Source organism: Arthrobacter sp. 10T44 (genome assembly GCF_056393885.1).
This window is the reverse complement of sequence record NZ_JBFTGT010000004.1, coordinates 1-57,671: the sequence shown is the minus strand read 5'-3', so window position 1 is coordinate 57,671 and position 57,671 is coordinate 1. Positions and strand designations below refer to the sequence as shown.

The following is a 57,671-nucleotide window of genomic DNA, read 5'->3' as shown; positions in this document are numbered from 1 at the left end:
CGGCGCGGCAAACGCCGACGTGCTGCTCCTGCCCGGCTCCGAGGACCGGGACATCTGGCAGTATTTCGCCACCGCGTCGATGCCCTCGGAAGAAAAGGCCTCCGCGGTCCTGACCGCGCTGGCCGAGGCCGGCACCGCGGTGTCCACCGTGGCGCTTGAGGCCCGGGTGGACCTGCGCCGGACGCCGCTGGAGCTTTTGCTGAAGGTGCTGGCCGTGGACGGGGCCGTCGAGCGCGTGGGCGGCGGATGGCGTTCCACCGGCCAGCCGTGGACCTACGATGCCGAGCGGTATCGCCGGATTGCGGAGGCACGCGTTGACGAGCAGGACTCCATGGTGATCTACCAGGACACCGCCGGCTGCCGGATGGAGTACATCACCTCGGTGCTCGACGACGAGACCGCCACCGCCTGCGGCCGCTGCGACAACTGCGCCGGCCGGTGGTTCCCCGCCGACATTGCCGCCGACGCCACCGAAACGGCGGGCGCGACACTGAACCGGGCCGGCATGGTGCTGGAACCGCGGCTGCAGTGGCCCAGCGGTATGGACCGCCTCGGCGTGAACGTAAAGGGCAAGATCAAGCCGGAGGAAAGCCTGGCCAATGGACGGGTGCTGGCGCGGCTGACAGATCTGGGCTGGGGCGGCGCGCTGCGCGAGACCTTCGCCGCGGGTGCCCCCGACCGGGCCGTGGACCCCGGCATGCTGCGGGCCTGCGTGCAGGTCCTCCGCGAATGGGGCAGCGGCGACGCGCGCAACCCCGGCTGGAGCGGCGCTGGCCGTCCGGCCGCGATCGTCAGCGTCCCGTCCCGGGGCAAGCCTGAATTGGTGGAGTCGCTGGCCCGCGGTATCTCCGAAATCGGCCGCATCCCGTACCTGGGCCAGCTGCAGCTTGCCCACGGCGGCCCCACGGGCGGCCGCGGCGGAAACAGCGCCTACCGTCTCGCCGGGGTTTGGGACCGGGTCGTGGTGGGGCCCGAGCTGGCCGCGGCGCTGGACGGCCTCCAGGGCCAGAGCGTCATGCTGGTGGACGATCTGGTGGACAGCCGCTGGACCGTCACCGTGGCCGGACGTGCCCTGCGGCTAGCAGGCGCCGGGGCAGTGCTGCCGCTCGTGCTCGGCCAGGCCGGCTGAGCCGAGGCCATCCCGGGCAGCGCTTTTAGCAGCGCGCGCTTCGTTGCGCGCGCTCAGCTGCTGCGCGGCCGCCCGGACTCCAGCACGGCCATGGCGGCGTTGTGGCCGCCGATGGCGCTGACGGCCCCGCCGCGGCGGGCCCCGGAACCGCAAAGCAGGAGTTGCGGATCGTCCGTAGCGACGCCCCAGCGCTGCGCCGGGGTGTCCAGGGGTGCGTCGTCGTCCACGAAAGGCCAGTCGAGGCCGCCGTGGAAGATGTTGCCGCGCGGCATGCCGACGGCGCGTTCGATATCCAGGGTGGTCTTGGTTTCGATGCACGGGCGGCCGTCCGGACCTGTCAGCAGCAGCTCCTCGACCGGCTCGGCGAGGACACTGTTGAGCGAACGCAGCACCGCGGCCTGCAACTCCGCCCGCCGGGCGTCGTTGTTCTGCGCGGTGACCAGCCGGTCCGGGACATGAAGGCCGAACACTGTGAGGGTATGCGCGCCGGCCGCCTGCAGCTCCGCGGACAGGATGCTTGGATCGGTCAACGAATGGCAGTAGATCTCGCACGGCAGGGGATCCGGAACAGCCCCTCCCGCGGCGGAGACGTACGCCGCATCCAGCTGGGACCACGTCTCGTTGATGTGGAACGTGCCGCCGAAAGCCGCTTCCGGACTGACGGCGTCGTCCAGCAGCCGGGGCAGCCGCTTGAGCAGCAGGTTCACCTTGACCTGGGCGCCCTCGCGGAGATGGTTCGGGTTCTGCGTGGCGTGCTTGGCGGGTGCAGTCCCGCCCTGCGCGGCCGCAATCGGACCGCCCGACGCAGCGTTGCGCAAGCGGTCCAGGACCACGGGGGCCACATTGGACAGGACCCACGGGGCGGAGACGGTGTGGTGGGCGCCGTCGTGCAGGTAGCTGACGACGCCGCCCGGGCGGACGGAGGTGGCCTCCGCAGAGGTGAGGATGGTCGCGCCCGCGACCCTGGCCGCACGTTCCAGCTCCCCGGACACCGCGCCCATCCCGCCCACGGGCACGTCCCAGTCACCGGTCCCGCCGCCGATCAGGTGGTACAGGAAACAGATGTTCTGCTGGAGGTCGGCGTCGTCGGCGCGGGCAAAGGTGCCGATCAGGGCGTCGGTCAGGACCACGCCGCGGACCAGGTCGTGCCGGAGTGCCTCGGCGATGGCGTGCCCGACCGGCTGCTCAACCATGGCCTCCCACGCCTCCGCGGCGCCGGCCAGGCGGGCGAGTGACTTCGCCGCCGACCGGGTGGGCAGCGGGGCCGTCATGGTGGGCCAGAGCGCCCGGGTGAGCCTCCCGCAGCTGGCGTAAAACTCGTTGAAGGCGCGGAACTCGTCGTCGGACGCCCCGATCGCACCGAACGAGGCGGCCGTGGACTCGGCGTCCTCATTGTCGATCAGGAGCGCCCGTCCGGGATTGGCCGGGTCCGGGGTGTACGAGGAGTACCGCCGCCGCGCCAGCGTGATCCTCAGACCAAGGTCGTCGATGATCTGCTGCGGCAGCAGGCTCACGAGGTAGGAATAACGCGAGAGCCGTGCCCCGACGCCGTCGAACGCCTGCGCGGACACCGCGGCGCCGCCGGGCTGGTCGAGCCTTTCGAGCAGCAGGACCTTCCGGCCGGCCTTGGCCAGGTACGCCGCCGCGGCCAGGCCGTTGTGGCCGCCGCCTACGATGATCGCGTCAAACGCGTGGTTGGTCGACATGCGCCCATCCTGCCATCCGGCCGGCCCGTCACGGACGAAGCTCGCCCGGGTGGAGGCGCAGAGCGGGACCAAGGGCCCCGGGAACGCAAAAGGCCCCGGTCCAGGACCGGGGCCAAACGCGGAGACGGGGGGATTTGAACCCCCGGTGGAGTTGTGCCCCACACTTCATTAGCAGTGAAGCCCATTCGGCCGCTCTGGCACGTCTCCAATTGCTATTACTAGCCAACCAAGGATACGCAGAAGGGGCCATGCAGTGCAAAACGGTCGACGCGGGGTCACTTACGGCCGGTCCAAGCGCCCGGGATGGGTCGTAAGTGACCCCGCGTTGCCCGTCCGTGGGAATTGCACCTAGGCCGCCCGGCCCGCCAGGGCGCGCCAGAGGAAATGCTGGCTGCGGCTCTGCAGGGCCGCAGCCTGGCGGTTGTCCGAGGCGCCGGCGTGGCCGCCCTCGAGCGCTTCGTGGAACCAGACATTGGGGATGCCCATGGCCTGCATCCGGGCGGCCATCTTGCGGGCCTGCACGGGACCCACACGGTCATCCGAGGTGGCGGTCCAGATGAAGGTCTCCGGGTACTCCACCCCGTCGCGGAGCAGGTGGTAGGGCGAGAAGGTCCGGATGAACTCCCACTGCTCGGGCACATCGGGGTCGCCGTATTCGGCAATCCAGGAGTACCCCGCGGAGAGCTTGCTGTACCGGCGCATGTCCAGCAGCGGCACCCCGCAGGAGACGGCGCCGAACAGGTCCGGGTACTGGGTGAGCATGTTCCCCACCAGCAGGCCGCCATTGGAGCCGCCCACGCAGCCCAGCCGCTGGCGGGACGTCACGCCGCGCGCGATCAAGTCCTGCGCCACGGCGGCGAAGTCCTCGTAGGCGCGGTGCCGCTTGTCCTGCAGCGCGGCGCGGTGCCACGACGGCCCGTACTCGCCGCCGCCGCGGATGTTCGCCACCACGTAAACGCCGCCCCGGCTGTGCGGCACGTCGCCCTCGGCGCCCGCTGATTCCTCCGTGCGCCGCTCCAGCCAGGCCCGGCCGACGGCGCCGCTGTAGGCAGGGGTGCGGGAAATCTCGAATCCGCCGTAGCCGGAGAGCTGCGTAGGGTTCTGCCCGTCCAGCACCAGGTCCTTCGCGGCGATCTGGAAGTAGGGCACACGCGTGCCGTCCTTGGACACGGCGAAGTGCTGCTGGACCTCGTAGGCGTCCTCGTCGAAGAACGACGGCGCGGTCCGGACCACCTCGTGCGTGCTGACGACGCCGTCCGCGCCGGCGCGCGTGAGCGTGCCGCGGGTCAGCGTGCTCGGCGTCGTAAATCCGGTGGCGACCAGCCAAAAGTCGTTCCCGGCCCCGCCACTCCCGTCGCCGTCGTCGCCGCTGCCGTCTTCATCGTCCACGGCGTAGGCGTTGACGTCATGCAGCGGCGGGCAGGCATCGAGCACGCTGGAGGCCCAGGCGACGTCCGCCCCGGGCCGTTGCGGATCGAGCACCCGGATCTCGGAGGAGACGTCGCGGAGCAGGTTCAACAGCAGGAAGTCCCGGGTCCAGCTCCACGACTGCAGGGAGGTGTGCGCATCCGGGGTGAACAGCACGGACAGTTCCCGGCTGCCGGCCAGGAAGTCATCGAAGCGCGCCGCCAGCAGGGACCCGGCCGGGTAGCTCGTTCCGTCCAGGGTCCACTCGCCCTGCGGACGGAAAAGCAGCCATTCCCGGTGCGAGCTAAGGTTCACGTCCTCGGGCACGTCCAGCTCGACCCAGACGCCGTCGCACAGTACCGAGGTGCGCTTTTCGAAGAAGCTGATCCAGTCCACCGCGAAAGTCCGCTCGAAGCCGGGGGTGGAGTCGTGCGCCAGGAGCGCCATCATGTGGTCTTCCGGAATTTCGAACAGCCGCTCGGCCGAGGCCAGGGACTCGCCGCGGCGCAGGACCACGCCGGTCCGGGCGTAGGAAGAGGTGGTTTTCGGCAGTCCCGCGGCCGTGCTGGCGACCAGCAGGGTGTCCGCGTCCAGCCACGAAACGTTGCCCTTCGCGGTCGGGAGGTCAAAGCCGCCCTCGGCCGGGTCGACAAAGCTGCGGGTCTCGACGTCGAACTCCCGGTAGCGGTTCGCGTCGCCGCCGTCGGGGGAGAGCGCCAGCAGGGCCAGCCGGTGCGGCTGCCCGGCCGCGGGGCGGAGGAAGCTGGCGCCGTGGAAGACCCATTCCTCGCCTTCGGCTGCGGCAAGGGCGTCGACATCGAGCAGGGTTTCCCACGCGGGGGAACCCGCCCGGTAGCTCTCCCAGTCCGTGCGCCGCCACAGGCCCTTGGGATTCTCGCGGTCCTTCCAGAAGTTGTAGTACCACTGGCCGTGCTTGCCCACCATGGCGATCCGATCGGTGGAGTCCAGCACCTCCAGGATCCGGTCTTCGAGTTCGCCGTACTCGGCATCCTCCAGCAGTTCCTCGGTGCGGGCATTTTGTTCCCGGACCCAGGCCAGTTGTTCCTCGCCGTAGATTTCCTCCAGCCAGATGTTCTCATCGACGGGTTCGGGGGCGGTCCCGGAAAGCGCGCCGGAGGGCTCGCCGGGCGCGGTGGGGTACTCAGCTGAAGTGGTGGTCATGGGCCCATCCAAGCAACACCGGTGCCGGGCAGGCAAGTCAAGGCGGCAGCGCGGATGCGGATACGCTGGATGCCGTGGGTAAATCGCAGAGCATCCGGACGGCACTGATTGGCGCCGGTCCCCGGGGTACCAGTGCGCTGGAGCGGTTGCTCGCCAACTGGGCCCTGACCACCCCTGAAGCCTGCCTGCACATCGACGTGATCGACCCTTATCCCGCGGGCGCCGGCCACGTCTGGCAGCCCGGACAGTCCCGTCTCTACCTGATGAACACCCAGTCCTTCTATCCCACGGTGGTCCCGGAGGATCCGGAGCTTGCGGTGCCGCTGGCCGGGCGCACCTTTGACCAGTGGCGGGAGCTGCAGCGGAAGGATCCGGACCCGGCATTGTCGGCCGATGAACGCACCGAGTTGTCCGGCCTGGGTTCCGCCGGCTTCCCCAGCCGTGCGCTGTACGGCCGCTACCTGAGGTCCACGCTCGAGGAGCTGCTGGAGAAGCTGCCCGCCGGGGTCACCGTGGATTTCCATCAGACCACCGCGACGTCGGTCCGGCCGGCCGCGGGCCCCGGGAACGCGGGGTTCGACGTCGCACTCGCCGACGGGACCGAGCTCACCGTCGGGTCCGTGGTGCTGGCGCTCGGCCACCTGGACTCCCGTCTCAACCCGGAGCAGCGTGAGCTCCAGGCGGCGGCGGACGAACTCGGGCTGAAGTACCTGCCGCCGGCCGCCCCGGCCGACGTTGATTGGTCCGGAATTCCCGCCGTCCAGCCGGTGCTGGTGCGGGGCATGGGCCTGAACTTCTTCGACGTGATGGGCCAGCTGACCGAGGGTCGCGGCGGCAAATTCCTGCCCGCACCGGACGGGGCGGGGCTGACGTACCTGCCGTCCGGCCGGGAACCGTCCATCATCGCTGCCTCGCGCCGCGGAACCCCGTACCGGGCGAAGGCGACCCTGGCCGGCTACTACCCGGCAGCGGTGTCGCTGAGGTACTGCACTGAGGATGCGCTCGCCAAGTTTGCCGCCGCCGGTATCCTGCCCGCTTTCGACCACGACCTGTGGCCGCTGCTGCACCGGGATGTCGTGTGGGCCTACTACTCCACCCTGGCGCGCACGCACCCGGACGCCGTGGGCGCGGACCCGGCCGGCTTCCTGGCCGGACTGGAGGAGGCGCTGCAGCCGCACGCCCACTCCACCGTGAAGTGGGAAGAGGCCGCCGGCGCGGTGATCGACGCCCACGTCCGCCCTGCCTACCGGCTGGACCTGCTGGGACTTGCCGCGCCGCTGGCGGGCCGCAGCTTCGCGTCCCGGGCGGAACTGGATGCCGCCGTCGTCGACTATCTGCTCGACGACGCGAGGCGCTCCGCGCTCGGTGAGGACGATCCGGTGAAGATGGCGATCGGCGCCCTGCATCACGGCCGGGCAGTGCTGAAGACGGCCGTGGCCGACGGCGGCATCACCGAACAGTCCTGGGTCGCCGGCCTGCGCGGCTGGTTTGAGTCCTTCGTGGAAGGGCTCGCGAGCGGCCCGCCGGCCCTCCGTGCCGAGCAGCTTGCGGCCCTGGCCCGCGCCGGCGTGGTCAGCTTCGTGGGACCGGACCCCAAGTTCGGCGTCGACCGCAAGGCCAGGGCGTTCACGGCCGCCTCCCCATGGGTGGCCGGGCGGGACGGCGGCGGCGGTGAGGCAGTACAGGCCGCGGTGCTGATTGAGGCGCTGGCCCCTGCCAACCGGGTGGCGATCAACGCGTCGCCGCTGCTGGAGCAGTTGCTCGCGGACGGCCTGGTGCGCCCGCGCCTCATGATGAGCGTGGAAGGCACGCCCGTGCAGAGTTCCGGGCTGGAGGTGCTCCCGCATCCCTACCGGCCCGTCGGTGCGAACGGATCGGTCACGGAGGGGATCTACGTGCTGGGCCTGCAGCTCTCCGCCGCGCAATGGGGCACCGCCATCGCCGCGGAGGCGCGGCAGCAGCAGGGGCCGGTCTACCGCAGCGGACAGCGCACGCTGCGCGACGCTGACGAGATTGCCCGGGACATCCTCGCCCGGTAGCGCCCTGGTTCTCGGCGCCGGGGTGGATGCCGCGGGTTTCGGAGCGTTCGTCCGGGTCCGGATCCAGTCCGAGGGATGGTGCCTCATCCGCCACAGCAGCCCCGCCCGGGTTAGTGGAGTGGCCGACCCCAGGGCCAACGAAAAATGAGCATGTCCCCTCCCCGGGCCGGGCAGTGGACACTTGCACAATATGTCCACCGCTCCGGCCGGGGGAGGGGCATGCTCACTGAGGCTGGGCTACGGAACTAGCCCTTCAGGCATTTCCGGTACGCGGCCATTGCCGTGCCGTAGTTGGCCTGACCCACGAGGTCCGCGGGCCGCTTCGGCTTGACCGGCGCGGTGCACTGCGGCGGGACCGGCACGCTGGCCGCGACCAGCACGTCCGCCTTCACCACAGTGCCGGACTCGACGGCGGTGAGCACCAGGGTGCCCGTGCCCGCAACAGCGCCGGCCGGCACCAGCACGCTTACGGTGGCCGCGCCGGCGGAAACCGGCACCGTCCCGAGCGCGGTCACGGTGCCCGCGGCGTCGGCGAACTCGGCCCGCAGCGAGGTGTTGGCCGGGCTGCCGAGCGAGGTGAGGTCCAGCTTGGAGACCGCCAGGGTGATCGGCTCCCCGCTCTTGACCTCGGCCGCGGTGGTGTTCACCACGGCCACGGAACGGCGCGCGAAGTCCGGCGAGACGGGCGTGTGCGTCTGCAGGTACTTGATCCACGCGTCGCGGTCCACCAGCCCTGAGTCCTTGGTGCCGGTGCCGGACTTGAAGATGCGGAAGTTGTCGCCGCCGGTGGCCAGGAAGCTGAACGTGCCGATCCGGTAGGACTTCGCCGGATCGATCAGCGCACCGTTGACCCGGATCGCGGTGATCCGGTCACCCGCGGCGCGGGCTGCGTCGTAGGTGTAGTTGACGTTCTTGGACAGGCCCAGCTGCTGGTAGGCGCGGCTGGGGACCGTGCCGTCCGGGTTGGTCTGCCACTGCTGCTCCAGTAACGTCTTGAACTGCGCGCCCGTGAGCGTGGTGGTCCAAAGGTTGTTCACGAACGGCAAGACCGCGTTGGCCTCGGCGTAGGTGATGGTGCCTTCCGGGGCGTAGTAGAGCTCGTTGCGCAGGCCGCCCGGGTTGACGACGCCGATTTCTGCGGCGCCGAGTTCCGGCGCCTTGAGCGCGTCCACGAGCGAGTCCGCCACGAGGTTGCCCAGCGTGGATTCGCTCGCGCGGTCGTCACGCACGGCGGGGGTTCCGCCGAACGCCGTCGTGATGTCCGCGGTGACCTTGCCGACCGGCTGGTTGCCGATCACGGCGGCGTCGGCGACGGCCTTGTCCACGATGGCCTTGACCGCAGCCACCCGCGGGTACGCGGCGACCAGGTCGGCCGCCGGGTCCGTGGTGCGCTTGACGTTGGCCGCCTTGTAGCCGGTGACGGACATGGTCTTGGTGTCGATGGTGAGCTGGATCTGTCCGATGAACTCGCCGTAGTTGCCGGTCTGGACGATCGGACGGGTCTTGCCCGTGGGCTGCCCGGCAGAATCCAGCACGGGTGCGTCCCAGGCGTACTGCTTGTGGGTGTGGCCGTTGAAGATCGCGGCGACATCCGGGGTGACTTCCTTGACCATCTTGGCGAAGGGGCCGCCCGCGGCGACCTCCTGCTCCAGGGTGGCGCCCTCGGGAGTGCCGGAACCGGCGCCGTCGTGGTTCTCCACGATGATCACGTCGGCGAGCTTGCCCGCCTTGATCTTGGCGGCGACCCGGTTGATGGCATCGACGGGATCGCCGAACTCAAGGTCCGCGATCCCGGCAGGGGTGACCAGGGACGGCACTTCCTGCGTGACTGTGCCGATCACGGCGACCTTGATCCCGTTCATGTCCAGAACGGTGTATTCGGGCAGCGCCGGCTCGGTGGTGCCCTTCTGGTAGACGTTGGCGCCGAGGTACGGGAACTTTGCGTTGCCGCCGCCGGCGATGACCCGGTCGCGCAGGTCGGCCCAGCCGCCGTCGAACTCGTGGTTGCCCACGGCCGAGGTGCGGAGGTCCAGGGCGTTAAGGACATCGATGGTCGGCTGGTCCTTGGCGACGGCCGAGGCAAACAGCGAGGCGCCGATGTTGTCGCCGGCGGAGAGGAACGCGGTGGCGCCGGGGGCCGCGGCGGCCCGGAGCTTCTCGATCGTTCCGGCGAACAGCACCGTGTTGGAATCGATGCGGCCGTGGAAATCGTTGATGCCCAGGAAGTTCAGGTCAACGCTGGCCGGGGTGGTGGGCAGGTCCAGTCCGACGACGACCGGATCGTGGTCGCTGGCGCGGAACTGGTTCGGAGCGTAGTAGTCGGTGACGTTGTTGTTGTGGCGGCTGTATTCCAGCGCCACGGACTCCACCGAGTTGATGTTCCAGATGTCCGCGCCGGTGACGACGGCGTTGGCCGCCGGCGAGGCGAGGATGTGGTCCAGTGAGCCCACCAGGCCGCCGAAGAGGTAGGAGTGCTTGGCGCTGCCGTCGGCGTTCTTGGCCTTTTCGTCCTGGTTGACGTACCCGGCCGCCGTGAGGACGTTGATCGGGTCCTCCTTGGCGTAGGAGTTGAAGTCGCCGATCAGGAAGACCTTGGTGGTGCCCTTGGACTTCTGCAGCTCGTCGGAGAAGGCCAGCAGGGACTGCGCCTGGGCGGTGCGGGCGAGGTTCGAGGCGCCCTGGCCCTTGTCGGTGTCGTCCGGCGTTGCAGCCGAGCCCTTGGACTTGAAGTGGTTGGCGATCGCGATGAACTTCTTGTCATCGGCCGCGCCGACCGGCTTGAAGACCTGGGCCAGCGGCTTGCGGGCACTGGCGAAGGCAACTGTGTCGTTGTGGATGATGGATTCGCCCAGCGGCTCCGCCGCGGCCTTCTTGTAAATGAAGGCGGTGCGGATCATGTCCTCATCGGCCAGCGGGGGTGCGTTGGCGGGGGTGCGGACGTAGTCCCAGATGCCGGGGGTGGCGACGTTCAGGGCGTCGACCAGCTTGGCCAGGGCGTCGTCCCGGTTCTTGCCGAACTGGGCCGAGTTCTCGACCTCCATCAGCGTGACGACGTCGGCGCCGGACTTGGAGATGGCGGCAACAATCTTGTCCTGCTGGCGCTTGAGGTTTTCGGCGTTCGCGGCGCCGCGGACGTTGCAGCCGCCGCTGACGGTGATGGGGTTGCCCGCCCGGTCCGTGTAGAACTTGCAGCCGGCGACCTGGTCGCCGGTGGTGGGGAAGTAGTTGAGCACGTTGAACGAGGCAAGCTTGAGGTTGCCGCCCACCGCCGTCGGGGCCTCGGCGCGGGTGGCGCCGAAGCCGGCCGGCTGGACCGTGTCCGCGTTGGCGGCGGTCAGCTGGGTCAGCGGCTGGAACTTCCAGGCGCTGTTGGCGTAGCTGAGCACCACGTTGGTCTTGAACGTCACCGGCGCGCCCACCCGGACGTGATCCGCGGTGGTCAGGTACGGCAGCGTCAGTGCCTTGTTGGTGGCGTCCTTGAGGAAGTTGGTGCTGGCGCCGTCGTCGAGCTTGATGCCGCGGGCGGCGTTGGCCGCGACGGTGGCGGTGTATTCGGCGGAGCCGTAGGGGGCGACGGCGGTGGGCTGCTCCAGCGGGGTGGTGCCGCCGGCCAGGCCGATTTCGCCGTACTGGTTCAGCGAGTAGTTGTCCGCAACAGTGACCGGCCCCTGCGGCGTCAGCAGCATGGCCTCGAGGGATTCGCGGAACGCCTCGTCGGCCGGAAGGGCGAAGCCGGTGGCCTTGACCTCGGGGGCGGCCTCCGTCAGCTTAGTGACTCCGGCGGCGCCGGCGACGTTGAGCTGGGTCATGCCGTAGTACTCGGCAACGTCGCCGGTGACCTCGACGTAATCGCCGATCTGCACTCCGGCGACGGCGGACGGCGCGTAGACGAAGATGGCGTCCGACGCCGTGTGGTTGGCCGGGGTCAGATCGCCGCCGGTTCCGGGCGTCTGGATGTAGAAGCCTGCGAAGCCGCCTGTCGGGAAGGTCGCCGTGACCTTTCCGCGGGTGGTGACGGGGGTGCCGGCGAGCGGGCTGGCCGCGCCGGTGCCCTGGATTTCCGCGATGCTCTTGGCCGTCGGGGGAGTGACCGGTCCCGGATCGACCGGGGCGGTCTCACCGTTGGCCGCCTTGGGCGTGATGGCGACGTTAAGCGTGAAGTCAGCGGCGTTGTTGTTGCTGTCCGCACCGCCGCTGCGGTTCATGCTCTTGACATCGGTGTTGCCCGACGGCGCCGTTGCCGCCTGGGTTTCGAAGGTGTTGGAGCTGCCGTAGCCGAGCAGGTCGGCGACGTTCGTGGGTTCGACGACGGAGCCGGTGGCCAGCGTAGCCAGGGCGGTGGCCTGCTTGGCCAGGACGATCGTTCCGCCGGCGCCGGCCGGGTTGAAGCCGGTGGCGGTGACGTCCGCGGCGGGCAGATCAAGTCCGGCGATGCCGTTGCTGCCACCCTTGAGCAGGTAGTACCCCTTGGCGGCGACGGTGCCGGACAGGGGCACCGTGGTGCTCGGGGCGGTGGTGCCCGTGGCGGAGCGGTACTGGATGGACCAACCGTCCAGCGCGACCGGGGCGTCCGAGGTGTTGTACAGCTCCACGAACTTGTTCTTGTAGGCCGCTCCGGCGCTGCCGCCGCTGAGGTAGGCCTCGTTGACGATGACTGGCGAAGTTCCGGCGGCTGCCGGTGAGACCTCCAGTGCGGCGGCGGGCAAAGCGGTCAGCGGCGCTGCGATGAGCCCCGCGGACAGTGCTGTGCCCAGCGCTGTTTTCCAAGGTGTGATTTTCATCCGCTTTAACTCTCATTAGGGTGCCCGGGTAAGGGCTGGGTGCGATGTCCGGGTAGGTGGCCCGCGGACCGGCCGGTCTGCTCCTGGTCAAGCAGATCCCGGCACAGCAAAACAGGGGTGAATGAACACAGGGTGGATTGAGTGTGCATTCGGCGAGACGGCCCCCAGCGGAACGCCTCACAGCCGGCACGGAACCCCAACAAGGTGCCCCAGCGACGGTGTTGGTAGAGCTTTTTTGACTGCCCGGCCGTCCCCCTGGCCCGGGCACTCAAAAGAATACCGGCCAGTAGGCGCTTGGGAAGCGGCTGGCCGGTATTTCTTGTGGCAATTTTTCCAAAGGATTTAGTTGGCCCTGGCTCAGGCGTTAGGGGCGGCTAAAAGGCTCTGCCCGGAGCGCCTGTTCAGGCCTGGTTGAAGCGGACCATGTTGCCGGACGGGTCGCGGAAGGCGCAATCCCGCGGTCCCCACGGTTGCACGATGGGTTCCTGGAGGACTTCCGCGCCGGCGCCGCGGACAGCCTCGAAGGTGGCATCGAGATCGTCCGTGCGGAACACGATCACGGGCAGGACGCCCTTGGTGAGCAGTTGCTGGAGCGCGTCGCCGTCGTCCTTGGAACGGCCGGCGTGCGGGGGAGAGAGCACGATCTCCAGATCAGGCTGGGCGGCGCTGACGAGGGTGACCCAGCGGTGGCCGTCCGAGCCGACGTCGTTGCGTACCTCCAGGCCCAGCACGTCGCGGTAGAAGGCGAGCGACTCGTCGACGTCGTTGACGGTGATTTGTGCGTACTGCAGTGAAATGTTCATGACTCACACGCTACGACGGCGGGAGCGGGGGCGCTTCTTCAATCCTGCTCGGCTTCCGCGACGGCCGCGTGTGCTGCCGGGCGACGCAGGACGGCATGGCCTTCACCGCACGGTGTTCCCGGTCGCGGTACGCGCTGGGCGCCATCCCGACGATCTCTGTGAACCGGGAACTGAAGGAGCCCAGCGAGGTGCAGCCGACTTCCATGCAGGCGTCGGTCACGCTGGCACCGGCTCGCAGCAGCGCCATGGCGCGTTCGATCCGCCGGGTCATGAGGTAGTTATAGGGCGTCTCGCCGTAGGCCGCCTTGAACTGGCGGGAAAAGTGCGCGGGGGACATGAGGGCGCCGGCGGCCATGGTGGGCACGTCGAGCGGCCGGGCGTAGTCGCGGTCAATCAGGTCCCGGGCCCGGCGCAGGTGGCCCAGGTTGGCCAGCTCCTGCGGTGTCATGCCGCCATCTTAGCGCTGGTCAGGACCCGTGCGGGATGCTTCACCCGGCCGGCTATCTACTCGGCCCCGGTCTTTCACCAGGCCAGAGATTTTGCCTGTCGCGACTTGATTGCCGAAATCTGGCCGCAGTTCGAGCACGTGATCCGGTAGGTCTTGGAGGTGGTGAAGATGGGGATGAAAAACAGCGTGAACTTGGTGGCGCGTTGCTGCAGGTGGTGGTGAACGAACTGGCCGCAGTGCTGGCAGGTGGCCAACCGTCCGGGCAGGTCGTTGAGGACAGTCTTAAGGCCGAAAAGGAGGAACATTGCGTGGCACCTTTCGAAAGCGGTTAGGCCGTGGGCGACAGGCGGGCTGCAAGGCCCGTCAGCAGGATGGTGATGCCTTCGTCCAGCTCGGCCATTCCGTCGTAATCGGCGAGGACCGGCGCCAGGGCCCGGAGTCGGGGAAATTCCTTCGGCGGCAGCCGGTGCAGGCCCAGGCGGAGAAGAGCCTCATTTTCCTCGGGATCCACGATGAATTCCTGCAGTTCATTGAGGATGTGGCCGTACAGGTAGCCGTAGTAGGCGCGATAGACGTGCAGGGCGTCGGCCGGCGCGAAGCCGGCGTCGATCAGCAGCGCGAGAATCTGTTCCAGCGGACGCAGGGTCCCCAGCGGCCGGAGTCCCAGGGGCGTGGACAGGGGGCGTGTTACGAGCAACGGCACAACGTTCGGGTGCCGGAGTGCGAGCTCGCGCAGACAGTGCGCGATGCGCCGGAGCTGGGCCTGCCAGTCCGGGTCGTCGGGGACGATTTCGAGTTCGTTGAGGACGAGTTCGGAGACGCCGTCAAGCAGGGCGGCGCGGTTTTCGGCGTAGCGGTACAGGCTCATGGGGTCCCGGCCGAGTTCCTGCCCGAGCCGACGCATGGTGAGCGCGTCCAGTCCCTCGGAGTCAACCAGCGCCAGGGCCGCGGACAGCACAAGCTCCCGGCTGAGGCGGCTCTTGGGCGCCGGGGCGGGCGCCGGCTTTTCTACGGGGGACATGGAATCCGATCCTGTCGGGAGGGGCCGGTCCCACAACGGGGCCGTCCCTGGGAAATTGATCAACAAGCTTGCTTACAGTGAAGTCTACGCCTATTGTCTACATTGTAGATACATCCTGGATCTTGCCGCACTGCGGCATCCGGACCCGCTTGGCGCCCCGTGCATGGCGTTCAAGTACCAGCTGCTGTAGCCCTCGGCGGCGCCCTGTGCACCCGGCGGAAACGAGCCACCATGGCAGATTCGCAATATGACCAGTTCCTTCAAGAAGCCACCACCTCCGACGCCGCATCCGGTTCCGTCCTCGGACGGGATTGCCTTTACGGGGTCTACACCAGCTGGTGTTTCCTGTCCCGGAGTGCGCCCCGGCCCGAAGATGCCTTCTGGGCGGCCATGAAGGAGAAAAAGATCCGTCCCGGGCATACGCCGCTGCGCATGAAGGGCCCGGCCGCCGCGGATTACATTCTCTCCAGCTTTCCCGGCCTGGTGTGAGTCGGATGGCCGCCAGTTCGGGCACCTACCGGCCGGTCAGCGCCCACCAGCCCCGTGGCCGCCGTCCCTGGTGCGCTGACTGCCGCAGCGACCGGCACCTCCTCGCCGGTTCCGCTGCCGTTCTGGATGCCGGGGACGAAACCCTCGCCCTGGCTGTCACCTGCACGCGCTGCGGTCTTTCCAGGGTGCTGGCGACCACTGCAACATTTGCCGCCGCCATTGCCCGTCGGCGGAACAGGTAAGGCCGGTGGTGGCAATCTTTCGATCGCCGCCACCGGCCTCTGAACCGCGCAAAATCTGCGCTCCCGCGGAAGGTAAGAGATTCGAACTCTTGGTACGGGGTTACCGCACACTGGTTTTCAAGACCAGCTCCATCGGCCGCTCGGACAACCTTCCCTGAAGAGTAGTGTTTCATAGCCGGTAGGCAGCCACAAAAGTGGCGGCGCTCGCAGACGACGCCGGTTTGGCCACCTACTCTGGAAACGGGAGTTGCCCGCGCCGCGTGCGCGGACGCCCCGCCCGCACGAAATCAGTAAGGAATCGGGAGTTCTCCATGAAGGCTGTCTACATCTCAGAGCCCGGCGGTCCGGAGGTCCTGGAGGTCCGCGAGGTCCCGGCACCCGTTCCCGGCCAGGGCGAGGTGCTGATCGATGTGGTTGCTGCCGGGCTCAACCGGGCGGACGTCCAGCAGCGCATGGGGTTCTATCCGCCGCCCCCGGGCGCCTCGGAAATTCCCGGACTCGAAGTCTCCGGGCGAATCGCGGGCTTCGGCCCCGGTGTCACCAAGCCCTTCTCCGTCGGGGACAAAGTCGTCGCGCTGCTGGCCGGCGGGGGCTACGCCGAGCAGGTGGCCGTTCCGGCCGGGCAGGTCCTGAGGATTCCCGACGGCGTGGACCTGGTCACCGCCGCGTCGCTGCCGGAAGTCGCGGCCACGGTCTATTCCAACCTTGTCATGACGGCCCAGCTGCAGGCCGGGGAAACGGTGCTCATCCACGGGGCCACCGGCGGCATCGGCACCATGGCCATCCAGCTGGCGAAGGCCCTCGGCGCTCGGGTGGCGACCACCGCGGGCACCGCGGAGAAAGTCGGCACCGCGAAAGCCTTCCTCGGTGCCGACATTGCCATCAATTACGCCGAGGAGCACTTCCCCGAGAGCCTCCGTGCCCAGAACGGCGGGAAGGGCGCCGACGTCATTCTCGACGTCGTGGGCGCCAAGTACCTCGGACAGAACGTGGACGCCCTGGCGGAATATGGCCGGCTCGTCGTCATCGGGCTGCAGGGCGGCACGAAGGGCGAACTGGACCTCGGACAGCTGCTGCGGAAACGGGCGGCCATCATCGCCACCTCGCTCCGTCCCCGCCCGGTGGAGGAAAAGACGGTCATCATGAACGCGGTCCGCGACGTCGTGTGGCCGCTGCTCGCCGACGGCCGGATCCGGCCGCTCGTGGCGAAGACCTTTCCCCTCGACCAGGTCCAGGCAGCCCACCGGTACTTCGACTCCGGTGAGCACGTGGGCAAGGTCCTGCTCGTCACCTAGCCCCCTGTGACGGACAGCATACGCGGATTGGCATATGCGAAGTGGCTGTCCCGGGTAAACGACGATAATGTAATTCCATACGCGGTATACACGCGTCTTGGGGCGCGTGTATGCTGTCGTCCTGCTACCGTCGGGAGCACCATGTCTATCCGCCACAGCCTTCTCGCGCTGCTGCAGGACCGGCCGCGCTACGGGTATCAGCTCAGGACCGAGTTCGAGGATCGCACCGGCTCCTCCTGGCCCCTCAACATCGGGCAGGTTTACACCACCCTCGACCGCCTCGAACGTGATGGACTCGTCCAAAAAGACGGCGCAGACGGTGAAGGCCACATCATCTACAGCATTACCCCGGCAGGCCTCGCGGAGGTCCGGGACTGGTTCCACGCTCCCGTGGGCCGCACCAGTCCGCCGCGCAATGAACTCGCCATCAAGCTCGCCCTCGCGCTGACGCTGCCCGCCGTCGACGTCGGCGGACTCATCCAGGCACAGCGCGCCGTCTCCATCCGGGCGCTGCAGGAGTACACCAAGTCCCGGCGCGAGGCCGTGGCGCATCCTCGCCCCGCGGACACGGCCAGGCTGCTGGTCCTCGACTCGCTGATCTTCCAGACCGAGGCGGAGGTCCGCTGGCTGGACCTCTGCGAAGCCCGCCTCATGCAGCTGGCCGGGCCGGCCTGACAAGCACCCCCGTTGTGACGCCGTTCACCGCGGACTCTGCACCGCTTGGCGAGCCGCCGGGCGTCCCGGCCCCGGGTCCATGTCCATTCGGATGCCGCGTTGATAGGGTGCCATGGGGCAGATCTGACTGCTGATCTGTCAGATGGGGTTTCTCAAGGAGGAGACATGGGCACAATGCCAGATGGCGGGCCAAACACCGCACGAGTCGACGACGGCATCACGCCGGTTCCGGGCCTTCCGGCCACGGCCGTCGACGAATCCGTCCGCGAAGCGGAAGAGCGCAAATGGACACCGGCGAAAATCGCGCTCTGGGCGGCGATCGCACTGCTGGGCGGCGTCGCCTGGTTCATGCTTGCGATCGTCCGCGGTGAGACGGTCAACGCGATCTGGTTCGTGTTCGCCTCGGTCTGCACATACCTGATCGGCTACCGCTTCTATTCCAAGGTCATCGAGCGGTACATCACCAAGCCGAACGACCGCCGCGCTACCCCTGCCGAATACAAGGCGGACGGCAAGGACTACGTCCGGACCGACCGCAACGTGCTGTTCGGCCACCACTTCGCCGCCATCGCAGGCGCCGGCCCGCTCGTCGGCCCGGTCATCGCGGCCCAGATGGGCTACCTGCCCGGCACCATCTGGATCATCATCGGCGTCGTCCTCGCCGGCGCCGTCCAGGACTACCTGGTGCTCTTCTTCTCCATGCGCCGCGGCGGACGGTCGCTCGGCCAGATGGCGCGCGAGGAACTCGGCGTAATCGGCGGCACCGCCGCCCTCGTCGCCACCCTGCTGATCATGGTGATCATCGTGGCCATCCTGGCCCTCGTCGTCGTCAACGCCCTCGGCGAAAGCCCCTGGGGTGTGTTCTCCGTCGGCATGACGATCCCGATCGCCCTCTTCATGGGCGTCTACCTGCGCTACCTCCGCCCCGGCAAGGTCATGGAAGTCTCGCTCATCGGCTTCGTGCTGCTGATGGCCGCCATCATCGGCGGCGGCGCCGTGGCCGGCACCGAGTGGGGTGCCGCGTTCTTCCACCTGGACAAGGTCACCATCGCCTGGGGCCTGATCATCTACGGCTTCATCGCCGCGATCCTGCCCGTGTGGCTGCTGCTGGCACCGCGCGACTACCTCTCCACATTCATGAAGATCGGCGTGATCGTGATGCTGGCCCTGGCCATCATCGTGGTGCGGCCCGAAATCACGGTCCCGGCGTTCAGTGAGTTCGCCTCGCGCGACAACGGCCCGGTCTTCTCCGGGGCCGTGTTCCCGTTCCTGTTCGTGACCATCGCCTGCGGCGCCCTCTCCGGCTTCCACGCCCTGATTTCCTCCGGCACGACGCCGAAGCTCATCGAAAAGGAACGCCAGACCCGCCTGATCGGCTACGGCGGCATGCTGATGGAATCCTTCGTCGCCATCATGGCGCTCGTGGCGGCGATCTCGATCGACCGCGGTATCTACTTCGCCATGAACGCCCCGGTCGCCCTGACCGGCGGCACCGTCGAATCGGCCGCGCAGTGGGTCAACAGCCTGGGCCTGGCCGGAGTCAACATGACCCCGGATGTACTCGCCCAGACCGCCAAGGACGTCGGCGAGCAAAGCATCATCTCCCGCTCCGGCGGCGCTCCCACGCTCGCCGTGGGCCTGGCGCACATCATGCAGCAGTTCATCGGCGGCACCGCGATGATGGCCTTCTGGTACCACTTCGCCATCATGTTCGAGGCGCTCTTCATCCTCACGGCGGTCGACGCCGGCACCCGCGTCGCGCGGTTCATGCTGCAGGACTCGATCGGCAACTTCGTGCCGAAGTTCAAGGACCACTCCTGGCGGCCGGGGGCCTGGCTCGCCACTGCGGTGATGGTCGCCGCGTGGGGCCTGGTGCTGCTGATGGGCGTCACCGACCCGCTGGGCGGCATCAACACGCTGTTCCCGCTGTTCGGCATCGCCAACCAGCTGCTGGCGGCCATTGCCCTGTCGGTGGTGCTCGCCATCGTTGCCAAGCGCGGCACCTTCAAGTACCTCTGGATCGTGGCGCTGCCGCTGGCCTTCGCGTCCGTCGTCACCATCACCGCGAGCTTCTACAAGATTTTCTCGCCGGTCCCCGCCGTCGGGTACTTCGCCAACAACGCGGCGTTCGCCAAGGCACTGGCCGACGGAAAGACCTCCTTCGGCACGGCCAAGACGCAGGCCGCCATGGAAGCCGTCGTCCGCAACACGATGATCCAGGGCTGGCTTTCGATCATCTTCGTGGTGCTGAGCATCATCGTCATCATCACGGCCCTGATCGCGACGGCAAAGGCCTTCCGCAATGCCTCCGCCGGCATCGCCAACGTCGAATACGAGGACCCGGCCCAGCCGTCCCGCGTGTTCGCGCCGGCCGGGCTGTTCCCGACCGCGGCCGAGCGGGAGCTGGACGCGGAGTGGAAGAAGCTGCCCGCAGACCAGCGGCTCGAACACGCCGCACGGCACTGACGGTTGCTGCCATGAATGCACTCGTAGCGGGATTCCGGGGCTTTGCTGAGTACTTCAGCGGTGTCCTCGGTGCCGATGCCTACAAGAAGTACCTGGAGCACCATGAGGCCTCCGTCCACGACGGTCCGCCGATGTGTGAACGGGACTTCTGGCGCGACCACACGGACCGCCAGGACAGCAATCCGCAAGGCCGTTGCTGCTGACACCGCTGTCGCAATCCGGAAGGCGCCGTCGGGAACACCCGTTCCCGACGGCGCCTTCCGCCGTTTACGGGATACGACGCCGGGGACTGAGCAGGCGCATAACCGCGCACTGCGTAGGCGCTTCGCCGGGGTACGGCACGGGGCGTCATCCACCCCTGCCCTTCGCTGCCGCGCGTGAGAGTATGAAGCCATGAGCGATCCGATCGACACTCAGTCCGGGGACGACACTCCGGTGGAGGGCATCACCACGTCCGCCCCGCCGCAGGACGCACCCGACACCGAAACGGCGGCCACGGGCCCGGCCCAGGGCCCCTCGGATTCCCGCGGGTCGGGCGTGCGCAACCGGGCCAGCCACCTGCAGGACCTGGTGGACGAACCCGCCAAGGTCATGCGGATCGGCACCATGTTGAAGCAGCTGCTCGACGAGGTGAAGTCCGCCCCGCTGGACGACGCGGCGCGGATCCGGCTGGCAGAAATCCACGAACGCTCGATCAAGGAACTGGAAGACGGGCTCGCGCCCGAGCTGGTGCAGGAACTCGAGCGGATCCATCTGCCGTTCCCCGAGGACGGCACCCCTTCCGACGCGGAATTGCGCATCGCCCAGGCCCAGCTGGTCGGTTGGCTGGAGGGACTCTTCCACGGCATCCAGACCGCGATCGCGGCCCAGCATGCCGCCCGGGAGCACGCGGCCGCGCAGCTGCAACTCCGCCAGCTGCCGCCCGGCACCATGATCGCGCCCGGCGTCATCATCGGGGAAAACGGCGAACCGCAGCGCGCCGCCGAGCCTCAGCCCGGCGCGGATCCCACGCAGCCGGCCCGACCCGCCGACCCGGACCACGGTCCAGGCCAGTACCTCTAGGCCACCGTTGGGTTTCTTTAGCGCGGCACGGCAGGGACGCAAGGACGACGCCGAACTCGGCAAGGGCCTGTGGCGGCGCGCCCACGACCGGTTTGTCCGGGGACTGGACCGGTACCACCAGGTCCTCGAAGGCGTCGAGGATGAGGCCCTCTACGCGGAGCTGGTCGAGATCGCCAACGAACTGTCCGCCCTGGCCGGGCGGGTCCGGCAGATCTGCGTGGAGGCTCAACGCCGCTCGCCCAGCGACGGCCTCGACATCCCTGGAGCCCTGGCCGGCGTGCACCGTTCCCTGTCCACGGCCGGCAACTCGCTGGCCATGACCGCGGAAGCAGCGGCGATGCTGCGCCTCGCCGTCGGGCCGGTCCCGGTCGGTGCGGCGTCCGTGCGCCGCCGCGCGGAGTCCGTCGTGGAACACATCGACGACGCCGAACGGCGGCTCGCGGACGCAGCAACGCAAGGCTGATGTTGCGCCCACATCGCGGCGGGTGACCGGGTCGAAACACCGGGTGCTAAGGATATTCCGGGTTAAGCGCCTAGCTTAGCGGCGTCAAAACACTGGCCTGAGGGGCAGCCGCTTGGCAGGATGGACGAATGACTTCTTCACCCGAACTGACATTCAATGACGGCAACACCATCCCGCAGCTCGGCTACGGCGTGTGGCAAGTTGAGGACGACATCGCCGAGAAGGTCGTCGTCCAGGCGTTCGAGGCCGGCTACCGGCACATCGACACCGCCAAGATCTACGGAAATGAAGCCGGGGTAGGCCGCGCGATCCAGCGTTCGGGCCTGAAGCCGGAGGAAATCTTCATCACCACCAAGCTGTGGAACGCGGACCAGGGCTACGAGTCCACCCTGAAGGCGTTCGAGGAATCCATGGAACGCCTTGGCCTCGAGACCCTGGACCTCTACCTTATCCACTGGATGCAGCCCAAGCAGGACAAGTACGTTGACACCTGGAAGGCGCTCATCGAGCTGCAGAAGCAGGGCCGCGTGAAGACCATCGGAGTCTCCAACTTCACCAAGGAGGGGCTGCAGCGCCTGATCGACGAAACCGGCGTGGTTCCGGCGATCCACCAGATCGAGCTGCACCCGTTCTTCAACCAGGCGGAGCTGCGTGAATTCAACGCATCCAAGGGCATTCTCACCGAGGCATGGTCGCCGCTGGGCCAGGGCGGCGAGCTGCTGGAAAGCCCGGTCATCGCCCAGATCGCGGCCAAGCACAACGCCACGCCGGCGCAGGTGGTCATCGCCTGGCACCTCGCGATCGGCAACGTCGTGATCCCCAAGTCCGTCACCGAATCGCGGATCCGCGAGAACTACGCGGCCCTGGACGTCACCCTCGACGAGACGGACGTGCAGGCCATCAACGGTCTGGACCGCTCCGCAGAGGGCGCCGGCCGCATCGGTGCAGACCCGGCGGTCTCCGACTTCGCCTAGCCATCCCGGTAAGTTAGGGGTTCCTCCCAGGAGGTAAGAAGTGAGCGGTCCAGGGCTATTGGCCCTGGACCGCTCTTTTCGTCGGTCTTCTTTGCACCGCTACAGGTGGTTTTCGCGCAGTCAGGCGCCGGGACTGCAGGGGGCGACGTCGAAGGCCCCGTCCGGAGCGTCGGCGAAGGCGCGGATCTTTGCGATAAGTGCCCGCGTGGCGGAATCCTTTTCAAGCTGGGCGTAGACCGGGGCCGCCGCAGCTTCGAATGCTGCGATCTGCTCGTCCGTGGCTGCGACGATCGTGCCGCCGCTTCGGCAGTAGGCTGCCGCCTCGTCGGCGGTGTGGACCATGGAGCTCGTTACTGCTTCCCGGGTCTTCGCGGCCGCCTCCATCAGGATCCGCCGGTCGTCTGCGGCCAGGTGCGAATAGGTCTTGGTGTTAATGGCCAGCGAGTTGACCTTTACGTACAGCGGCAGATTCCCCGTGGTTGTGCTGGGCCGTGGAAAGGTTCCGGCCCTGGTGAAGGATGACTCGGCGGCCTTAACCGTGCCTTTGTTCAGCGCGTCGGTGAAAAGTTCCCCCGCCAGTGACTGCGGCCTGGCTCCCAAGGCCTTCAGGGTCGCGTATCCCGTGCTGGAACCGGGGGCGCGGACAACTTTTCCGGACAGGTCCGCCGGTGCCGTTACGGGTCCGTCGAAGGAAAAGAGCATCCGCGGTCGGTCGGGCAGCAGGGCGAGCCCGGTGAGTCCGATCGGCCTCAGCCCTGCCATCATGCTGCCGGCGATCTCCGGCGCGACGATCTTCGCCACCACCTGGTCCGAGGCCCGGAGGAAAGGCGCCGAGAGTGCCGTGAAGGACAGGACACCCTCCGACTCCCAGGTCCGGGTGGGGACCAGCGCCATGTCGAAGTCGCCGCCTTCGGTGGATTGGGCCACGGCCTGGTCCCATGCGCCTGCTTCGTCGGCGGCCGCCCTGAGCACGAGTTCGATCCGGATCGACCCGCCGGAGAGTTCCTTCACCTGGCTGGCGAATTCCCGGACTTGCGCTGCGGAATGACCGTCGGGACCGCCAGCGGTGGCCAGGGTCAGGACCATCGCGTCAGCGGACTGCTGATCAGCCTGCGAAAGTCCGCTGGCCCCGCATCCGGCCGCCGTCAGGACTAGGGCTGCCGCCGCCATGATCGCCGCACCACGCATCCGTGCTTGCATGCTGGCCTCTTTTCGGGTCCAAGGCGAAGCTCCCAACGTAGCTGACACCAGAAGAGGAAGCCTCCACTCCGAAAGTTACTCCTTCGGGACGTCCGCCAACAGGCCATACGGACGGACTTCCGGGCTCCCTGACGAGCCAGGACCTTCGCACGAGGTCCGAGGTTGCCCTCCCGTCTACGCTGCGGCCCGGCCCTGACGCGGCAGCACGGCGTCGATGACCGCCCAGCCGTGTTCGTCCTGGATGCGCCGGCTGGCAAAGCGCTCGGCCGCAGCGGCGTCGTCGAACGCTTCGGTGCGGATCCGGCCGCACTCGGTGTCCAGGTAGGTGACTTCCCAATGCTCTGCCGCGGACGGGGCTGCTGCCTGCCGGGCTGCCGTGAACTCCTGATGCTGGAAATCCTGATGCTGTTCCATGATTTAAGTCTGCAACCGCCCTCTGACAGTAAGTGGTCATCCGCCCGGCGTGTTGCCCAGCCGCAGCACCCGTTCCCGGGCCAGGTCCTCCCGGCGGCGGTCTTTCTCCGCCGTCCGGGCTGCCTGCTGCGCGGCAGCCGAGGCCAGTTCGAGCCGCTTTCGGGCCTGCCGCAGCCCGGCCTCGGCACGCGCCAGCTGTTCCCTGAGCCCGGCAGCCTCCTCCGTCAGTGCAGCCGCAGCGTCCGTCGCGTCCTCTAGTTCCCCGGATGCGCGTTCTGCTTCGGCGGCGCTGGAAAGGGCGGCGTCGGTGGCTTGCCGGAGGGCGGCCTGGGCGCGCTCCCTGGCCGAGGGGCTGGGCGCCGGCCGTTCCTGCCGGACGGCCCGCAGGCGCGGCTGGCCGGTTGCCGGAGGCGTGCCCGGAGCCGGGGACGCAGCGTTCTCTGGGGGAGCGGCCGGTGGCCTTGCCCCGGTCGCATCCGGGACGGCGACGGCGCCGTCGAGGTCAACGACGTCGACGCCGTCGGCGGAGAGCATCCGGAGCAGCCGCCCGCTCCGGACGGCGGCAGCGGCGCCCTCGTCAGCCGTGGCCGCACGCAGGGTCTGTTCCACTTCCGCCGCGACGGTGCCGCCGATTTTCCGCCCCTGTTGCTCCGCCACGTCGCGGGCTGCGTCGACCGCGCCGGCCAGCATGGTCCGCCGTTCGCGGGAGAGGCTGCGGAGCGTTGCCGCGTCGAGGGAGGCCTGGGCCCGGCGCATTGCGAGTCCCAGCTCGGCCAGGTCACGGAGTGTTTCCGGCCGCCGCCAGGCGAGCATGTTGACGGCCCAGGCGCTCACCGAGGGTTTGGGCAGGGAGCGCACCTCCGCCGCGCGGGAGCGTAGCTCCGGCGTCGCGGGCGTTGCGGAGAGCAGTTCCTTGGCCGCGGCTTTGCGGCCTGCGACAAAGTCGTCGAACGGCATCCCATAGAGCTGCGCCGCAATGTCCGCGAGCTCACGTTTTGCCATGCAAGAATCATAGAAGCTCCGGCCCCCACGCCGGGGGCGCGCAGCACACGTCCACCGTAGGAGATTCCACGTGATTGAAATAGGCGGCCTCCCGGCCCACATCCTTCTGGTCCACGCCGTCGTTGTGCTTGGCCCGATCGCCGGCCTCGCCGCCATCGCCTACGCTGCCGTAACCCGCTGGCGGCGGTACCTGGCCTGGCCGCTGGGTGTTCTCTCGCTGGGGCTGGTTCCGGTCGCGCTCATCACCGCGCAGGCGGGGGAGCAGCTGCAGAAGGCCCGTCCATCGACGGAATTGGTCCGGGAACATGCCGAACAAGGTGACGTGCTGAAGGTGGTGTCGATCATCTTCTTCGTGATCGTCGCGGCGATGATTATCGTGAGCTTCGAACCGATCGGCCGGCGCTTCGCCTTCCTCGGCGGCCTGCGCGAAAACCGGGTCCTGCGGACCGTCTTGCTGGTTGCAGGAGCCTTGGCCGGCGCCTTCTTCCTGTACCAGAGCATTATCACCGGGCACTCCGGCGCCGCGTCCGTGTGGGCACGCTGACGGTGGACTGACCATTGCGAGGGGCGCGCCCGGGCCTCAGGCCCGGCGCGCCCTTCGCACTGTCATGAGCAGCAGCACCAGGGCAGCCGCCTGCAGCGCGGCGACCGCTGCGATCAGCGCGGGCCACGCCCCGTAGAGGGCGCCATAGAGCGCGCCGCCGGCCAGCGCGCCGGCTCCCTCGAAAGCCGCGAAGACCCCGTACGCCGATCCCTGCCGCGGCTCCGGCACGAGGTCCGCCACGAGCGCCTTGACCGTCGAGTCCTGGATCCCGGTGGCGGCGCCCCAGCTGGCCACGCCAGCCACCACCAGGGCCACGCCGGTGGAGAAGGCCAGTACGGGCACGGCCGCAATCAGCACCGGTAGCGCCAGCAATACGGCCGGGCCCGCGCGGTCGTAGAGGAAGCCGCTCCCCAGCGCGCCGAGTGCCGCCGCGCCCATGGCCGCGGCGTAGAGCAGCGGCACCACGGGCGCCGGAACCGCCACAGCAGCGGTCAAATGGTAGGAAATCACGCCGAAAGCCACCAGACCCGCACTCCAGAAGAAAGCGCACACCGCGAACAGCAGGAAAACGCCGGTGAACAACGACGGCGGTTTGCCCGCCGTTCCAGGCGGCGCCGGAGTGCCGCCGGGCTCCGCGACGCGGCGGCGCAACCAGAGCAACAGCGCGAGCGCCACCACAGCGGGAACAGCCAGGACCGCAAAAGCGGCCGAGATGAGGCCGGTGGCCGCCAGCACGGCCGCCACGATCAGCGGACCGAGGAGCGCGCCGGTGAGATCCAGGGACTTGTGCACGGCGAAGCCGCGGCCGCGCCCCACCCGCTTGGCCACTGAGGCGAGCAGCACGGTCTTTGCCGGGCTCCGCACGGCCTTGCCCACCCGGTCCCCGATGATCAGCGCCGACGCCAGGACCAGCCCGGCGGCACCCGCGGCCGGGGCGACGGCCAGCAGCGGCACGCAGAGCGCCGTCAGGGCGTAGCCCGCCAGCGTGAAGGTCCAGTACCGGCGGGTGCGGTCCGCCCAGGGCCCAAAGACCAAGCGCAGGCCCTGCGCCGCTGCCTCGGCCCCGCCGGTGACAAGCCCTACGATGAGCGCGGAGGCGCCGAGCTGCGCCAGCAGCGGTCCGGCGAGCGGGCGGGCGCCGTCGGAGACGACGTCGGTCGCCAGGCTGACCAGCCCGAAGCCCACCACCGTGCCCCACGGCCGGCGGCCGCCTGCCCGTGATGCAGTGGGGGACGCGGCCGGTGCCGGTCCCGGTGCTGCCATCCCGGGTCCGGTCGGCGTCGCGGCGGGGTCCGGCCCGGGAGGGGCGGGCACCTCGCGCTCAGGCCGGTCCATTTCCCAAGGGTCGCGGACGGGGGCGTGAATGACAAGAGCAGCCGGGGTCCGGGCCGTGCATGCCGCGGCCGCAGCCCCGGGCACTATTGGACCAAACGCGGGCACGCCGGCCGCTACGTGCCCGGCGTGCCCGTGTCGAAGTCCCCCCGGACCCGGACCCGGACCCGCATCCCGGGCCGGACCGCGTGGGCGGAAAGCAAAGAACCCCTGGAAATCAATGATTTCCAGGGGTTCTTTGCTTCGAACTTCCGAGCTTCCTATCAGAATCGAACTGATGACCTTCTCATTACGAGTGAGACGCTCTACCGACTGAGCTAAGGAAGCAACCGCGTGAAACCCCGGCGAACCGGGCGGATCATGCAAGAGACAACTGTAATGGAGTCCCCGCGCCCGGGTCAAAATGAGCCGCGAGGGTGCCGTGGACCGGTCAGCAGACGGTGTTGTCCGCCGGTGTCTTGCCGTCCACGAGGTACCCGTCCACGGCCTTCTCAACGCAGCTGTTGGAACGGCCGTAGGCGGTGTGGCCCTCGCCCTTCCAGGTCAGCAGCGAGGCGGTGCCCAGTTGCTTGCGCAGGGCGACGGCCCATTCGTACGGTGTGGCGGGGTCGCCGGTGGTGCCCACGACCAGGATGTCGGCCGTGCCCTTGTACTGGGCCGGAGCCGGGGTGCGGAGGCTCTTGTAGGGCCAGTCCTTGCAGCTCGTGCCGCCGTACGCAAAGTAGTAGCCCAGAGTGGGGGAGAGTTGGCGGAGCCGCTTCTCCTCGGTCCGCATCGCCGCCGTGCCGGTTTCCATCGAGTAGTCGAGGCAGTTGATGGCATTGAAGGCGAACGCGGAGTTTGCCGAGTAGGTGCCGTTCGGCTCGCGGTCCGCGCCGAAGTCGGACAGCCGGAGCATCGGGGACAGATCGCCCTTCATCGCGCTGTCCAGGGCCTGGGTCAGCACGGGCCAGTTGTCGTCGTTGTAGAACGGCAGGATGAAGCCGCTGACGAACATGGACGCGTTGACCAGCCGGCCGTCCTTGGCGGGCTGCGGGTTGGCTTCCACGGCCGCGATGAGGTCCTGGATCTGCCGGACGGCCTCGTCCGGGGTTCCGCTCAACGGGCAGCCGCTGTTTTGGAGGCAACTGGTGGCATAGGCGTGGATGGCCTTCTCGAAAGCCTTCGCCTGGCCTGCGGTCAGCTCCTCATTGCTCAGGGAGGGGTCCAGGGCGCCGTCCAGGACCATCCGGCCCACGTTGTCCGGGAAAAGCGAGGCGTAGGTCGAGCCGAGGAAGGTGCCGTACGAGTAGCCCAGGTAGTTCAGCTTGGTGTCGTTCAGGACGCCGCGGAGGACGTCGAGGTCCTTGGCGGCGCTGACGGTGTCGACGTGGCCCAGGACCGGCCCGGTCTTCTCGGCACACTTGGCGGCGATGGCTTTGTTGTCCGCGAAGGCTTCGGCCAGTCCTGCGTCGGTGTCCAGCTTGTAGATCTTGGCGCGGTTGGCGTCGCGTTCCCGGTCGGTGAGGCAGGTGACCGGAGCGGAGCGCTTCACCCCGCGCGGATCGAAGCCGACGACGTCGTAATTCGAGCGCACCTTCTCGGAAATGTTCGTAGAGCCGGCGTCCCTGACGAAGTCGTAGCCGGAACCGCCGGGACCGCCCGGGTTAACCAGCAGGCTGCCCTTCTTGTTGCCGCCCTTCGATGCAAGTTTGATGACGGCAAGTTCGATCGTGTCGCCGTCGGGCTTGCTGTAGTCCAGCGGAACCTTGACCTTGGCGCACTGGAAGTCCCCCTCGCAGGCCGACCATTTGAGCTGCTGGGAGTAGAAGCTCCGCAGCTCGGCCGGGGCGGCTGCGGCGATCGAAGGGTCGGCCGTTGCGGAGGAGCTCTTTGGGCCGCCGTCGCCGGAGCCGAAAAGCGTGCAGGAAGACAGCACCAGGGACAGCACCAGGCCCAGCGCCAAGGCGCCGGCAGCCCGCACCCCGAGCCCCAAGGTTCGGCTGCCTGCCGGGGGTGGTGGTGCTGACGTCATGCTGTTCTCCTTGGGGATGTGGAACTGGGCGGATCGAAGCGGGTGGAGCGTTGCTGACGGGTCAGATCAGGCTGGCGGCCATGGACTCGATGGCCAGCAGCGGGGCCACATTGGTCGTCGTGATCCGTTTGCGGGCCTTGTTGATGGCATCCATCCGGGCAAGCGTCACCTCGGCCATTGAGCGTCCGGCGAATTCCTGCAGCTCGCTCCTCAGCTCAACGTTGACCAGTTCCACGGCGTTCCCCATCTGGATGATCAGCACATCCCGGTAAAAGGACAGCAGGTCGGTCAGGGTACGGTCAAGCGAGTCGGTGACGGAGCGCTTGGCACGCCGCTTCTGGTCGTCCTCGAGCTGCTTGACCTGCCCGCGCATGGCCGGCGGGAGCGGCCCGCTTTCGGGTGCCCCCAGCGTGGCGAGCAGCGCTGCCTTTTCGGCGGCGTCGCGCTCGTCGTTGGAGCTGTTGGCTTCCTCCGTGGCGATCTTGACGAGCTTGTCAGCCATCATCACGGCCGCGGTGATGCCCCGCAGGTGCAGCGGGAACCGTACGGTCTCCAGCCGGCGTTCGCGGGCCTCCGGGTCCTTCGCCAGCCTGCGGGCGATTCCCACGTGGCTTTGCGCGGCGCGGGCGGCGCGTTCGGCAACCTCCGGTTCGACGCCGTCGCGCTTGACCAGGAGGGCCGCAACGTCGGCCGCCGGCGGGAGCCGCAGCGCCACCGGGCGGCAACGGGAACGGATGGTCACGAGCACATCCGCGGGAGACGGCGCGCACAGCATCCAGATGGTGCGCGGGGTGGGTTCCTCGATGGCCTTGAGCAGCACGTTGGTGGTGCGCTCCGCCATCCGGTCCGCGTCTTCGACGACGATGATGCGCCAGCGGGCGGAGGAGGGACGGTTGCCCGCGGTCGAGACCAGTTCGCGGGCCTCGTCGATCGTGATGGTGACCTTCTCGGTGCGCACGAACGTGACATCGGAGTGCGTCTCGCCAACGATGGTCTGGCACGCAGGGCATTCGCCGCAGCCGCGCTTCGTGATGTCTTCCTGGTCGCAGTTCAGTGCCGCGGCAAAGGCCTTCGCGGCGTTGGACCGGCCGGATCCCGGCGGGCCGGTGAACAGCCAGGCGTGCGTGAGACCGTCGCCCTCCGCGGCCTGGCGCAGTTGGGCGACGACGGCCGGCTGGCCCTGGAGGTCGTCCCAGACGCTCATGCCGAGCTGCTTTGACGGAGCGAGAGCAGCGTCTCGACCCGTTCGAGGATCCGGGCAGCCAGCTCCGACACGGGCAGGTGCGCCGCGAGAACCAGGTATTTTTCCGGCCGGGCCGCCGCCAGCGCCAGGAAAGCGGCGCGGATCCTGGCGTGGAAGTCGTCGGCCTCGGATTCGAGCCGGTCCTCCGCGGCGTCGCCGGCGGTCCGGCGCCGGCGCCCGTCGGCAGGGTCGACGTCAAGCAACACCGTCAGGTCCGGCTGCAGGCCGGAGGTGGCCCAGTCATTGATCTCACGCACCGCATCCGTGCCGAGGTGCCGGCCCGCGCCCTGGTAGGCGACCGAGGAGTCGATGTACCGGTCGGTGAGGACCACCTCGCCCCGCTCCAGCGCCGGACGGATGACCTGCGCGGCGTGCGCGGCGCGGGACGCTGCAAAGATCAGGGCCTCGGTATGGGCGTCGATGTGCCCGTGGCCATGATCCAGCACCAGGGACCGAAGCTTCTCGCCGATCGGCGTGCCGCCCGGTTCCCGCGTCCGCAGCACCGTCAGCCCGCGGGACTCGAGTGCTCCGGCGAGCTCCGCGGCCTGGGTGGACTTGCCGGCACCGTCGCCGCCCTCAAAGGCAATGAACAGTCCGGGGAAAGGTCCGGGAGTCTGGGTAGTCACTGCTCTAGCCTACCGACAATCACCGACACCATGGCGGCCAGCGCGTAACGCCTTACGGGCCCGGCACGGCTCCGAAGTACCCTGTCACCATGAGTCTCTCCGAAGAACAGGCAGCCTCGCTCTCGGCCGAAACCGTGGTGGTGGCCGCAGGCCGTCCTCCGCGCGAACGCGACGCCCCGGTCAACCCGCCGATCGTGCTGTCCTCGACCTATTTCGGCACCGGTCCCTTGGGCCCCGGCGACCGCGGCTACGGCCGGTATTCCAACCCCAGCTGGGACCCCTTCGAACAGGCCCTGGCGCAGCTGGAAGGCGCCACGCTGCCGGGCCTGCTGTACGCCTCCGGCCTCGCCGCCGTAAGTTCCGCGCTGTCCCTGGTTCCGGCGCAGGGGGTGCTGGTAATGCCGTCCCACAGTTACGCCGGTTCGCTCGTGATGGCGACGGAACTGGCGCAGAAGGGTGCGCTGGAGCTGCGCACCGTGGACATTGCGGACACCGACGCCGTGCTGGAACAGCTGGCGCCCGCCGGCGGAACGCCTGCCAGCATGCTGTGGCTGGAGAGCCCCACCAACCCGATGCTCGGCGTCGCGGACATCCGTGCGCTCACCGCTGCAGCGCACGCGGCCGGCGCCCTCGTCGTTACCGACAACACCTTCTCCACCCCGCTCGTGCAGCAGCCGCTCAGCCTCGGCTCCGACGTCGTCCTGCACTCGGTCACCAAGTACCTCTCCGGCCATTCCGACGTCGTGCTGGGCGCCCTCGTGACCTCCGACGCCGAGCTCCACGCCAGGCTGCTGCACCACCGAACCATCCACGGCGGCATCGCCGGGCCGTTCGAGGCATGGCTGGCGCTGCGGGGGCTGCGCACCCTGGCCCTGCGGATTGAGCGCTCGCAGGCCTCCGCGGCGGTGCTCGCGGAGCGGCTGAGCCGGCACCCGCAGGTCGGCAGCATCCGGTACCCGGGCCTGCCCTCGGACCCCGGCCACGAACGGGCCAAGGCGCAGATGAAGGGCTTCGGGTCCGTGCTGTGCATCGAAATGGCCCCGGGGGACGGCCCCGACGGCGGGTTCAGCGGCGCGGAGGCGGCCGACCGGATGATCCGGGCCCTGCAGTTGTGGCTGCCGGCCACCTCGCTGGGCGGGGTGGAATCCCTGATCGAGCGCCGCCGCCGGCACACGGCGGAACCGGAGAGCGTACCGGAGAACCTGGTCCGGCTGAGTGTCGGAATTGAAAACGTCGAGGACCTGTGGGCCGATTTGCAGCAGGCTTTGGCAACACTGGACGGCTAGGCTGGGGGCATGGACGGAAGAACGCTGATTGAAATTGCCGATAGAGGGATCTACTTCCTGCTGGCGCTCGTAGCCCTGGGGCTTGAGGTGTGGGCGTTCTTCGATTGCCTGCGGCACAAGGCCAACGCCTTCGAGGCGGTGTCCAAGCGGACAAAGACGTTCTGGCTCGCCCTGACCGGGGGTGCCCTCTTCATCGGCCTGCTGTCCATTGTCGGCGGCGGCGGCGGGTTCTTCGGCCCGCTGGGGCTCTTCGGCCTCGCGGCCGTGACGGCCGCATCCGTCTACCTCGCCGATGTCCGTCCCGCGGTGAAGGATGCCGGCCGCGGCGGCAGCCGCAACATGGGGCCCTACGGCCCCTGGTGACCTGCCTGCTGTAGTCCGTCAGGCGCCACGGCTTCCCAGTCCACGGTCAGCTCACCCAGGCGCCACCGTGCCGGGCCGTCCTGCACTGGCCAGCCGCCGTCGCGCAGTGCACGGCACATTGCCGTCCAGCGCTGCCGGTTCCCAAACGAGGCCAGCGGCGCCGCCTCAAGCCAGGCCTTGTCCAGCGCCTGCAGGTAGGAATGGATTTTCTCGCCGGGCACGTTCCGGTGGATAAGCGCTTTCGGCAGCCGTTCGGCGATATCCGAGGGCAGCTCGAAGCCGCCGAAGCGCATGGACAGCCCCAGGCTCAGCGGCCGCACGTCGTCGAGCGCCACCCAGGTAACCCGGCGTCCGATCTCGTCACAGGTGCCGTCGATGAACAGGCCGCCGGGGGCCAGCCGGTCCTGCACCAGCCGCCAGATGGCGGGCACATCCGCCTCCTCGTACTGCCGCAGGACATTGAAGGCCCGCACCAGCACCGGCCGGCCCGGAACCGGGAGTTCGAAGCCGCCCAGCTGGAAGCTGAGCCCGGGACGCTCCAGCGCCTTGGCCTGCCGGACCCGCTCCGGCTCAATCTCAATTCCGACTACGCGCACGTCGGCGCGGATGGCGGAGAGGCGTTCAAAGAGTTCGACGGCGGTGGCCGGGGACGCGCCGTAGCCGAGGTCGACGACGAGCGGATCGTTCGCGCCGCGCAAGCGCCAGGCCTGCGGCCCGGTGAGCCAGCGGTCGACCCGCCGCATCCGGTTCGGGTTGGTGGTTCCGCGGGTCACGTTGCCCACGGGCCGGCCAGACCGGGTGCCGCCACCCGTCCCGCCCCGGGTCCCGGGTGACACCACCCGCTCAGCTTTCTGCACCACACGCCAACCCTATCGTCCAACGCGGGGTCAGATACGGTCCATGCCGGGCCCGGGGATGGGCCGTAGCTGACCCCGCGTCGCGGTAGCAGCCGTGGGTGTAACGCTCGGCACGGCCCGGGACCGCTCGGCTAGGATGAAAAGCATGACTTACAAGCTGATTCTGCTGCGCCACGGCCACAGCGAATGGAACGCCAAGAACCTGTTCACCGGCTGGGTGGACGTCGACCTGAACGACCAGGGCCGTGCCGAGGCGGTACGCGGCGGCGAGCTGCTGGTGGAGAACAACATCCTCCCGGACATCCTCTACACCTCGCGCCTGAAGCGGGCCATCAACACCGCAAACCTCGCGCTGGAGAAGGCGGACCGCGGCTGGATCGACGTCAAGCGCGACTGGCGCCTCAACGAGCGCCACTACGGGGCGCTGCAGGGCAAGGACAAGGCCCAGACCCTGGCCGAATACGGCGAGGAGCAGTTCATGACCTGGCGCCGTTCCTACGACACCCCGCCGCCGCCTCTCGCGGACGACTCGGAGTTCTCCCAGGTGGGGGATCCGCGCTACAAGGATCTCGGCGACGCGGTGCCGCGGACCGAATGCCTCAAGGACGTCCTGGTCCGGCTGCTGCCCTACTGGGAATCGGACATCAAGGAAGACCTCAAGGCCGGCAAGACCGTGCTGGTCACCGCCCACGGCAACTCCCTGCGCGCGCTGGTCAAGCACCTTGACGGCATCAGCGACGAGGACATCGCCGGGCTGAACATCCCCACCGGCATCCCGCTCGTCTACGAACTGGACGAGAACTTCAAGCCGCTGAATCCGGGCGGCACCTACCTCGACCCCGAGGCCGCCGCCGAATCCATCAAGGCAGTGGCAAACCAGGGCAAGAAGTAACGCCTTTCGCACCCCGGATACGACGACGGCGGCCGGTCACCTCCAAGGTGACCGGCCGCCGTCGTACCCGCTGCTTTGGGGACGGCTGGGCCGTCAGCTGTGCTCGATGCTGTTCGGGTGCCACGCGCCGGTGACCAGGTAGGTGACCTTCTGCGCGACGGAAACGCCGTGGTCCGCGAAGCGCTCGAAGTAGCGGCTGGCCAGGGCGACGTCCACGGTGGTGGCCGCGGATTCCGCCCAATCGCTGCGCGCGATCGCCTTGAAGACGCTCAGGTGCAGGTCGTTGACGGCGCTGTTGGCCTTGAGGATGTCACGGGCCACCTCGAGGTCGCGGGTCTCCAGCAGCACGGTGAGCTTCTGCGCGATTTCCAGGTCGTGCTTGGCGAAGCTCTTGAAAGTCTCCTGCAGCTGCTGCGGGACCACGTTCGCCGGGTAGCGGAGCCGGGCGAGCTGGGCGATGTGCCGGGCGAGGTCGCCCATCCGCTCCAGCGAGGCGCTCATCCGGAGCGAACCCACGATCATGCGCAGGTCGCTGGCCACCGGGCCTTGCAGGGCGAGGATGTCGATGGCACGCTCGTCGAGGCTGTTCTGCAGGAAATCGATCCGGGCGTCGGCCGCGATGACGTCCTCGGCGAGGTCGATGTCAGCGCCCTCGAAGGCTGTTGTGGCCTTCTCAAAGGCCTCGCTGACGAGCTTCGAAATTTCGACGAGCTGCTCACCGACCTGGGCGAGCTCTTCCTGAAAAACCTTACGCACGGGTGCGTCCTTTCCTCGGAAACATTGCCGGGCACCTCGGCGCCCGGCCGTTTCGTTTCACCGTAGCGGCGTTCAACCTGCCACCCTTCCAGCCTCCGGTGAACTGTTACGCCTCAATAGGTGAACGTTAGCTGAACCAGCGCCGCAATCGCACAAGTTTTCGATTTCCGGCGGGCCGCAGCGCATAAGCTGGAGCCGTGGATCCAATGCTCATCGGTGTGATCGCGGGCCTGATCGGCCTGTCGCTCGGTATATTTGGCGTGCTCGCCTTCCGGATCAGTGAGCAGCAGCGCAAAATCAGCGACGTCGAGACCGGCGATCCCTCGCTCCCGGAGGGCGCCGCCGAGGTGCTGGCCGTCGTGGGGCGCGCCTTCGTGGTGGTGGACGCGATCGACGGCGTTGTGCGCGCCAGCCCGGCCGCCTACGCCTACGGCCTGGTGCGGGGGCATACCGTGGTGCACCAGCAGTTGCTCGAAATGACCGGCAAGGTCCGGCGCGACGGTGTGATCCTGGAGAAACAGCTGGAGCTGCCGCGCGGCCCGCTGGGCCAGGGAACCATAGTGGTGCAGGTCCGCGCAGCCATGCTCGGCGAGGAATATATCCTGCTGCTCGCGGACGACCGCACCGAGATCACCCGCACCGAAGAGATCCGCAACGACTTCGTCGCCAACGTCTCGCACGAGCTGAAGACCCCCGTCGGCGCCATCTCGCTGCTGGCCGAAGCGTTGGAAGCCTCGCCCGATGACGAGGAGGCCGTCCGCCGGTTTGCCAAGCGCATGCACAAGGAATCCACCCGGCTGGCCGCCCTCGTGCAGGACATCATCGAACTTTCCCGGCTGCAGGGGGCGAACGTGGCCCAGCAGGCCCACCCCGTGGACATCAACAAGGTGGTCGCCGAGGCCGTGGACCGGTCCCAGCTTCCCGCCGAAAGCAAGAACATCGAGATCGTGGTCGGCGGCCGGACCGACGCGATGGTCTACGGCGACCAGGACCTGCTCGTGACCGCGCTGCGCAACCTGATCGACAACGCGATCCGATACTCGCCGGAGAACACCCGGGTGGGCGTCGGCGTGCGCGCCCGGGACGGCCTGGTAGCCGTCTCCGTGACCGACCAGGGCGAGGGACTCAGCCCCGAGGACCAGGAACGCGTCTTTGAACGCTTCTACCGCGTGGACTCCGCCCGCTCCCGCCACACCGGCGGCACCGGCCTTGGCCTGAGCATCGTCAAGCATGTGATGGCCAACCACGGCGGGGAGGTGACGCTCTGGTCCCAGCCCGGGCAGGGTTCCACCTTCACCATCCGCCTCCCGGAGATGGAGGGACAGGACGACCCCGCCGCGGATCCCCGCCGATCCGCGCCAAATGCACGACACGACCGACGCGACGCCGCCGGCGTCCATGAACAAGGAGCTAGCGCTTGAGCCGGATTCTTATTGTCGAGGACGAGGAATCGTTCAGCGACCCCCTCTCCTACCTGCTGGGCAAGGAAGGATTCGAGGTGGAGGTCGTGGACAACGGACTCGACGCCATCACTGAGTTCGACCGCAACGGCGCCGACCTGGTCCTCTTGGACCTGCAGCTGCCCGGCCAGTCCGGGACCGAGGTTTGCCGCCAGCTGCGCCAACGATCCTCCGTGCCGGTGATCATGCTGACAGCCAAAGACGCTGAGATCGACAAAGTGGTGGGCCTTGAACTGGGTGCCGACGACTACGTCACGAAGCCCTATTCTTCCCGGGAGCTGGTGGCCCGGGTCCGGGCCGTGCTGCGCCGCCACGGCGAGCCCGAGGAACTGGTCTCCAGCACCGTCCAAGCCGGGCCGGTGCGGATGGACATCGAGCGGCACGTGGTCAGCGTGAATGGCGAACAGGTGTCACTGCCGCTCAAGGAATTCGAGCTGCTCGAGATGCTGCTGCGCAACTCCGGCCGGGTTCTCACCCGCGGACAGCTCATCGACCGGGTCTGGGGCTCTGACTATGTCGGCGACACCAAGACCCTGGACGTGCACATCAAGCGGTTGCGCAGCAAGATCGAACCGGACCCCTCGGCCCCGCGGTACCTGATCACGGTCCGCGGGCTGGGCTACAAGTTCGAACCCTAGGCGCCAGGCGCCCGGGCGCCCTCAGGGCTGCGGAACGCAAGCCACAGGAACGCAAAAGGAGGGGCACCCGGTGCGGGTGCCCCTCCTTTTGCGTACTGGAGTGCTACGGAGTCGGAGTGGCCGACGGAGTCTCCGTGGGGGTTTCCGACGGAGCCGACGACGGCGACGGCGTGGCCGTACCCGAGGCGGTGCTGGAGCTGGTGGGCTCGGCGGTGGGCAGGTACTTCTTGTAGTCCGTGATCGTGGCGTCCAGGACGGGCATCTTGAACTTGGCGTCCAAGTTGGTGCCGTCTTCGCGGATCGTGACCTCGACCAGGGAGCCGGGCTTGCCTCCGGAGGTGCTCAGGATCGCCGGGTCGGCGGAATCGTTGAGCAGGACGTAGGAGTTCTTCTTGACCGGAACCTGGGTCTGCGATCCGCCGGCACCGTTGATGGTCAGCTTCACATCATTGGCGGAGGTGTTGTACACGGCACCGATGACGCGGCCCGGCTTGTCCTCGCCGTCGGAGATGATCATCATGTTGCGGAGCTGGAGCGGTCCGAGGTCGGTCCGGGTCCCGTCCGACGCCGAGTACTGCTCAGTGGTCTGCTGGGCATTGATATAGCCGCAGCCGGTCACCGACAGCAGGCCAATGCCAAGTGCAGCCGTTGCCATTGCCAGCTTGCCGCGCCGGCCCCGGGTCATCGCAGTGAAACGCACGTCACGCACTCCTTGAGAGTCTTGAAACATTATTCAGCCATAGCCTATCCGCAATGGAGCGCAAACGCGGATTCGGGGGAGTACACAAAGGCGCCCGCAGGGGAGCGGGACCGGCTGCCGGTCCGGCTGCCGGTCCGGCTGTGGAACCGGCTGCCGCCCCGCCCAGGGGCCGTCCGGCGTCGAACCGTGAGGCTCTTGGCAGCGGGTGCCCAATGCACTATTATCCGCATCCGTCAAGGGTTTTATGGAGCCGATTCGGGCCATTTTCCGCGGATTTGCGCGGTTTCGGGGCACGATCCATGGCAGTTGTATGCCTTAATCGTGATAAACTGGTCTGCGGGAAAGGGGAATGTCCACATGGTTTTTGAGGTCGGCGAGACAGTAGTTTACCCTCACCACGGTGCAGCCAAAATTGAAGAAATCAAGATGCGCACTGTCAAGGGCGAAGAGAAGATGTATCTCAAGCTCAAGGTGGCTCAGGGTGATCTGACCATTGAAGTTCCAGCAGAAAACGTTGACCTTGTTGGGGTCCGGGACGTAGTGGGCAAGGAAGGCTTGGAGCACGTATTCGACGTGCTGCGGGCCGAGTTCACTGAAGAGCCCACCAACTGGTCGCGTCGTTACAAGGCAAACCTGGAGAAGCTTGCTTCCGGTGACGTCATCAAGGTGGCAGAGGTCGTCCGCGACCTGTGGCGCCGTGACCACGACCGGGGTCTCTCCGCAGGGGAGAAGCGCATGCTGGCCAAGGCCCGCCAGATTCTGATCTCAGAACTGGCACTGGCTGAGAAGACTGATGAAGAGAAGGCCGCAAGCGTTCTCGATGAAGTCCTGGCTTCCTAACTAAGAATCGAACCCCGGTGGCGTTACGGCCGCCGGGGCTTCTTTTTGCCCAAACCGGCCCAACTGACTCGCAGTTGTTGTCCTTTTGGGCCCTGAAAACGACAACAACTGCCAGCTAGTTGGGCTTGGGGCGCGGCGCCGGGACGTAGTCTTGTCCGCATGAACACTGCATCGACAGCTCACGTCACAGCGGTCATCCTCGTCGCCGCCGGATCCGGCCAGCGCCTGGGCTACGGCATGCCGAAGGCCAAGGTGCCGCTGGGCGGTGACAGCATCCTCATGCACGCCCTGCGGGGCGTCGCCGCGGCCGGCATCGCCCGGCAGATCTGCGTCGCGATCCCGCCGGGGGACACTGAACTGCGGGCCCAGTGCGAAACCTTCAGCGCGGAACTGCATGCCGAACACCGCCGCACCGCCGCGCCTGGAGCAGCCGTGCAGCTCCCCGACGTGACCATTGTCGACGGCGGGGCCAGCCGCGCCGAGTCCGTGCGCGCCGCACTGTCCGCGCTCTCGCCGGGCACGCAGTCCGTCCTCGTCCACGATGCCGCCCGGGCGCTCACCCCGGAAGCCGTCTTCCACCGCGTGGCCGCCGCCCTCACCGCCGGCGCCGTCGCCGTCATCCCCGTGATCCCGGTCGTCGACACCATCAAGACGGTGGACCCAACCTTCGGCGACGAAACCGACGTCGCCCCTGAAGTGGTCACCGGCACCGCCCCCCGGGAAATGCTGCGCGCTGTCCAGACGCCGCAGGGCTTCGACCTGGCCACCCTGCTGGGCGCTCACGAAGCAGCCGCTGGATTCGACGCGGCCCAAGCCGCTGCCGTCACGGACGATGCGATGCTGGTGGAACTGCTCGGCGTCCCCGTGTACGCCGTGCGGGGCGCCAGCCAGTCGCTGAAGATCACCACGCCGCTGGACCTGATCCTCGCCGAGGGCCTCCTCGAAGGTCCCCTGGGCGCGCGCTGGGTGGAGGGCTAAGGATGGACGGGAACCGGCCGCAGCAGCCCGGAGTGCCGATCCCGCGGACCGGGATCGGCATCGACGTCCACGCCTACGCCCCCGAGGACGCGCCACAGCCGCTCTGGCTCGGCGGCCTGCTCTGGGAGGGCGAACGGGGCCTGGCCGGCCATTCCGACGGAGACCCCGTGGCCCATGCCGCCGCGGACGCGCTGTTCTCCGCCTGCGGGATCGGGGACCTCGGCACGCACTTCGGTACTGACCGGCCCGAATACGCTGGCGCCTCCGGCGTGACGTTGCTGGCCGAGGCGGCCCGGATCGTCCGCGTCGGCGGCTTTGAGATCGGCAACATTGCCGTGCAGTTCGTGGCGAACAAGCCCAAGTTCGGTCCCCGGCGGGAGGAATCCCAGCGAGTCCTCAGTGAGGCCGCCGGCGCGCCTGTGAGTGTGTCGGCCACTACCAGCGACGGCCTTGGCTTCACCGGCCGCGGCGAAGGGATCGCCGCCACAGCCACTGCCCTGGTCTACCCGGCCGTCTGAGGACGGCCGGGCCGGGCGGGGCAATCGGGCCTACGCTTAAGGGACAACCCCTCCGCACCTCTCAGGAGACCTCCCGTGAAAAAGCTGCTTCCCGTCGTCGCCCTTCTAGCCGGAACGCTGCTGTCCGGGTGCGCCGGCGCCGCGACGCCGCCCGCTACCACCACGCCCCGGATGAGCGTTGAGGAAAGCTGCAAGTTCCTCACCACCGACACCTTCGTGCCCAAGGGGAGCGACAAGGAAAAGGCCACCCAGATCGGCCAGCACTACCAGGAGGTCGCGGACAAGGTGGCCCCGGAAGTCTCCGAACCGATCCAGAAGATGGCCGACATCATGAAGCAGGTTGGAGCCAGCCCCACCGGCAGGCAGACCTCCGAGCAGCTGACGCAGCTGCGGCAACAGATGGACCAGATCGGCGTGCACTGCAAGTAGCCCGCCGGGCCGGTTCCCGGGCATCGGCTAATCTGGAGCGGTGACCCTGCGCTTTTACGACACTGCTTCCGCCGAAGTCCGCGACTTCGTCCCCCTGGTTCCCGGCAATGTGAGCCTGTACTACTGCGGTGCCACGGTGCAGGGCATGCCGCACGTTGGGCACATCCGTTCCGCGATCGCCTTTGACCAGCTCACCCGCTGGCTGCAGTACCGCGGGTTCCGGGTCACGGTGGTCCGCAACGTTACCGACATTGACGACAAGATCCTGGCGAAGTCGGCCGAATCGTTTGCCCCTGAATTCGAGGGCGAGCCGGGCGCTGTCCGCGAGGAGGAATGGTGGGCCTTGGCCTACCGGTACGAGCAGGAATTCCTCAAGGCCTACGACACCCTGGGCGTCTCCCGTCCCACCTACGAGCCGCGCGCCACCGGCCACATCCCCGAGATGCACGCCCTGATCCAGCAGCTGATCGACCGCGGACACGCCTACCCGGCGCTCGACGATTCCGGCGACGTGTATTTCGATGTGCGCTCCTGGGCAAAGTACGGGTCATTGACCCGGCAGAAGCTCGATGACATGCAGGGAGCTCCCGACGCCGACCCCCGGGGGAAGCGGGATCCGCGCGACTTCGCGCTCTGGAAGGGCCACAAGGAAGGCGAGCCGGCGACGGCGGCCTGGGCTTCGCCGTGGGGCGCCGGACGGCCGGGCTGGCATCTGGAGTGCTCCGCAATGGTCACCAAGTACCTCGGCACCGAGTTCGACATCCACGGCGGCGGGCTGGACCTGCGCTTCCCGCACCACGAAAACGAGATGGCCCAGTCCCAGGCCGCGGGCCACGGCTTCGCGAACTTCTGGATGCACAACGGCATGGTCACCTACGCCGGCGAAAAGATGTCCAAGTCCATCGGCAACACGGTCAGCCCGGCCGACATGCTGGAACTCGCGTCGCCGCGGGTGGTCCGGTACTACCTCGGCCAGGCGCAGTACCGCTCGGTGCTGGACTACCAGCCCACCTCATTGAGCGAGGCCGCCGCCGCGATGGAGCGGATCGACGGCTTCATCAGCCGCGCCGTCCGGACCCTTGGCGGCGCCGACGGCGGGGCCCCGGCCAGTTTCGGCTCCTTCAGCTACGGTGTCGTCCCGGACGCCTTTGCCGCGGCGATGGATGATGACCTCAACGTCCCGCAGGCCCTCGCCGTCCTGCACGACACCGTCCGGGCTGGCAACACTGCGCTCACCGCCGGCGAGCTGGACGACGCCCGGCAGGCACTGGCCAGTGTCACGGACATGACGCGTGTCCTTGGTCTCAACGACACGGCAGCCCCGGCAGTCGACGAGCAGGCCAACACTGCCCTCGGGGTCCTGGTCGAGGCCCAGCTCGCGGCCCGCGCCCAGGCCCGCGCCGGCAAGGACTGGGCCGCCTCGGACGCCATCCGGGACACCCTCGCGGCGGCCGGCGTCGTCGTCGAGGACGGCGCGGACGGCGCCAGCTGGAGCCTCAAGCGCGGCTGAACCCGTCCCCGCCCGGCGGGTCGAAGCGGGCCGCCGGAGGAGCCCCCGGTCGAGGATTTAACGCGAGTCAGTAGACTGGAGTTCAGACTTATCAACGAATCGCGTAGTTAAAAGGGTGAAACTCATGGCCAACAACGGTCGCCGCTCGGTCAAAATGAAGAAGGGCCCCACCGTCGGGACCGGCGGTCACGGCCGTAAAGCCCTCGAGGGCAAGGGCCCCACTCCCAAGGCGGAGGACCGTCCCTACCACAAGGCCCACAAGAGCAAGCAGCTCGCGGAACGCTCCGCAGCCAAGCGCGGCACGGGCACCCGCAACCCCGGCGCCCGCTCGGGCCCGAAGGGACGCGCCACCGAGGAAGTCGTAACCGGACGCAACTCCGTCGTCGAAGCCCTCCGCGCCGGCATCCCCGCCAAGGCCCTGCACGTCGCCATCCGGATCGAAATGGATGACCGCGTCAAGGAATCGCTCAAGCTCGCGGCCGAACGCGGCATTCCGCTGCTGGAGACCGGCAAGCCCGAACTGGACCGGATGACGGACGACGCCATCCACCAGGGCCTCGTGCTGCAGATCCCGCCGTACGAATACCAGGACGCCTACGAGCTGGCCGAAGAGACCCTTGAGAGCTGGAAGAAGGGCCACGTCGCCAACGCGCCGCTTTTCGTCGCCCTCGACGGCATCACCGACCCCCGCAACCTGGGCGCGATCATCCGCTCGGTCTCGGCCTTCAGCGGCCACGGCGTCATTGTGCCGGAACGCCGCTCCGTCGGCGTCACCGCCTCGGCCTGGAAGACCAGCGCCGGCGCCGCCGTCCGCGTCCCGGTGGCCCGCGCCGCCAACCTGAACAGCACGCTCAAGGCCTTCAAGAACATGGGCATCTACGTGCTGGGCCTGGACGGCGACGGCGACGTCTCGCTGCCGGACCTTGCCCTGGCCACCGAGCCGGTCTGCATCGTCGTCGGGTCCGAAGGCAAGGGCTTGAGCCGCCTGGTCCGCGAAAACTGCGACCAGATCGTCTCCATCCCGATCGACTCCGCCATGGAATCGCTCAACGCCTCGATGGCCGTCGGCATCTCGCTCTACGAGATCTCCCGCCAGCGCGCCGCCAAGTAAGTAAAACGCGGGGTCACTTCTGGCCCATCGGGGTGCCCCGGATGGGCCAGAAGTGACCCCGCGTTGCTAGAACTTGTGGCGGTTGGCGAGGACCGGGAGCTTGGCGCGGGCGTCCTCGACGACGGCGGGGTCCAGGTCGGCGAAGAGCATGCCGGGGGCGCCGTCGAGCTCCTGGAGGACCTCCCCGAAGGGCGAGACGACGGCGGAGTGCCCGACGCCGGTGGGGGCGGACCCGGCGGGCTCGGTGCCAACGCTGGCCGGGTCGCCCTGGCCGCACGCCAGGACGAACGTCGTTGAGTCCGCGGCCCGGGCCCGGGACAACAGCTTCCACTGCTCGACCTTGCCCGGCCCGGCACCCCAGGAGGCGCAAACAATGTTGACCTGCGCCCCGCGCTCCGCGTTCTCCGTGAACAGGTCCGGGAACCGCACGTCGTAGCAGGTGGCCAGGCCAAAGGTGATGCCGCCGGCGTCGAAGGTGACGGGTTGGGTGCCGCCGTCCACAGTGTCCGACTCGGCGAAGCCGAAGGCGTCGTAAAGGTGGATCTTGTCGTAGCTGGCGTCTACGCCCGGGCCGGTGACCAGGAGTGTGTTGCGGACCTTGCGGGTGCCGGCGGTAGACGATCCGGGGGTGAACATGCCGGCCACGATTACGATGCCGAGCTCGGCCGCGATGCCGCGGACCTCTGCGGCCCACGGCCCGTCCAGGGGTTCGGCGATGTCCAGCAGGGAGTTGCCGAAGGCGCGCATCGTCGCTTCGGGAAAGACCACCAGTTCCGCCCCGCCGTCCTTGGCCCGGCGGGCGTAGTCCCGCACGAGGTCCAGGTTCCGTTCCGTTTCGCGGCCGGTGATGATTTGAGCCAGTGCTATTCGCACAATTACCTCCAGTTCGGCGCCTACTCCCAGTATGCGGGTCGCTTTGTGAACGGTCTTTGACGTCCCGCGGCGAAAACCAGGGTCATTTGTTATCCCCAGCTAAGCTTTAAGCGATGGTCAAGTCCTATGTAGATCCAGCTACCACCGTAGACGCCTCGTGGCCGTTTCCGCTCGGTGTCAGCGTCCCGCGCACGGGTTCCGCGGCGACGGACGACCCTCGGGGTGCCTTCGCCAATGTGGCCGTCTACGCGCCGGGGGTGGCTAACCTGGACATCGCCTACCAGGCCCCGGGGGGCAGCTGGCAGCTGAAGACCCTGCCCAACATCACGGACGGCGTCCACCACGGCATCGTCGAGGGACTGCCGGCCGGTTCGCGCTACGGCCTGCGCGCCTCGCCGGAGCCGGAGGCCCTGCCGCTCTCCGTGCCGACGTTGGACTTCGACGCCGACGGCGCGCAGCCGCTGCTGCTGGACCCGTACGGCCGCGGCGTAGACGAACGCGAAGACTTCATCACCAGCGTCCGGATGGCCGGCGACTTCGACTGGGGCATGGACCACGGGCCGCGCACCCCCTGGCGCAACACGATCATCTACGAGGCCCACGTCCGCGGCCAGACCATGCTGCACCCGGACATCCCGGAGAACCTCCAGGGCACGTACGCGGGAATGGCGCACCCGGCCATGGTCGAGCACCTGATCTCGCTGGGCGTCACGGCCGTGCAGCTCCTGCCCGTCCACTTCCACATCGACGAGCCGCACCTGCAGAACCTTGGACTGCCCAACTACTGGGGCTACAACACGGCCGCGTTCTTCGCGCCGCATCCCGGCTACGCCACCCAGGCGGCCCAGGACGCCGGGCCCCACGCGGTGCAGGACGAGTTCAAGGGCATGGTCAAACTGCTGCACGCCGCCGGCCTCGAGGTGATCCTCGACGTCGTCTACAACCACACTGCGGAAGGCGGCCCGGACGGGCCGACGTTGAGTTTCCGCGGTCTGGGCGAGCTGGAGTACTACCGTCACGACGGCCACGGCAAATACGTGGACACCACCGGCTGCGGCAACACCCTGAACTTTGGCGAGCCCCGGGTGGTGCAGCTGGTTCTGGATTCCCTGCGGTACTGGGTGAACGAGTTCCACATCGACGGCTTCCGGTTCGACCTCGCCGTCACGCTGTGCCGCAACGCCAACAACGAGTTCGATCCGCGCCACCCGTTCCTGGTCGCGATCGCCGCGGATCCGGTGCTGTCTGAAACGAAGCTCATCGCCGAACCCTGGGACGTCGGTTACGGCGGCTGGCAGACAGGCCGGTTCCCCGCGGGCTGGGTGGACTGGAACGACCATTTCCGCGACGCCGTCCGCACCTTCTGGCTGGCGGACCGCGCCGCGATCGACGCCGGCGGGCAGGGCGGCTCGGTGGCGCGGCTCGCCGATGCGCTGTCCGGTTCCGCGGGCCTGTTCGCGGCCTCGGGCCGCAGCCGGCTGGCCTCGGTCAACCTCATCACCGCGCATGACGGCTTCACCCTGGCCGATCTGGTCTCCTACGACCGCAAGCACAACGAGGCGAACGGCGAGCAGAACCGCGACGGCCACGGCGACAACCGCAGCTACAACCACGGCTTCGAGGGGCGCACCGAGGACGAGGAAGTCCTCGCGCGGCGTGCCCAGACCAGCCGTAACCTGATGGCCTCGCTGATGATTTCCCAGGGCGTGCCCATGATCACCGCCGGCGACGAGATCGGCCGCAGCCAGCAGGGAAACAACAACGCCTACTGCCAGGACAACCCCATCACCTGGATCGACTGGACCAGCACCCCGGAATCGCACGCGATGCTGCGCAGCACCAAACGCGTGATCCGGCTGCGCAAGGAGTTCCTCGCCGGCCAGCCGCACGACTACCCGGCACGGGACCAGCAGTCCTATTTCCACTGGTTCGATGTCCACGGCGAACCGATGTCCGGCGACCGCTGGCAGGATCCCGGCCACCGGGTCGTCCAGCTCCTGCTGGGGTCCGATGACGGCCGCGTGGACGGCCTCGTGGTGGTCAACGGCAGCGCCCAGGACGTCAAGGTCACCCTTCCCGTCATCCCCGCGGACGACGGCGGCGGCCACCGGCTCTATGAACTCCGGCTGACCACCTCGGAACTCCACGACCGCCGCCAGGGCGTTCGGATCTCCTCCGGCGAGCGGGACGTGGTCCAGGCCAACACCATCAATATCTACCGCGTCTAGGGTGTCCACACGCCAGGCATGGGGGAATCACGAATGAACGTCCGGCGGCTCACCGCCCTGCTCGCCGTTCTGCTGGGACTTGTGGTGCTGGCCTTCGTGCTGGCCGGCCTTCCTCAGACCGGCACCGTCCCGCCGGACGCCGGCCGGAGCGGCCCCGCCCCCAAGGCGACCGTCTCCCAAACCCCGACGCCGGGCAGGGCCCCGGCGGCCGGCGTCGCCAATCCCTCCCGGCTGCCGGAGATCAAGGCGTCGGACCTTCCGGCCGAGGCGCGGCAGACCCTTGCCCTGATCGCCAGGGGCGGTCCCTACCCGTATTCGCGCGACAATGTCCCGTTCGGGAACTTCGAAAGGATTCTCCCGCGGAAAGCCTCCGGGTATTACCGGGAATTCACCGTGCGGACTCCCGGGGAGTCGGACCGGGGCGCGCGCCGGATCGTGGCGGGTGCGGCCGGCGAAAAATACTACACCGCCGACCATTACGAAACGTTCAAATTTATTGCCGAAGGCAAGTAGGGAAACCATGAAGATTTTCTCCGCCGACACTTGGACCCTCGAGGAATTGCAGGCGCAAGTCCACGACGCCGGCCGCCGGGCGCTCGTGATCCCCGCCGCGGACTCCAAGAAGGCGGTGCTGCGGACCTTCGGTGAGGCGCTGGACTTCCCCGAGCACTACGGCGTGAACCTTGACGCCCTCAACGACTCGCTGCACGACTTCGCCGACGCTGTCAGCGACGACGGGCAGCGGCCGGTCACCCTGATCTGGCAGGTCCCGGCCGCCTTCCGCGGCGACCGCACCTTCGGCGTCATCTGCGAAATCCTGCAAGACGCCGAACGCTACGCGGGCAAGGACCTGACCGTCATCGCCGTCTGCCTCTAACCCCCGCAAGACCCCTCAGCGCCCTAGAAGGCGAGCTGATCCGAAAGCGCGAGAACAACCGAGCAAATCCGCTAACCGGCTATGCGTTCACGATCAGGCCCAGCTCGGCCTTGGACGCCAGCCCCTCGTGCTTGGGCAGCACCCGGACGGTGTAACCGAAGGATCCGGACCGGTCGATCACCAGGGTCCCGCTGAACAGGTACCGGCCCTTGCCCAGGTCTTCCACGGACTGCAGCTCCGCCACGGTGACATCGGTCAGCTCATCGCTGTCCTCGGCCCGGCCGAAGGCCACCTCCACCGCCACATCCTCCGGCCGCAGGTTGTGGAGTGCCACGTAGGCGTTCACCTGCAGGTCGTCGCCGATCTGCGGGTCCTCGGAGACGCCCACCGAGTCCACATGCTCAACCTGGATCTGGGGCCAGGCGGCGCGGAGCTGCGAGGACCAGGCGGCGAGCTCCTTCGCTGCGGCAAAGTTGTCCGCCGACGCCTTCCGCCCGGCCACCGCGGCCGGCCGGTAGAGGACGTTGACGTAGTCCTGCAGCATCCGGTCCGCGGACACGGCCGGACCGAGGTGGGACATGGTGTGCTTGATCATCGAGACCCAGTGCGTGGGCACCTTCTGCGCCACGGACTGGGAGGGGCCGGCGGCGCCCGCCTCGTCGGAGACGGTGAGCCCGTAGAACTTCGGCGCCACCTGGCTTTCGAGGAGCTCGTACAGGGCCGAGGCTTCAATGTCGTCGCGTTCCTCCGGGGACGCGTCGTTGTTCGCCGTCGGGATTGCCCAGCCGTTCTCGCCGTCGTACATTTCATCCCACCAGCCATCCAGCACGGAGAGGTTGAGCGAGCCGTTCAGGGCGGCCTTCATCCCCGAGGTGCCGCATGCCTCGAGTGGGCGCAGCGGGTTGTTCAGCCACACATCGCAGCCGGGGAAGAGGGTCCTGGCCATGGCGATATCGTAGTTGGGCAGGAACGCGATCCGGTGCCGGACCGCGGGGTCGTCGGTGAAACGAACCAGATCCTGGATCATCTTCTTGCCGGCATCGTCCGCCGGGTGCGACTTGCCCGCAATAACCAGCTGGATCGGGTGGGTCTTATGCAGCAGCAGGGCCTTGAGCCGGTCCGGATCGCGCAGCATCAGGGTGAGGCGTTTGTAGGTCGGCACGCGGCGGGCGAAGCCGATAGTGAGGATGTCCGGGTCCAGCACCGAATCCGTCCAGGACAGCTCGGCGTCGGCGGCGCCGCGCTTCTTCCAGGCGGCCCGGAGCCGGCGGCGGACGTCTTCGACCAGCGAGACCCGCATTTCGCGCCGCAGCGCCCAGAGGGCTTCGTCGCTGACGTTGTAGGCCAGGTCCCAGCGGCCCTCCGTCTCGGCGTCGGCGCCGAACTGTTCACGGGCCAGCTGGGATACGCGGGGATCCACCCAGGTGGGCACGTGCACGCCGTTGGTGACCGACGTGATGGGCACCTCGGCATGGTCGAACCCGGGCCAGAGCGCGGAGAACATGCCGCGGGAGACGACGCCGTGCAGCTTCGCGACGCCGTTGGCGCGCTGGGCCAGCCGTAGCCCCATCACGGCCATGTTGAAGACGAACGGGTTGCCGTCGGCAAAGTCCTCGCGGCCCAGGTCCAGGATCTTTGCGATCGGCACATCGGGGGCCAGGCCCGCGGTGAAGAAGTGCTCGATCTGCGAGGTCTCGAAGCGGTCGATGCCGGCCGGGACCGGGGTGTGCGTGGTGAACACGGTGGAGGCGCGGCCCGCGGTCAGGGCTTCTTCCCAGCTGAGCGGGTGCTCCCCGGACATCAGTTCCTGGATGCGTTCGACTCCCAGGAAGCCGGCGTGGCCTTCGTTCGTGTGGAACACCTCCGGCGCGGGGGCGCCGGTCAGCCGCTGGTAGGCCCGCAGCGCCTTGACCCCGCCCATCCCCAGCAGGAGTTCCTGTTGCAGCCGGTGGTCGCCGCCGCCGCCGTAAAGGCGGTCGGTGACGCCGCGCGCCGCGTCGTCGTTGCCCGCCACGTTGGAATCCAGCAGCAACAGCGGGACGCGGCCGACGTCGGCGCGCCACACGTGCGCCAGCAGGCGCCGGCCGTGGGGGAGCGGCAGGGAGATCTGGATGGGCCGGCCGTTACCGTCCGGGGCCGGCTCACGGAGCAGGGTCAGCGGCAGTCCGTCCGGGTCGAGGACGGGGTAGGTCTCCTGCTGCCAGGCGTCGCGGGACAGGGACTGCTTGAAGTAGCCGGCCTGATAGAGCAGGCCGACACCGATCAGGGGTACGCCAAGGTCCGAGGCCGCCTTCAGGTGGTCGCCGGCCAGAATGCCGAGTCCGCCGGAATACTGCGGCAGCACCTCGGTGATGCCGAACTCGGGCGAGAAGTACGCGATGCAGCGGGGCGCGTCCTCGCCCAGGCTCTGGTACCAGCGGGGCTGCTCCAGGTAGCGGTCCAGATCCTCGGCGGCCGCGTGCACACGGCGCACCACGTCCTGGTCCGCGGCGAGGCGCTGCAGCTCTTCCCTGCTAACGAGGCCCAGGAAGGTCACCGGATCGTGGGCGCTCTCGGCCCAGATGGCCGGGTTTAGCTGCTCGAAGAGCTCCCGGGTCGGCAGGTGCCACGACCAGCGCAGGTTGGTGGCGAGCCGCGCCAGGGGCCGGATCGATTCGGGAAGAACAGTTCGGACGGTAAATCTGCGGATAGCCTTCACCAGCGAAACACTAACGGACAACGCAGAGCCCCGGAACAGCTTTGGGTTTCTTTCCGGTAAATGTCGGATTGACCTCGGGATTCACCCAAAAAACTGAGCAGCCTTAGCATTCTGTGCGATTTGTAGATAACGTCGAGGCTGTGACGACTAACTCGCGAACCAGTGCCGTGTCCAAGCAAAAGCCGAAGGCCCTGATCACGGAGGGCCTCAAATTCGGCAGGTTTCCAATCACCGCCGTGCAGCCCGCAGTCGAGGACGGAAAGTTCCCCGCCAAGGCAGTAGTCGGCGAGAGCATCGTGGTCGGCGCCACTGCCTTCCGTGAGGGCCATGACATGCTCGGCGTCAGCGCCGTGCTCCTGGACCCGCGGGGTAAGGAGCGGCAGCGCGTCCGTCTGGCCCCGCCGCGCGGGGACCGGGGCAAGGGCACCGACCGCTGGGAAGGCCTGCTCACCCCGTCCGGCACCGGCAAGTGGGCGTTCGTCATCGAGGCCTGGCACGACCGCTACGGCACCTGGCACCACAACGCCGAAGTCAAGATCGAAGCGGGCATCGACGTCGAGCTGATGCTGGCCGAGGGCGCCGCCCTGCTGACCGAGGCCTCCGAGGACGCCACCCGTCCCTCCGCCGATCGGCGGACCCTGCGGATCGCCGTCGTCGGCCTGTCCGATGGTTCGAAGACCCCAGAGGAGCGCCTCGCCGCCGGCTTCAGCGCCGACGTCGCCGATGTGGTTGCGCGCCAGCCGATCCGGGAACTGGTGACCGTCTCCGAGCCGTATCCGCTGCTGGTGGAGCGCGAGCTCGCCGGCCGAGGCGCCTGGTACGAATTCTTCCCCCGCTCGGAGGGCGCCGTCCGCAACCACGAAACCGGCGAGTGGACCTCCGGGACGTTCCGCACCGCCGCGAAGCGGCTCGATGCCGTCGCCGCGATGGGTTTCGACATCATCTACATGCCGCCGATCCACCCGATCGGTACCCAGCACCGTAAGGGCCCGAACAACACCCTGCTGGCGGGCCCGCACGACCCCGGCTCCCCGTGGGCGATCGGTGCCAAGGAAGGCGGCCACGACGCCATCCACCCGGACCTGGGCACCTTTGAGGACTTCGACGCCTTCGTGGCGCGCGCCGGCGAACTGGGACTGGAGGTGGCGTTGGACCTCGCGCTGCAGGCCGCCCCGGACCACCCCTGGGTGCAGAGCCATCCCGAATGGTTCACCACCCGCGTGGACGGCAGCATCGCCTACGCCGAAAACCCGCCGAAGAAGTACCAGGACATCTTCCCGCTGAACTTTGACAACGACCCGGCAGGCCTGTCCAACGAGATCCTGCGGATCGTCCAGCTCTGGATCAGCCACGGCGTCAAGATCTTCCGCGTGGACAACCCGCACACCAAGCCGGTGTGGTTCTGGGAATGGCTGATCGCCAAGGTCAACAAGAAGAACCCCGAGGTCGTCTTCCTGGCCGAGGCCTTCACCCGGCCGGCGATGATGCACGCGCTGGGACGGGCCGGGTTCCAGCAGTCGTACACCTACTTCACCTGGCGCAACACCAAGGAGGAGCTGGAGGAGTACTTCCAGGAGGTCAGCCACGAATCCCCGGCCTACTTCCGTCCGAACTTCTTCGTCAACACCCCGGACATCCTCACCGAGTACCTGCAGTTCGGCGGACCGGCGGCGTTCAAGATCCGTGCCACGCTTGCCGCCACCGCCAGCCCCATCTGGGGCGTCTATGCCGGCTACGAACTGTACGAGCACGTCGCCCGGCCGGGCGCGGAGGAGTACATCGACAACGAGAAGTTCGAGTACAAGGCCCGCGACTGGGACGCCGCGGCGGAGTCCGGCCGCACCCTGGCCCCGTACCTCACCCGGCTCAACGAGATCCGGCACACCCACCCGGCCCTCGGCGACCTGCAGAACCTCACGGTGCACCAGAGCACGGACAACGCCACGGTGGTCTACTCAAAGCACAAGACCCTCCCGGACGGCAGCAAGGACACCTTGATCGTCGTGGTCAACGTGGATCCGCATGGCATCCGGGAGAGCACGGTGACGCTGGACCTGGCGGCGCTGGAGCTGGACCCTGAGGACCTGACGCACAACGGCCGCTTCGTCGTCGATGACCTGCTGACCGGCGAAAGCTGGGAATGGGGGGAGTACAACTACGTGCGCCTTGACGCACATGTCGAACCAGCCCACATCCTGAGCATCCGGAGGCAGCGCCCGTGAGTTTCAGCCCGAGCAACCCCAACCAGCACTTCACCCCGAAGGGGACTTTCGAACTGAACGCTCCCGGACTCCAGCACGACCCCCACTGGTACCGGAAGGCGGTCTTTTACGAGGTCCTGGTGCGTGGTTTCGCCGACGGCAACGGCGACGGCTCCGGCGACTTCCACGGCCTGATCGAGAAGCTGGACTACCTGCAGTGGCTCGGCGTCGACTGCCTCTGGCTGCCGCCCTTCTTCCAGTCTCCGCTGCGCGACGGCGGCTACGACATCTCGGACTACAACTCGGTGCTGGACGAATTCGGCACCATCAGCGACTTCAAGCGGCTCGTCGCGGAGGCCCACGCCCGCGGCGTCCGGGTCATCATCGACCTGCCGCTGAACCACACCTCGGACCAGCACCCCTGGTTCCAGGAGTCGCGCAAGGACCCGGACGGCCCGTTCGGAGATTTCTACGTGTGGAGCGACACGGACGAGAAGTACCAGGACGCCCGCATCATCTTCGTGGATACCGAGGAATCCAACTGGACCTTCGATCCGATCCGCCGCCAGTTCTTCTGGCACCGATTCTTCTCCCACCAGCCGGACCTGAACTTCGAGAACCCCAAGGTGATCGATGCCCTGTTCGACGTCGTGCGGTTCTGGCTGGACCAAGGCATTGACGGCTTCCGCGCCGACGCCATTCCCTACCTCTTCGAGGAGGAGGGCACCAACTGCGAGAACCTGCCGGCCACCCACGAGTTCCTGCGCCAGCTGCGCCGGATGGTCGACGAAAGCTACCCCGGCCGTGTGATCATCGCCGAAGCCAACCAGCCGCCGGCCGAAGTGGTGGAATACTTCGGCACCGAAGAGGAACCGGAATGCCACATGGCCTTCCACTTCCCGATCATGCCGCGGCTGTACTACGCGTTGCGGGACCAGAAGGCCGCGCCCATCATCGAGACGATGAAGGACACCCCGGACATTCCCGAGGGCGCCCAATGGGGCACCTTCCTTCGCAACCATGACGAGCTCACTCTGGAAATGGTCACGGCCGACGAGCGCGCCGCGATGCTCGGCTGGTACGCGCCGGACCCCCGCATGCGCGCCAACATCGGCATCCGCCGCCGGCTGGCCCCGCTGCTGGACAACTCCCGCTCCGAGATCGAGCTGATCAACGCGTTGCTGCTCTCGCTGCCGGGAAGCCCGTTCCTGTACTACGGCGACGAAATCGGCATGGGCGACAACATCTGGCTCGAGGACCGCGACGCGGTCCGCACCCCGATGCAATGGAACCCGGACCGCAACGCCGGGTTCTCCAACGCCGACCCGGGCAAGCTCTACCTCCCGGTGATCCAGTCGCTGGTCTACAACTACAGCATGGCCAACGTTGAAGCCGAGGCCGCCCACTCCGGCTCGCTGCTGCGCTGGACCCGTCAGATCCTCAGCGTCCGCAGGAACCACCCGGCCTTCGGGCTCGGCTCGTTCCAGCACGTCGAGGCGGACCACGACGTCGTCCTTTCCTACCTGCGCGACCTACCGGCGGGCAACGCCGCCGGCGAGGAGGCAGAGACCATCCTGTGCGCGTTCAACCTGTCCCAGCACCCGGTGGCCACCACGCTGAGGGTGCCGCAGTATGCCGGCCGCGGGCTCCGCGACGTTTTCGGCGGTCAGGCGTTCCCCGCCATTTCCGACGACGGCACGCTGACCCTCACCCTGGGCAGCCACGACTTCTTCTGGCTGCGGATCCGATCGGCCGCATCCAACCCGGCCTCGCCCCACACCCAGGCGATGCCTATCCTGTCCATCGAAGGCTGAAATGACCCGACCCACCCTTTCCCCCGCGCTGGACGCCCTGCTCCGCAGCTGGCTGCCGCGCCAGCGCTGGTTCCCAGTCAAGAGCGCGCACTTCAGCTTCGAGCCGGCGGGCCGTGTGCGCCTCGGCGCCGGCCCGGCGGCCGCGACGCCGGAGATCGGCGCGGAGCTTGAAGTTCTGCTGCTCGCGGTGACGTACCCGACGGCGGACGGCAACCGCACCGACGTCGTGCAGGTGCCGCTCAGCTCCCGCGCCCTGCCGCTGGCGGGTGCGGGAGCCGCCCTGCTCGGGGAGATTCCCGCGGACGGCACGGACGCGGCACACGGCTGGATCTACGACGGCGTGCACGACCCGGCGTTTATCGCGGCCTGGCTTGAACTCATGCGCGAACGCGCCGCCACAAGCGACGGCACGGCCGCCGGGCACCTGGTGGAATCCGATTACCGGCTGCCGTTCGCCACTGGCAAGGTCCGGGTGCTCTCCGGCGAGCAGTCCAACAGTTCGGTCGTAGTGGACGACGGCGCCTCCGCGGCGATCCTCAAATTCTTCCGGGTGCTGTCCGAGGGGCAGAATCCCGAAGTCGAGATCGGCGCGGCCCTGACCGCCGGCCGCACCGTTGAGGTCCCGGCCACCCTCGGCTGGGTCACCGGCGAATGGACCGTCCCCGGGGGTGCCTCGACCGCCCGCGGCGAGCTCGCCGTCGCGCACGAATTCCTGGCCGGCGGCCTGGACGCCTGGCGCCTGGCCGTGGACGCGGCCAGCACCGGCACCGACTTCACCGCCGAAGCCCGCGCCCTGGGCGTCGCCACGGCCACCGTGCACCGTCGGCTCGCCGAGGCGCTCGGCACCGCAGCGGAGTCCGTGCCGGGCGGGGACATCGCGCCCGGCGTCGCCCAGCGGGTCCGGCAGTCGTGGGCGGAAGCCGGCGCCGCCGTCGGGCCCTTCGACGATGAACTTGAGGCGCTCCTTACGCGGCTCGAAGGCAGCAGTGCCGGCCGGCTGCAGCGGATCCACGGCGACCTGCATCTCGGCCAGATCCTGCAGGTCCCCGGCGGACCCGGGAAACCGGCCCGCTGGGCGATCCTGGACTTCGAAGGGGAGCCGCTGCGCCCGATCTCCGAACGCAACTTCCCGGACGTGCCGCTCCGCGACGTGGTCGGCATGCTGCGGTCCTTCGACTACGCCGCCGGCGCCGCCGTCCGCGAGTACGACGACGCCGTCGTCCCCGCGGCCTGGGTGGACGACTGCGCCGAGGCCTTCCTGGCCGGTTATGCGGAAGTCACCCCCGGCACGATCGACCGCGACTCGCCCCTGTTCGTGGCGTTGTGGCTGGACAAGGCTCTCTACGAAGTTGTTTACGAACTACGGAACAGGCCGGACTGGCTCGCCATCCCGGTGAATGCATCCCGTCGTCTCCTCGGCAGTACAGGCCCCGGCGTTCCCGCCGAAGCCGCAGCGGAAGGTAACAAAATGACAGGTTCAGCACGTACCGATCGACCCGGAGTCCCGCTTCCCGTGGACGCGGAGACCCTTGCGCGCGTCGCCGCCGGCGAGCACCACGCGCCGCATTCGGTCCTTGGCGCGCACCTCGACGACTACGGCCACGTCACCATCCGCACCGTGAAGCACCTCGCGGAAGCCGTCTCCGTGGTCACTGCGGCCGGCAGTTTCCCGATGTCGCACGAATCCGGCGGCGTGTGGGTGGCCGTGCTGGACCCGCTGGACGAAGGGCACGTTCCGGACTACCGGCTTGAGGTCACTTATGAAGGCCAGGCACCGCAGCAGGCCGACGAGCCTTACCGCTACCTGCCGACGGTGGGGGAGATCGACCTGCACCTGATCGGCGAAGGCCGGCACGAGCGCCTCTGGGATGTGCTGGGCGCACACGTCCAGCACTACAAGTCCGTCCTGGGCGACGTCGACGGCGTGTCCTTCGCGGTGTGGGCCCCGAACGCCCAGGCCGTGCGGGTCAAGGGCGACTTCAACGGCTGGGACGGCCGGGAATTCTCCATGCGCTCGCTCGGCTCCTCCGGGGTGTGGGAACTGTTCATCCCCGGCGTTATAGCAGGGGCGTGCTACAAATTCGAGATCAAGACCAAGCACGGGCACTGGGTGGAGAAGGCCGATCCGCTTGCCTTCGGCACGGAGGTTCCTCCGCTGACGGCGTCCCGCGTCGTCGAGCCCTCTTACGTCTTCAAGGACGAGGAATGGATGAAGGCCCGCGCGGCCCGGGATCCACACAATGCCGCGATGAGCGTCTATGAGGTCCACCTTGGGTCCTGGCGGGTCGGGCTCGACTACCGCCAGCTGGCCAAGGAACTCGTGGAGTACGTGAAGTGGCTCGGCTTCACCCACGTGGAGTTCATGCCCGTCGCGGAACACCCCTTCGGCGGATCGTGGGGCTACCAGGTCACGTCCTACTTCGCACCCACCTCGCGCTTCGGGCACCCGGACGAGTTCCGGCACCTCGTGGACGAACTGCACCAGGCCGGGATCGGCGTGCTGTTGGACTGGGTGCCGGCGCACTTCCCCAAGGATGCCTGGGCGCTGGCCCAATTCGATGGTGGGCCGCTGTACGAGCACTCCGATCCGAACCTGGGCGAACACCCGGACTGGGGCACGCTGATCTTCGACTTCGGCCGCAGCGAAGTCCGCAACTTTCTGGTCGCCAACGCCCTCTACTGGCTGGACGAGTTCCACATTGACGGCCTCCGCGTCGACGCCGTGGCCTCGATGCTCTACCTGGATTACTCCCGTGAGGAGGGCCAGTGGCAGCCGAACCGCTTTGGCGGCCGCGAGAACCTCGAGGCGATCTCCTTCCTGCAGGAGGTCAACGCAACGGTCTACAAGACGCACCCCGGTGCGGTCATGATCGCCGAGGAATCCACGGCATTCCCGGGCGTCACAGCCCCCACCAGCCAGGGTGGCCTGGGCTTCGGCATCAAGTGGAACATGGGCTGGATGCACGACTCGCTCAAGTACATGGCCGAGGACCCGTTCAACCGGAAGTGGCACCACGGCACCATCACGTTCTCCCTGGTTTACGCCTACACGGAAAATTTCCTGCTGCCGATCAGCCACGACGAGGTTGTGCACGGCAAGGGCTCGATGCTGCGCAAGATGCCCGGCGACCGTTGGCAGCAGCTCGCGAACCTGCGGGCCTTCCTGGGCTACCAGTGGGCCCACCCGGGCAAGCAGCTAATTTTCATGGGCACCGAGTTCGGCCAGGAAGCGGAATGGTCAGAACAGTACGGCCTGGACTGGTGGCTGGCCGACATCCCCGCGCACCGCGGCGTGCAGCTCCTGACCAAGGACCTGAACGAGTTGTACAGCTCCACTCCGGCCTTGTACGAACGCGACAACGACCCCGACGGCTTCCAGTGGATCAACGGCGGGGACGCGGACCGGAACGTGCTGACCTTTATCCGCCGGGACGCCGCCGGCAACGAGCTGGTGTGCGCCTTCAACTTCTCCGGCTCCCCGCACCAGGACTTCCGCTTGGGCGTCCCGGCCGTGGGGCAGTGGCAGGAAGTCCTGAACACCGACGCCGCTGCCTACGGCGGCTCGGGTGTCCTGAACGAGGGCACCCTGACAGCGGCCGACGGCGGCACCGACGGCCAGCCCGCCACGCTCACCGTGACGTTGCCTCCGCTGGGCGCCGCCTACTTCAAGGCGATCAGCTAGCCACGTGACGGCATGGCTGTGACGGCCATCTTGATCGGAGGGCCCGGAATCCTTGGGATTCCGGGCTTTTCCGTGTCCTGCGCCGGCCGCCAATCCGGGGCCGCAGGAGAGACCGCCGGGGGCCGCTTTGTCACCCGGCTCAAGTGGTGGTAGAGTTTATTTCCGCGCTGCTCCCCGGAGTTGATCCGCTAAGAAGACCAAGAAGCCTATGGCAAGACTGAGTCGGACCGCTGATTTGACTAGGGTGAAGCACGCGGGTAAGTTTGAAAAGTTGCTCCGGAGCGATCCTGGACCGTTGGGTTTGGGTGGTGCCGGGTGTGTCTGTTGTTTGAGAACTCAATAGTGTGCCAAGTTTGTTGATACCAATTTTGTATTGAATTGGTTGATTGTGCCGGGCCTGCCA

The 57,671-nt window shown here is 68.1% G+C and carries 47 protein-coding genes and 3 tRNA genes (1 of these 50 running past the window's edge); 28 read left to right on the top strand and 22 right to left on the bottom strand.

The annotated features are described in order from the left end of the window. Positions 1–1,129, top strand: the 3' portion of a protein-coding gene (locus tag AC1DBL_RS08135; RefSeq protein ID WP_476925873.1) for a RecQ family ATP-dependent DNA helicase. 1,061 nt of this gene lie to the left of the window's left edge; 1,129 of the gene's 2,190 nt are visible here — the last part of the coding sequence; its start codon lies beyond the left edge, outside the window; its stop codon occupies positions 1,127–1,129. A 53-nt stretch (positions 1,130–1,182) separates the two neighbouring features. On the opposite strand, the gene AC1DBL_RS08130 is transcribed toward AC1DBL_RS08135, so the two are convergent. From AC1DBL_RS08130 to AC1DBL_RS08120, 3 genes are all read right to left on the bottom strand, one after another. Then, a complete protein-coding gene (locus tag AC1DBL_RS08130) occupies positions 1,183–2,835 on the bottom strand; it encodes a phytoene desaturase family protein (RefSeq protein ID WP_476917701.1) in 1,653 nt (550 codons plus the stop codon). Between the two features lie 119 nt (positions 2,836–2,954). Further along, positions 2,955–3,042 (bottom strand) — tRNA-Ser (locus AC1DBL_RS08125). A gap of 141 nt (positions 3,043–3,183) precedes the next feature. Next, complete coding sequence (locus tag AC1DBL_RS08120) at positions 3,184–5,424, bottom strand: prolyl oligopeptidase family serine peptidase (RefSeq protein WP_476925872.1); 2,241 nt, start codon at positions 5,422–5,424, stop codon at positions 3,184–3,186. A gap of 74 nt (positions 5,425–5,498) precedes the next feature. Between AC1DBL_RS08120 and AC1DBL_RS08115 the strand changes: the two genes are divergently transcribed. Beyond that, the gene (locus AC1DBL_RS08115; RefSeq protein WP_476925871.1) at positions 5,499–7,463 is read left to right on the top strand and encodes an FAD/NAD(P)-binding protein; all 1,965 of its coding nucleotides are present in this window, start codon (positions 5,499–5,501) and stop codon (positions 7,461–7,463) included. Positions 7,464–7,708: 245 nt separating this feature from the next. On the opposite strand, the gene AC1DBL_RS08110 is transcribed toward AC1DBL_RS08115, so the two are convergent. From AC1DBL_RS08110 to AC1DBL_RS08090, 5 genes are all read right to left on the bottom strand, one after another. After that, a complete protein-coding gene (locus tag AC1DBL_RS08110) occupies positions 7,709–12,244 on the bottom strand; it encodes an ExeM/NucH family extracellular endonuclease (RefSeq protein ID WP_476925870.1) in 4,536 nt (1,511 codons plus the stop codon). Positions 12,245–12,645: 401 nt separating this feature from the next. After that, complete coding sequence (locus AC1DBL_RS08105) at positions 12,646–13,047, bottom strand: VOC family protein (protein WP_476925869.1); 402 nt, start codon at positions 13,045–13,047, stop codon at positions 12,646–12,648. Between the two features lie 10 nt (positions 13,048–13,057). Next, positions 13,058–13,495 carry a helix-turn-helix transcriptional regulator gene (locus tag AC1DBL_RS08100; RefSeq protein WP_441419021.1) on the bottom strand — a complete coding sequence of 146 codons (438 nt, stop codon included), beginning with the start codon at positions 13,493–13,495 and terminating at the stop codon, positions 13,058–13,060. A gap of 74 nt (positions 13,496–13,569) precedes the next feature. Continuing rightward, complete coding sequence (locus AC1DBL_RS08095) at positions 13,570–13,800, bottom strand: zinc-ribbon domain-containing protein (RefSeq protein ID WP_441419022.1); 231 nt, start codon at positions 13,798–13,800, stop codon at positions 13,570–13,572. Positions 13,801–13,823: 23 nt separating this feature from the next. After that, on the bottom strand, positions 13,824–14,516 hold the full coding sequence (locus AC1DBL_RS08090) for a TetR/AcrR family transcriptional regulator C-terminal domain-containing protein (protein WP_476925868.1): 693 nt from the start codon (positions 14,514–14,516) through the stop codon (positions 13,824–13,826). 231 nt (positions 14,517–14,747) lie between these two features. On the opposite strand from AC1DBL_RS08090, the gene AC1DBL_RS08085 reads away from it, so the two are divergent. Next, a complete protein-coding gene (locus AC1DBL_RS08085) occupies positions 14,748–15,005 on the top strand; it encodes a hypothetical protein (protein WP_441419024.1) in 258 nt (85 codons plus the stop codon). A gap of 308 nt (positions 15,006–15,313) precedes the next feature. Here AC1DBL_RS08085 and AC1DBL_RS08080 read toward each other — a convergent pair. After that, a tRNA-Ser gene (locus tag AC1DBL_RS08080) sits at positions 15,314–15,401 on the bottom strand. 157 nt (positions 15,402–15,558) lie between these two features. Here AC1DBL_RS08080 and AC1DBL_RS08075 point away from each other — a divergent pair. From AC1DBL_RS08075 to AC1DBL_RS08045, 7 genes are all read left to right on the top strand, one after another. Further along, positions 15,559–16,542 carry an NAD(P)H-quinone oxidoreductase gene (locus AC1DBL_RS08075; RefSeq protein ID WP_476925867.1) on the top strand — a complete coding sequence of 328 codons (984 nt, stop codon included), beginning with the start codon at positions 15,559–15,561 and terminating at the stop codon, positions 16,540–16,542. Between the two features lie 141 nt (positions 16,543–16,683). Continuing rightward, positions 16,684–17,217: a PadR family transcriptional regulator gene (locus AC1DBL_RS08070; protein WP_476925866.1), complete on the top strand. Its 534-nt coding sequence runs from the start codon at positions 16,684–16,686 to the stop codon at positions 17,215–17,217. A gap of 174 nt (positions 17,218–17,391) precedes the next feature. Beyond that, positions 17,392–19,683 (top strand): carbon starvation CstA family protein, encoded by a 2,292-nt coding sequence (locus tag AC1DBL_RS08065; protein WP_476893029.1) that lies wholly within the window; start codon positions 17,392–17,394, stop codon positions 19,681–19,683. Between the two features lie 11 nt (positions 19,684–19,694). Next, positions 19,695–19,886: a YbdD/YjiX family protein gene (locus AC1DBL_RS08060; RefSeq protein ID WP_476925865.1), complete on the top strand. Its 192-nt coding sequence runs from the start codon at positions 19,695–19,697 to the stop codon at positions 19,884–19,886. A 190-nt stretch (positions 19,887–20,076) separates the two neighbouring features. Beyond that, positions 20,077–20,745 carry a bacterial proteasome activator family protein gene (locus AC1DBL_RS08055; RefSeq protein WP_476925864.1) on the top strand — a complete coding sequence of 223 codons (669 nt, stop codon included), beginning with the start codon at positions 20,077–20,079 and terminating at the stop codon, positions 20,743–20,745. A 7-nt stretch (positions 20,746–20,752) separates the two neighbouring features. Next, entirely contained in the window at positions 20,753–21,208 is a 456-nt protein-coding gene (locus tag AC1DBL_RS08050; protein ID WP_441419029.1) for a hypothetical protein, read from the top strand. A gap of 128 nt (positions 21,209–21,336) precedes the next feature. Then, the gene (locus AC1DBL_RS08045) at positions 21,337–22,182 is read left to right on the top strand and encodes an aldo/keto reductase (protein WP_441419030.1); all 846 of its coding nucleotides are present in this window, start codon (positions 21,337–21,339) and stop codon (positions 22,180–22,182) included. A gap of 120 nt (positions 22,183–22,302) precedes the next feature. On the opposite strand, the gene AC1DBL_RS08040 is transcribed toward AC1DBL_RS08045, so the two are convergent. From AC1DBL_RS08040 to AC1DBL_RS08030, 3 genes are all read right to left on the bottom strand, one after another. Then, a complete protein-coding gene (locus AC1DBL_RS08040; protein ID WP_476925863.1) occupies positions 22,303–23,382 on the bottom strand; it encodes a TRAP transporter substrate-binding protein in 1,080 nt (359 codons plus the stop codon). 174 nt (positions 23,383–23,556) lie between these two features. Beyond that, positions 23,557–23,796, bottom strand: coding sequence for a hypothetical protein (locus tag AC1DBL_RS08035; RefSeq protein ID WP_441419032.1), 240 nt, complete (start codon positions 23,794–23,796; stop codon positions 23,557–23,559). Between the two features lie 36 nt (positions 23,797–23,832). Beyond that, complete coding sequence (locus tag AC1DBL_RS08030) at positions 23,833–24,798, bottom strand: hypothetical protein (protein ID WP_476925862.1); 966 nt, start codon at positions 24,796–24,798, stop codon at positions 23,833–23,835. A 70-nt stretch (positions 24,799–24,868) separates the two neighbouring features. Between AC1DBL_RS08030 and AC1DBL_RS08025 the strand changes: the two genes are divergently transcribed. Continuing rightward, a complete protein-coding gene (locus tag AC1DBL_RS08025; protein ID WP_441419034.1) occupies positions 24,869–25,342 on the top strand; it encodes a hypothetical protein in 474 nt (157 codons plus the stop codon). A 36-nt stretch (positions 25,343–25,378) separates the two neighbouring features. Here the strand turns inward: AC1DBL_RS08025 and AC1DBL_RS08020 are convergent, their stop codons facing one another. The 5 genes from AC1DBL_RS08020 to tmk all read right to left on the bottom strand — a co-directional run bounded on the left by AC1DBL_RS08020 (position 25,379) and on the right by tmk (position 30,557). Further along, positions 25,379–26,677 (bottom strand): MFS transporter, encoded by a 1,299-nt coding sequence (locus tag AC1DBL_RS08020; RefSeq protein ID WP_441419035.1) that lies wholly within the window; start codon positions 26,675–26,677, stop codon positions 25,379–25,381. Between the two features lie 251 nt (positions 26,678–26,928). Further along, a tRNA-Thr gene (locus AC1DBL_RS08015) sits at positions 26,929–27,001 on the bottom strand. 103 nt (positions 27,002–27,104) lie between these two features. After that, positions 27,105–28,688, bottom strand: a complete 1,584-nt coding sequence (locus AC1DBL_RS08010; protein ID WP_441419036.1) for an alpha/beta hydrolase — start codon at positions 28,686–28,688, stop codon at positions 27,105–27,107. A gap of 61 nt (positions 28,689–28,749) precedes the next feature. Further along, positions 28,750–29,892: a DNA polymerase III subunit delta' gene (locus AC1DBL_RS08005; RefSeq protein ID WP_476925861.1), complete on the bottom strand. Its 1,143-nt coding sequence runs from the start codon at positions 29,890–29,892 to the stop codon at positions 28,750–28,752. Further along, entirely contained in the window at positions 29,889–30,557 is a 669-nt protein-coding gene (gene tmk / locus AC1DBL_RS08000; protein ID WP_441419038.1) for a dTMP kinase, read from the bottom strand. The genes AC1DBL_RS08005 and tmk overlap by 4 nt, the downstream gene beginning before the upstream one ends. 89 nt (positions 30,558–30,646) lie before the next feature. Between tmk and AC1DBL_RS07995 the strand changes: the two genes are divergently transcribed. After that, a complete protein-coding gene (locus tag AC1DBL_RS07995; RefSeq protein ID WP_441419039.1) occupies positions 30,647–31,843 on the top strand; it encodes a trans-sulfuration enzyme family protein in 1,197 nt (398 codons plus the stop codon). Between the two features lie 9 nt (positions 31,844–31,852). Continuing rightward, the gene (locus tag AC1DBL_RS07990) at positions 31,853–32,206 is read left to right on the top strand and encodes a DUF2516 family protein (protein ID WP_441419040.1); all 354 of its coding nucleotides are present in this window, start codon (positions 31,853–31,855) and stop codon (positions 32,204–32,206) included. Here AC1DBL_RS07990 and AC1DBL_RS07985 read toward each other — a convergent pair. Further along, a complete protein-coding gene (locus tag AC1DBL_RS07985) occupies positions 32,191–33,066 on the bottom strand; it encodes a class I SAM-dependent methyltransferase (protein WP_476909049.1) in 876 nt (291 codons plus the stop codon). The two genes, AC1DBL_RS07990 and AC1DBL_RS07985, sit on opposite strands and share 16 nt — an antisense overlap. A 142-nt stretch (positions 33,067–33,208) precedes the next feature. Here AC1DBL_RS07985 and AC1DBL_RS07980 point away from each other — a divergent pair, with 142 nt between their 5' ends. Continuing rightward, a complete protein-coding gene (locus AC1DBL_RS07980; protein WP_175324031.1) occupies positions 33,209–33,955 on the top strand; it encodes a phosphoglyceromutase in 747 nt (248 codons plus the stop codon). Between the two features lie 93 nt (positions 33,956–34,048). Here AC1DBL_RS07980 and phoU read toward each other — a convergent pair whose 3' ends face one another. Continuing rightward, positions 34,049–34,711 carry a phosphate signaling complex protein PhoU gene (phoU, locus tag AC1DBL_RS07975; RefSeq protein WP_441419042.1) on the bottom strand — a complete coding sequence of 221 codons (663 nt, stop codon included), beginning with the start codon at positions 34,709–34,711 and terminating at the stop codon, positions 34,049–34,051. A gap of 206 nt (positions 34,712–34,917) precedes the next feature. On the opposite strand from phoU, the gene AC1DBL_RS07970 reads away from it, so the two are divergent. Both AC1DBL_RS07970 and AC1DBL_RS07965 read left to right on the top strand, forming a co-directional pair. Beyond that, positions 34,918–36,132, top strand: a complete 1,215-nt coding sequence (locus tag AC1DBL_RS07970) for a sensor histidine kinase (RefSeq protein WP_476926052.1) — start codon at positions 34,918–34,920, stop codon at positions 36,130–36,132. Continuing rightward, positions 36,129–36,809 (top strand): response regulator transcription factor, encoded by a 681-nt coding sequence (locus AC1DBL_RS07965; RefSeq protein ID WP_175324033.1) that lies wholly within the window; start codon positions 36,129–36,131, stop codon positions 36,807–36,809. Before AC1DBL_RS07970 ends, AC1DBL_RS07965 begins: the two co-directional genes overlap by 4 nt. Positions 36,810–36,912: 103 nt before the next feature. On the opposite strand, the gene AC1DBL_RS07960 is transcribed toward AC1DBL_RS07965, so the two are convergent. After that, positions 36,913–37,494: a hypothetical protein gene (locus AC1DBL_RS07960; RefSeq protein ID WP_476909062.1), complete on the bottom strand. Its 582-nt coding sequence runs from the start codon at positions 37,492–37,494 to the stop codon at positions 36,913–36,915. A gap of 372 nt (positions 37,495–37,866) precedes the next feature. Here AC1DBL_RS07960 and AC1DBL_RS07955 point away from each other — a divergent pair, with 372 nt between their 5' ends. The 6 genes from AC1DBL_RS07955 to rlmB all read left to right on the top strand — a co-directional run bounded on the left by AC1DBL_RS07955 (position 37,867) and on the right by rlmB (position 42,895). Beyond that, positions 37,867–38,349: a CarD family transcriptional regulator gene (locus AC1DBL_RS07955; protein ID WP_026266570.1), complete on the top strand. Its 483-nt coding sequence runs from the start codon at positions 37,867–37,869 to the stop codon at positions 38,347–38,349. Positions 38,350–38,508: 159 nt separating this feature from the next. After that, on the top strand, positions 38,509–39,327 hold the full coding sequence (ispD, locus tag AC1DBL_RS07950) for a 2-C-methyl-D-erythritol 4-phosphate cytidylyltransferase (RefSeq protein ID WP_476909050.1): 819 nt from the start codon (positions 38,509–38,511) through the stop codon (positions 39,325–39,327). 2 nt (positions 39,328–39,329) lie between these two features. After that, entirely contained in the window at positions 39,330–39,845 is a 516-nt protein-coding gene (gene ispF / locus AC1DBL_RS07945) for a 2-C-methyl-D-erythritol 2,4-cyclodiphosphate synthase (RefSeq protein WP_476925860.1), read from the top strand. 75 nt (positions 39,846–39,920) lie between these two features. Then, positions 39,921–40,274 carry a hypothetical protein gene (locus AC1DBL_RS07940; protein WP_476892787.1) on the top strand — a complete coding sequence of 118 codons (354 nt, stop codon included), beginning with the start codon at positions 39,921–39,923 and terminating at the stop codon, positions 40,272–40,274. A gap of 40 nt (positions 40,275–40,314) precedes the next feature. Continuing rightward, a complete protein-coding gene (gene cysS / locus AC1DBL_RS07935) occupies positions 40,315–41,784 on the top strand; it encodes a cysteine--tRNA ligase (RefSeq protein WP_441419046.1) in 1,470 nt (489 codons plus the stop codon). Positions 41,785–41,908: 124 nt separating this feature from the next. After that, positions 41,909–42,895 carry a 23S rRNA (guanosine(2251)-2'-O)-methyltransferase RlmB gene (gene rlmB, locus AC1DBL_RS07930; protein WP_441419047.1) on the top strand — a complete coding sequence of 329 codons (987 nt, stop codon included), beginning with the start codon at positions 41,909–41,911 and terminating at the stop codon, positions 42,893–42,895. A 66-nt stretch (positions 42,896–42,961) separates the two neighbouring features. Here the strand turns inward: rlmB and AC1DBL_RS07925 are convergent, their stop codons facing one another. Beyond that, positions 42,962–43,768, bottom strand: coding sequence for a carbon-nitrogen hydrolase family protein (locus AC1DBL_RS07925; RefSeq protein ID WP_476909052.1), 807 nt, complete (start codon positions 43,766–43,768; stop codon positions 42,962–42,964). A gap of 113 nt (positions 43,769–43,881) precedes the next feature. On the opposite strand from AC1DBL_RS07925, the gene glgX reads away from it, so the two are divergent. The 3 genes from glgX to AC1DBL_RS07910 are packed head-to-tail and all read left to right on the top strand — an operon-like array spanning position 43,882 to position 46,873. Then, entirely contained in the window at positions 43,882–45,996 is a 2,115-nt protein-coding gene (glgX, locus tag AC1DBL_RS07920; protein WP_476909053.1) for a glycogen debranching protein GlgX, read from the top strand. An 18-nt stretch (positions 45,997–46,014) separates the two neighbouring features. Continuing rightward, complete coding sequence (locus tag AC1DBL_RS07915; protein WP_476892786.1) at positions 46,015–46,509, top strand: guanyl-specific ribonuclease; 495 nt, start codon at positions 46,015–46,017, stop codon at positions 46,507–46,509. Between the two features lie 7 nt (positions 46,510–46,516). Then, complete coding sequence (locus AC1DBL_RS07910) at positions 46,517–46,873, top strand: barstar family protein (protein ID WP_441419051.1); 357 nt, start codon at positions 46,517–46,519, stop codon at positions 46,871–46,873. A gap of 79 nt (positions 46,874–46,952) precedes the next feature. On the opposite strand, the gene glgP is transcribed toward AC1DBL_RS07910, so the two are convergent. Continuing rightward, positions 46,953–49,571 carry an alpha-glucan family phosphorylase gene (gene glgP / locus AC1DBL_RS07905; RefSeq protein ID WP_476917717.1) on the bottom strand — a complete coding sequence of 873 codons (2,619 nt, stop codon included), beginning with the start codon at positions 49,569–49,571 and terminating at the stop codon, positions 46,953–46,955. A gap of 167 nt (positions 49,572–49,738) precedes the next feature. Between glgP and AC1DBL_RS07900 the strand changes: the two genes are divergently transcribed. Genes AC1DBL_RS07900 through AC1DBL_RS07890 form a run of 3 tightly spaced genes read left to right on the top strand, consistent with a single transcriptional unit; the run spans position 49,739 to position 57,268 of the window. Further along, the gene (locus AC1DBL_RS07900) at positions 49,739–51,793 is read left to right on the top strand and encodes an alpha-1,4-glucan--maltose-1-phosphate maltosyltransferase (protein ID WP_476925859.1); all 2,055 of its coding nucleotides are present in this window, start codon (positions 49,739–49,741) and stop codon (positions 51,791–51,793) included. Beyond that, positions 51,790–53,586, top strand: a complete 1,797-nt coding sequence (gene treS / locus AC1DBL_RS07895) for a maltose alpha-D-glucosyltransferase (RefSeq protein WP_441419054.1) — start codon at positions 51,790–51,792, stop codon at positions 53,584–53,586. Before AC1DBL_RS07900 ends, treS begins: the two co-directional genes overlap by 4 nt. A 1-nt stretch (position 53,587) precedes the next feature. Then, positions 53,588–57,268: a 1,4-alpha-glucan branching enzyme gene (locus AC1DBL_RS07890; RefSeq protein WP_476925858.1), complete on the top strand. Its 3,681-nt coding sequence runs from the start codon at positions 53,588–53,590 to the stop codon at positions 57,266–57,268. Positions 57,269–57,671 lie beyond the last annotated feature (403 nt).

Bases quoted from the DNA above. Each gene is read 5' to 3' on its own strand.
- AC1DBL_RS08130 (WP_476917701.1), bottom strand. From the start codon at position 2,835: ATGTCGACCAACCACGCGTTTGACGCGATCATCGTAGGCGGCGGCCAC.
- AC1DBL_RS08120 (WP_476925872.1), bottom strand. From the start codon at position 5,424: ATGACCACCACTTCAGCTGAGTACCCCACCGCGCCCGGCGAGCCCTCC.
- AC1DBL_RS08110 (WP_476925870.1), bottom strand. From the start codon at position 12,244: ATGAAAATCACACCTTGGAAAACAGCGCTGGGCACAGCACTGTCCGCG.
- AC1DBL_RS08105 (WP_476925869.1), bottom strand. From the start codon at position 13,047: ATGAACATTTCACTGCAGTACGCACAAATCACCGTCAACGACGTCGAC.
- AC1DBL_RS08100 (WP_441419021.1), bottom strand. From the start codon at position 13,495: ATGACACCGCAGGAGCTGGCCAACCTGGGCCACCTGCGCCGGGCCCGG.
- AC1DBL_RS08095 (WP_441419022.1), bottom strand. From the start codon at position 13,800: ATGTTCCTCCTTTTCGGCCTTAAGACTGTCCTCAACGACCTGCCCGGA.
- AC1DBL_RS08090 (WP_476925868.1), bottom strand. From the start codon at position 14,516: ATGTCCCCCGTAGAAAAGCCGGCGCCCGCCCCGGCGCCCAAGAGCCGC.
- AC1DBL_RS08085 (WP_441419024.1), top strand. From the start codon at position 14,748: ATGGCAGATTCGCAATATGACCAGTTCCTTCAAGAAGCCACCACCTCC.
- AC1DBL_RS08075 (WP_476925867.1), top strand. From the start codon at position 15,559: ATGAAGGCTGTCTACATCTCAGAGCCCGGCGGTCCGGAGGTCCTGGAG.
- AC1DBL_RS08070 (WP_476925866.1), top strand. From the start codon at position 16,684: ATGTCTATCCGCCACAGCCTTCTCGCGCTGCTGCAGGACCGGCCGCGC.
- AC1DBL_RS08065 (WP_476893029.1), top strand. From the start codon at position 17,392: ATGCCAGATGGCGGGCCAAACACCGCACGAGTCGACGACGGCATCACG.
- AC1DBL_RS08060 (WP_476925865.1), top strand. From the start codon at position 19,695: ATGAATGCACTCGTAGCGGGATTCCGGGGCTTTGCTGAGTACTTCAGC.
- AC1DBL_RS08055 (WP_476925864.1), top strand. From the start codon at position 20,077: ATGAGCGATCCGATCGACACTCAGTCCGGGGACGACACTCCGGTGGAG.
- AC1DBL_RS08045 (WP_441419030.1), top strand. From the start codon at position 21,337: ATGACTTCTTCACCCGAACTGACATTCAATGACGGCAACACCATCCCG.
- AC1DBL_RS08040 (WP_476925863.1), bottom strand. From the start codon at position 23,382: ATGCAAGCACGGATGCGTGGTGCGGCGATCATGGCGGCGGCAGCCCTA.
- AC1DBL_RS08035 (WP_441419032.1), bottom strand. From the start codon at position 23,796: ATGGAACAGCATCAGGATTTCCAGCATCAGGAGTTCACGGCAGCCCGG.
- AC1DBL_RS08030 (WP_476925862.1), bottom strand. From the start codon at position 24,798: ATGGCAAAACGTGAGCTCGCGGACATTGCGGCGCAGCTCTATGGGATG.
- AC1DBL_RS08020 (WP_441419035.1), bottom strand. From the start codon at position 26,677: ATGGACCGGCCTGAGCGCGAGGTGCCCGCCCCTCCCGGGCCGGACCCC.
- AC1DBL_RS08010 (WP_441419036.1), bottom strand. From the start codon at position 28,688: ATGACGTCAGCACCACCACCCCCGGCAGGCAGCCGAACCTTGGGGCTC.
- AC1DBL_RS08005 (WP_476925861.1), bottom strand. From the start codon at position 29,892: ATGAGCGTCTGGGACGACCTCCAGGGCCAGCCGGCCGTCGTCGCCCAA.
- AC1DBL_RS07995 (WP_441419039.1), top strand. From the start codon at position 30,647: ATGAGTCTCTCCGAAGAACAGGCAGCCTCGCTCTCGGCCGAAACCGTG.
- AC1DBL_RS07990 (WP_441419040.1), top strand. From the start codon at position 31,853: ATGGACGGAAGAACGCTGATTGAAATTGCCGATAGAGGGATCTACTTC.
- AC1DBL_RS07980 (WP_175324031.1), top strand. From the start codon at position 33,209: ATGACTTACAAGCTGATTCTGCTGCGCCACGGCCACAGCGAATGGAAC.
- AC1DBL_RS07970 (WP_476926052.1), top strand. From the start codon at position 34,918: ATGCTCATCGGTGTGATCGCGGGCCTGATCGGCCTGTCGCTCGGTATA.
- AC1DBL_RS07960 (WP_476909062.1), bottom strand. From the start codon at position 37,494: ATGACCCGGGGCCGGCGCGGCAAGCTGGCAATGGCAACGGCTGCACTT.
- AC1DBL_RS07955 (WP_026266570.1), top strand. From the start codon at position 37,867: ATGGTTTTTGAGGTCGGCGAGACAGTAGTTTACCCTCACCACGGTGCA.
- ispD (WP_476909050.1), top strand. From the start codon at position 38,509: ATGAACACTGCATCGACAGCTCACGTCACAGCGGTCATCCTCGTCGCC.
- ispF (WP_476925860.1), top strand. From the start codon at position 39,330: ATGGACGGGAACCGGCCGCAGCAGCCCGGAGTGCCGATCCCGCGGACC.
- rlmB (WP_441419047.1), top strand. From the start codon at position 41,909: ATGGCCAACAACGGTCGCCGCTCGGTCAAAATGAAGAAGGGCCCCACC.
- glgX (WP_476909053.1), top strand. From the start codon at position 43,882: ATGGTCAAGTCCTATGTAGATCCAGCTACCACCGTAGACGCCTCGTGG.
- AC1DBL_RS07915 (WP_476892786.1), top strand. From the start codon at position 46,015: ATGGGGGAATCACGAATGAACGTCCGGCGGCTCACCGCCCTGCTCGCC.
- AC1DBL_RS07910 (WP_441419051.1), top strand. From the start codon at position 46,517: ATGAAGATTTTCTCCGCCGACACTTGGACCCTCGAGGAATTGCAGGCG.
- AC1DBL_RS07890 (WP_476925858.1), top strand. From the start codon at position 53,588: ATGACCCGACCCACCCTTTCCCCCGCGCTGGACGCCCTGCTCCGCAGC.